This window comes from Streptomyces poonensis, from assembly GCF_014650915.1.
In the GTDB taxonomy this organism is placed as follows: domain Bacteria; phylum Actinomycetota; class Actinomycetes; order Streptomycetales; family Streptomycetaceae; genus Streptomyces; species Streptomyces poonensis.
This window is the reverse complement of sequence record NZ_BMVW01000004.1, coordinates 292046-349226: the sequence shown is the minus strand read 5'-3', so window position 1 is coordinate 349226 and position 57181 is coordinate 292046. Positions and strand designations below refer to the sequence as shown.

The window sequence follows — 57181 nt, the reverse complement described above, 5'->3', positions numbered from 1 at the left end:
ATCCCGTCCAGCAGCGGAATGACGGCCCGCTTGAGCGGCATGGTCAGCGACAGCCCGGCCCACTCGGGGCCGAGCCCGCCGAGGAACGTCTCCAGCGTCCTCTCGTCGACCTCGAAGCGGTCGTACGACCAGCCCTCGAGCCCCAGTGCCGCGTAGGCGGCCCGGTGCAGCACCGGCGAGAGCGAGTGGTCGATCGGGGAGCCGAGCACGGCGGCCCGGCGCTTGGTGTCGTTGCCGCTCATTGTCCGTTCTGCGCCTCTTCGTACTTCTCGCGGTTGCGGTTGTGCTCTTCGTTCGTCACGGCGAAGAGCGTCTCGTCCTCACTGATGGAGACGAAGTAGTACCAGTCACCCTCGGCGGGTTCGAGCGAGGCCTTGATCGCCTCCTCGCCCGGGTTGCCGATCGGCCCGGGAGGCAGACCCCTGATCTTGTACGTGTTGTACGGATCGTTTATCTGCCGCAGGTCGTCGACCGGTCCCGTGGCGAGCTTGGACTCGCCGCGCAGGTAGTTCACCGTCGAGTCGAAGTCGAGGAGGCCGTAGGTCTCGGTGTTGTCGGGCTCGAGCCGGTTGTAGATGACCCGCGCCACCTTCTCGAAGTCGTGCTTGTACTTGCCCTCCGCCTGGACGAGGCTCGCCACGGTGAGAACCTGCAGCGGGTCCTCCAGATCGAGGCTCTGGGCCTTCTTCTCCAGGCCGAACTCGGCGTACTTCTGCTTGGAGAGGTTCACCATCTCCTTCAGCACGTCCTCGGGCTTCATGCCCTTGGCCACGGGATAGCTGGACGGGTAGAGGAAGCCCTCGAGCGGGTCCTTTATGTCCTTGTCGTCGTTCGCCCACTCCGGCAGGCCGAGCTGTGACCACTTGTCCTCGGCGACCGACTCGGTGGTGCCCGACTTCAGCTCCAGGCGCTTGTCGATCGCCTTGTAGATCTGGGCGTTGCGCTGTCCTTCGGCGATGACCAGGTTGTTGCGGCTCTTGGGGTCGAGCATGAGGGAGACGGCGTTCGCGGCGGACATCTGCGTGTTGAGGACGTAGACGCCGGCCTGGATCTTGTCCCCGTCGGGATTGTTCGCCTGCGCGGTCACGAACGCGTCGACGCTCTTGACGACGTCGGCCTTCTTCAGCTCCTGGCCGATCGTGTAACCGCTCGCGCCCTGGGAGATGGTGACGGTCACGGTCTTGTCCGTGCCCTCCCCCGCGTAGTCCGGGGCCGCGCCGAAACGGTCTTGGTAGAACTGGTAGCCGAAGTAACCGACGCCGCCGACGCCACCGCCGAGGACGAGCACCACCACCAGGCAGGCACAGCCGCTGCGGCGCTTCTTTCCGCCCTTGCCCGCCTTGGCTCCCTTGCCGCCCCGGCCCCGGCGGTCACCGCGTCCGCCACGCCCGCCCGGACCGCCGTCGCTGTCGACGTCGTCGTCCTCGTCGTCGTCTCCGCCCGCGAAGAACGCGTGTTCGCCCTGATCGGGGCCGGGATCCCAGTCGGTCTCCCGGGGCTCGGGCTCGGTGCGGCGGCGCCCGGGCTGCTCCGGCGGCGGGTACGCGTCGGAGGTGCCGTAGCGGTCGGGCTGTTCGGCGCCGTACGCACCGGCCTGGTTCCCGTAGGGGTCCGTGGGGTCCGCGGGGTACTGCGCCTGGGGCTGCCCCTGGATCCCGTGGGCCTCGGGCGCCCCGTGCATCCCGTCGAACGCATGGGCCCCGGTGTCCCAGCCGCCCTGGTACCCCTGCTGTCCCTGCTGTCCCTGTCCGTCGTACTGCGGGTGGTTCTGCCCGTCGTACTGCTGCGGGTACGACTGCTGCCCCGCGCCGTAACCGGGCTGCCCGCCCTGGCCCCAGTCGCCGTACTGCGCCTGCTGCTGCGGCTGCTGCGGATAGTGCTGCGGCCGGCCGCCGTAAGGGGGCTGCTGGGCCTGCTGCCCTCCCCATCCGTCGTCCCCGTACAACGGGTCCTCGGGATGCCACGGTTCGGAGCCTTGGCCCCGGCCATACTCAGTCATCGATCCCCTAGAGCCGCGAGGCGGCGGTCGCCCGGCTCAGGTGTTCCGGCCTCCGTCCCGCCTCTCTCTGTGCGGTGGCTGTTCGAACACCATCGCATCGCGCGGAACGTTACCGTATCGCGATCAGACAACCACTTCGACGCCCTCTCCCGGCGGCTTGCCTGACACCCGTTCGGATTCCAGCGCCTGCTGAAGGATGATCACAGCGGCTGCCTGGTCGATGACCGAACGGCCCTTCTTGGACTTCACGCCCGAGGCACGCAGCCCCTGACTGGCCGTCACCGTGGTCATCCGCTCGTCCACCAGTCGTACCGGCACGGGGGAGATGCCACGCGCCAGCTCCTGGGCGAAGCCACGGACCTTGGCCGCCGCCGGGCCCTCGCCCCCCTTGAGGGAGCGAGGGAGGCCGACGACGACCTCGAGGGGCTCGTACTCCTCGACGAGCTGCTTGAGCCGGCGCTGGGCGGCCGGGACGTCGCGTCCCGGCACCGTCTCGACCGGTGTGGCGAGGATCCCGTCGGGGTCGCACGAGGCGACCCCGATACGGGCGTCCCCGACGTCGATCGCGAGTCGACGTCCTCTGCGCATGGTTCCGGCCCTTACTTGGCGGTCTCGGCGACCAGGCGCTCGACGGCCTGGACGGCCTCGCCGACGGCGTCCGGGTTCTGGCCGCCGCCCTGGGCGACGTCCGGCTTGCCGCCACCGCCGCCGCCGAGGGTCTTGGCGGCGGTGCGGACCAGGTCACCGGCCTTCAGGCCGCGGTCGCGGGCGGCGTCGTTGGTGGCGATGACCGTCAGCGGCTTGCCGTTGTTCACGGTGAACAGGGCGACCACGGCGGCCCGGCCGCCCTGGATGCGGCCGCGCACGTCGAGGACCAGCTTGCGCAGGTCGTCGGGGGTCGTACCGTCCGGGACCTGACCGGTGACCACGGCGACGCCCTGCACGTCCTTGGCGGACTCGGCGAGCCCGGCGGCGGCCTGGAGGACCTTCTCCGCGCGGAACTTCTCGATCTCCTTCTCGGCGTCCTTCAGCTTGCCGAGCATGGCGGAGACCTTCTCCGGGAGCTCCTCCGGGCGGCCCTTGATCAGCTCCTGGAGCTGGGCGACGACCGTGTGCTCACGGGCGAGGAAGTTGTACGCGTCGACGCCCACCAGGGCCTCGATACGGCGCACACCGGAGCCGATCGACGACTCGCCGAGCAGCTTCACCAGGCCCAGCTGGGCGGTGTTGTGCACGTGCGTGCCGCCGCACAGCTCCTTGGAGAAGTCGCCGATGGTCACGACGCGGACCCGGTCGCCGTACTTCTCGCCGAACTCGGCGATGGCGCCCTGCTTCTTGGCCTCGTCGATACCCATGACCTCGGCGCGCACGTCCAGGTCGCGGGCGAGCACCTCGTTGATCTTCTGCTCGACGTCGGTCATCACGGCCGTCGGGACGGCGGACGGCGAGCCGAAGTCGAAGCGGAAGCGGCCGGGCTGGTTCTCGGAACCGGCCTGGGCGGCCGTCGGGCCGAGGGCGTCGCGCAGGGCCTGGTGGGTCAGGTGGGTGGCCGAGTGGGCGCGGGCGATGGCCTTGCGGCGGCGGGAGTCGATCGAGGCGTGGGCCGAGGCGCCGACGGTGACCTCGCCGACCTGGACGACGCCCTTGTGGACGTACACGCCCGGGACCGGCTTCTGGCAGTCGCGGACCTCGATGACGGCGCCGGAGTCGACCTTGATGCGGCCGGTGTCGCCGATCTGGCCGCCGCCCTCGGCGTAGAACGGGGTGCGGTCGAGGACGATCTCGACCTCGTCGCCCTCGGTGGCGGCCGGGGAGGACACACCGTCGACGAGGATGCCGACGATCCGGGACTCGCCCTCGGTGTCCGAGTAGCCGATGAAGTCGGTGGCGCCGGAGCTGTCGGCGATCTCGCGGTAGGCGCCGAGGTCGGCGTGGCCGGTCTTCTTGGCCTGGGCGTCGGCCTTGGCGCGCTCCCGCTGCTCCTTCATCAGCCGGCGGAAGCCGTCCTCGTCCACGGAGAGACCCTGCTCGGCGGCCATCTCCAGGGTGAGGTCGATCGGGAAGCCCCAGGTGTCGTGGAGCAGGAACGCCTTGTCGCCGGGCAGCACGGAGGAGCCGGCGGCCTTGGTCTCGGCGACGGCGGTGTCCAGGACGTTGGTGCCGGAGTTCAGCGTCTTGAGGAAGCGGGCCTCCTCGGCGAGGGCGACCTTCTCGATCCGCTCGCGGTCGGTGACGAGCTCCGGGTACTGCTGGCCCATCATCTCGATCACGGTGTCGACCAGGTTCTTCACGACCGGCCCTGTGGCGCCGAGCAGGCGCATGTTGCGGATGGCGCGGCGCATGATGCGGCGCAGCACATAGCCGCGGCCCTCGTTGCCGGGGCTGACGCCGTCGCCGATGAGCATGACGGAGGTGCGCATGTGGTCGGTGACCACGCGCAGGGAGACGTCCGAGTCATGGGCGTCGCCGTACGAGACACCGGTCAGCTCGGTGGCCTTCTTGATGACGGCCATCGAGGTGTCGATCTCGTACATGTTCTGCACGCCCTGCAGAATCATGGCGAGGCGCTCCAGGCCGAGGCCCGTGTCGATGTTCTTGCTCGGCAGGTCGCCGAGGATCTCGAAGTCCTCCTTCGAGGTGCCCTCGCCGCGCTCGTACTGCATGAAGACCAGGTTCCAGATCTCCACGTACCGCTCGTCGTTGACGGCCGGGCCGCCCTCGACGCCGAACTCCGGACCGCGGTCGTAGTTGATCTCGGAGCAGGGACCGCAGGGGCCGGGGACGCCCATGGACCAGAAGTTGTCCTTCTTGCCCAGGCGCTGGATGCGCTCGGCGGGGACGCCGACGACGTCGCGCCAGATCTGCTCGGCCTCGTCGTCGTCCTGGTAGACGGTGATCCAGAGCTTCTCCGGCTCCAGGCCGTAGCCGCCCTTGTCCTGGGGCGTGGTGAGCAGCTCCCAGGCGTACTTGATGGCGCCTTCCTTGAAGTAGTCGCCGAAGGAGAAGTTGCCGCACATCTGGAAGAACGTGCCGTGCCGCGTGGTCTTGCCGACCTCTTCGATGTCGGGCGTGCGCACGCACTTCTGCACGCTGGTGGCGCGGTCGAAGGGCGGCTTGACCTCACCCAGGAAGTAGGGCTTGAAGGGCACCATGCCGGCCGGGACGAGCAGCAGAGTCGGGTCGTCCGCGATGAGCGACGCCGAAGGGACGACGGTGTGCCCGCGCTCCTCGAAGAAGCTCAGCCAGCGGCGGCGGATTTCGGCCGACTCCATCAGTGGTCCTCATTCCGGTTGTACGAGTTGTAGGAGTTCGTCTGGTACGTCGAGCCTTCGACGTACTTGGGGGTGGTGCGGTTCTCGATGGCGGCGTGCTGCCGGGGTGCAGGGAGCTCGTGCTGGTCGACGGGCGTGTGCAGGCCGAGCGCGTCGCCCAGCTGCTCCTCGCGCTGCGCCATGCCGTCGCGGACGTCGAGCGCGAAGTCCACCGCGCGGTCCTTGATGCGGTGGCCGGCCTCGAGCGCCTTGTTCGCCGCCGTCGCGGCGAGGCTCTCCGGGGTCAGCTGCTTCAGCTTGCGGTTGACCTTGGTGGTGGCCCACACACCGGCGGCGACGCCCGTGGTGAACCAGAACGTACGACGGAACATCGGTGGGTCAGTCCTTCTTCCCCCGGCCGCGCTTCTCCTTGCGCGCGGACGGGACGGTGCGGCCGACGATCACGGTGCGGCGGGGCGCCTTGCCCGGCGTCTCCTCCTTGCGGGCGCCGAGGGCCCGGCGCACGCCGTAGCCGAACGCCGCGACCTTCACCAGCGGGCCGCCGAAGGTGGAGGCGACGGTGGTGGAGAGCGCCGAGGCGTTGGAGGTGACTTCCTGCACGTCGGAGGCGATCGCGTCGACCCGGTCGAGCTGCGTCTGCGCGGAGCGGACCGCGTCGGAGGCGTCGGCGAGCAGCGGGACGGCCTGGTCGGTCACGTCCGCGACGAGTTTGGTGGTCGCCTTGAGCGTCTGGGCCAGCCTCGCCAGCGCGACGGCGAGGAAGGAGACCAGGATCGCCCAGAAGACGGCCACCAGGATCCCGGCCACCTCTCCACCGGACACTGTGGCACCCGCTCCCTGGTACATGCCTGAACATCGAAAAGTCGTGCACCGAGCCTATCGCGCCCGGGAAGCCACTCCGTACCGCATTAACGGCCGCCCGGTCCGCCAGCGGCGACACGGACGCGGTGACCGGAATGCGGAAAGCCCGCCGTCCCGCCCGCCTCGGAGAAGCGGGAAGGACGACGGGCTGACGCGCGAGAGGACTACGTCCGCCGAAGCAGGATCAACGGGCGTAGTACTCGACGACGAGCTGCTCGTCGCAGATCACCGGGATCTCCTTGCGGTTCGGCTCGCGGTCCAGGCGGAACGCCAGGGCCTTGAGGTTCACCTGGAGGTAGCGCGGGGTCTCGCCGTCCGCGGCGAAGCCACCCTCGCGGGCGACCTCGAACAGCGGCTTCTGGCGGCTGCGCTCACGGACCATGACGACGTCGTCCGGCTTGACGCGGAAGGACGGCTTGTCGACCTTCTGGCCGTTGACCTCGATGTGGCCGTGGACGACCATCTGACGGGCCTGGTAGATCGTGCGGGCGATGCCCGAACGCAGGACCAGGGCGTCGAGACGGCGCTCGAGCTCGATGATCAGGGCCTCACCGGTCTTGCCCTGGACCTTGGAGGCACGCTCGTAGGCGCGGACGAGCTGGCGCTCGGACACGTCGTACTGCGCGCGCAGACGCTGCTTCTCGAGCAGACGGACCTTGTAGTCCGAGTTCTGCTTGCGGCCGCGGCCGTGCTCACCCGGCGGGTAGGGGCGGGCCTCGAAGTACTTGACGGCCTTCGGGGTCAGCGCGATGCCGAGGGCACGCGACTTCTTGACCTTGGGGCGGGACTGGTTCGCCACTGTTTCTCTTTTCCTAGTGTTCGGCTCGTCAGGGTTGTGGGAGGTCGCATCCGCAGCCGGGGATCCCGCCCCGTCCCGCTTAAGGGCCGAGGTGGGCAGCCGCCCCCTGGTCTGGGCACATACGTGCAGCACGCGAGTGGCCCACCGACCGTTCCCGGGGCTCCGGGTGGTGGTGGGCTGCCCGCGACACCTTCGACGGTGCGCGACGCTCCTGGAACCCGCTGGGGGTTCCGGCCGGGTGTCCCGCTCTGACAGCGCGGGACTCGGCACTCCGAGCGAGTTTACAGGGTGCTCAGGACCGCTTGCGACCGAGGTGCTTCCGGGTCCACTCCACCGCGTCCGCGTAGCGCGCCTCGGCGCCGTGCCGGGTCGGGGTGTAGTACTGCCGGTCCTTGAGCGCGTCCGGGGCGTACTGCTGGGCGGCGATCCCCTCGGGCAGGTCGTGCGGGTACACGTAGCCCTGGGCGTGGCCGAGCTTGGCGGCGCCCTTGTAGTGGCCGTCCCGGAGGTGCGGGGGCACGGGTCCGGCGAGGCCCTTGCGGACGTCCTCCATGGCGGCGCCGATGGCGGTGGTCGCCGCGTTGGACTTGGGGGCGAGGGCGAGCGCGATGGTGGCGTGGCTGAGGGTGAGGGCGGCCTCGGGGAAGCCGATCATGGCGACGGCCTGGGCGGCGGCGACCGCGATGGGCAGCGCGTTCGGGTCGGCGAGGCCGATGTCCTCGCTGGCGGAGATCATCAGCCGCCGGGCGATGAACCGGGGGTCCTCCCCCGCCTCGATCATGCGGGCCAGGTAGTGCAGGGCCGCGTCGACGTCGGAGCCGCGGATGGACTTGATGAGGGCGCTGGCCACGTCGTAGTGCTGGTCGCCGGAGCGGTCGTACTTCACCGCGGCCCGGTCGACGGTCTCCTCCAGGGTCTGGAGGCCTATCTCCGTCTCCCCCTTGTCGAGAGCGGCGCCGGCCGCTGCCTCCAGGGCGGTGAGGGCGCGGCGGGCGTCGCCGCCGGCGATGCGCAGCAGATGCTCCTCCGTCTCCTCGGGGAGGGTGACGGACTCCTTGAGGCCGCGCTCGTCGGTGAGGGCCCGGCGGAGCAGTCCGCGCAGGTCGTCGTCGGTGAGCGGTTCAAGGGTGAGGAGGAGGGAGCGGGAGAGCAGGGGGGAGATCACGGAGAAGTACGGGTTCTCCGTCGTCGCCGCGATCAGCGTGACCCAGCGGTTCTCCACGGCGGGGAGCAGGGAGTCCTGCTGGGCCTTGCTGAAGCGGTGGATCTCGTCGAGGAAGAGGACGGTCTCGGTGCCGTAGCCGCCGGTGGCGCGGCGGGCGCCGTCGATGACCGCGCGGACCTCCTTGACGCCCGCGGTGATCGCGGAGAGCTCCACGAAGCGCTTGTTGGTGGCCTTGGAGACGACGTACGCGAGGGTCGTCTTGCCGGTGCCGGGCGGGCCCCACAGGATCACCGAGGAGGGGCCGGCCGGGCCGCCGCCGGACTCGCCGACGAGTCTGCGCAGGGGCGAGCCCGGCTTCAGCAGGTGCTGCTGGCCCACGACCTCGTCGAGGGTGCGGGGGCGCATCCGTACCGCCAGGGGGCTGCTGGACGGTTCCTTCTCCTGGCGTTCTTCTGCGGCGGCGGTGAACAGGTCGGGCTCCACGCTGAAACCCTAAATCACCGCACTGACAGCGCGGCGGGCGCCGTCAGCTCGTCCAGAAGTCCCACCAGCGGGTCAGGATCAGCATGCCGATGACGCCGATGTGCATCACGGGCAGGACCCAGGTGAACTCGCCGAAGAAGCCCTTGAGCCAGCCCGGCGCGGGCAGATGGCCGTTGCGTACGTTGAACGACGTCACGTACCAGAACATGACGATCGTGGCGACCCAGGCCAGGCAGCACCACAGGCACAGCGAGTTGATCCGGTACAGGGACTGGAACTGGAGCCAGGTGACGAAGCCGACACCGAAGAGCGTGCCGGCGTTGAAGGTGAGCCAGTACCAGCGCGGGAAGGACGCGCGCGCGAGCAGGCTCATCCCGACGCAGATCACCATGCCGTACGCGACGAGGCCGAGCATCGGGTTCGGGAAGCCGAAGACCGACGCCTGGTCGCTCTTCATGATGTTGCCGCAGGAGACGACCGGGTTGAGGCTGCACCCGGGGGTGAAGTTCGGGTCCTCGAGCAGCTTGAACTTGTCGATCGTGATGACCCAGGAGGCCAGCAGTCCGGCCGCGCCCGTGATCAGCAGCATGATCGCGAAAGCGCGCCCGGCGCCCACCGCGGGGGCGCGCGAGGCGTCGGCGGGTTCCCGTTCGATGGGGACGTTCTTGACTGTTGTCTTGCTCATCACGTCGTATCCGTAGCGTCGTCGAAGAAGCCGTCCAGCACCGTCATTGTGCCGTACACACTCGGCCGTCGGCCGTCGGACGGACGTAAGGAAGGACGTTCGGGGAGCGTCTCAGGGACCTTCGGGCCCCGTGGGCGGCTGCGTGACCTCACGGCTCACGACTCGTTGTTCCGAGCGCTCCGCATGCGGGCCTCCCCGCCGACGCGACGCGGGGGTGATCCGGGCGCCATGAACAACACGAACCGGAGCGGAGCCTGCTCCCCGCCGACGCGGGGTTGCGACGCCGGGCGGCCATGTGACCGCCCGGCGTCTTCTTGCTGCGCGAAGTACGGCTACCTCTGCAGCAGCGACTCCAGTTCCGCGACGATCTCGTTCACACCGATCGCCCTCTGCTCGCCGGACTCCATGTCCTTGAGCTGGACGACATTCTCGGCGAGGTCACGCTCGCCCAGCACGAGTGCGTAGCGGGCGCCCGACCGGTTGGCAGCCTTCATCGCCGCCTTGAGTCCCTTGCCACCGAACGCGAAGTCCGCCGCGACGCCCACCTTGCGCAACTCGGTGACCTTGGCGAACAGCACCCGGCGGGCCTCCTCGCCGAGCGGTACCGCGTAGACGCTGGTGGCCGCGGGCAGGGCGAGCTCGACGCCCTCCGCCTCCAGGGCGAGGACCGTGCGGTCCACGCCGAGGGCCCAGCCCACCGACGGCAGCGCGGGGCCGCCGATCATCTCCGAGAGGCCGTCGTAGCGGCCGCCGCCGCCCACCGCGGACTGGGAGCCGAGGCCGTCGTGGACGAACTCGAAGGTCGTCCGCGTGTAGTAGTCGAGGCCGCGGACCAGCTTCGGGTCGTCCTCGAAGGCCACGCCCGCCGCGGTGATCAGCTCGCGGACCTCCTCGTGGTACGCCTTGCAGGCGTCGCACAGATAGTCGCGCAGCAGCGGGGCGTCCACCAGCTGCTTCTGGACGTCGGGGCGCTTGTCGTCGAGGACGCGCAGCGGGTTGATCTCGGCGCGGCGCAGGGTCTCCTCGTCGAGGTCCAGGCCGCGCAGGAAGTCCTGGAGGGCGGCGCGGTAGACCGGGCGGCACTCCTTGTCGCCCAGGGAGTTCAGGAGGATGCGGAAGTTCCTGAGCCCCAGCGAGCGGTACGCCTGGTCGGCCAGGATGATCAGCTCGGCGTCCAGGGCCGGGTCCTCGGCGCCGATCGCCTCGGCGCCGACCTGCGAGAAGTGGCGGTACCGGCCCTTCTGGGGGCGCTCGTAGCGGTAGTACGAGCCCGAGTACCAGAGCTTGACCGGGAGGTTGCCCGCCTTGTGCAGGCTGCCCTCCAGGGCCGCGCGCAGGACGGAGGCGGTGCCCTCGGGGCGCAGGGCCAGCCGGTCGCCGCCCTTGGTCTCGAAGGCGTACATCTCCTTGGTCACGATGTCGGTGGACTCACCGACGCCGCGCGCGAACAGCTCGACGTTCTCGAAGCCGGGCGTCTCGATGTAGCCGTACCCGGAGGCGCGCAGCGGGGCGGCGATGGCCTCGCGGACGGCGAGGTACTTGGCGCTGTCCGGGGGCAGCAGGTCGTACGTGCCCTTGGGGGCCTTGAAGGTGCTCACGAAAGTCTCTCGTCACATTCCTCGTCGGGGAGCGGACGTCGGGTCCGCGCCCTGGCCGGCGGCCACCTGCCGCAGATACGGGTTGGTGGCGCGCTCCTGGCCGATGGTCGTCTGGGAGCCGTGGCCGGACAGCACCACGGTCGAGTCGTCGAGGGGCAGGCACACGCGGGCCAGCGAGTCGAGCATCTCGGCCATGTCACCGCCGGGCAGGTCGGTGCGTCCGATGGAGCCGGCGAAGAGCAGATCGCCCGAGAAGAAGACGGACGGGATGTCCGCCTGTTCGGGCATCCGGAAGGTCACCGACCCCTTGGTATGGCCGGGCGCGTGCGCGACGGAGAACGTCAGCCCCGCGAGCTCCAGCCGCGAGCCGTCGGCCAGCTCCTTGACGTCGTCGGGCTCCCCCACGGCCAGCTCGCCCATCAGCGGCATCCCGATGGAACGGCCGAGCGCCTTCTCCGGATCGCTCATCATGTAGCGGTCCGCGGGGTGGATCCACGCCGGTACGTCGTGCGCGCCGCACACCGGGACGACCGAGGCCACATGGTCGATGTGGCCGTGGGTGAGGACGACGGCGACGGGCTTGAGCCGATGCTTCTTCAGTGCCTCCTCGACTCCCTGGGCGGCCTGATGGCCCGGGTCGATGATCACGCACTCCTCGCCGGCGGCGGGGGCGACCAGGTAGCAGTTGGTCCCCCAGGCCCCGGCGGGGAACCCGGCAATGAGCACGTTCGTCCTTCGTTGTGTCGTACGAGGTGAGTGGCTTGGCGGACCGCCGCGGAGCGTCGTGCCGCGGATCAGAGCCTACCGGCGGTGCCGTTTCCTCAGCGAACCCATATACGGTACGGGGCACACGCAGGCGGTCGGCGCACAGGACGCACGCGTACCGGTGGACATACACAGACGCATGAGGAGAGAACCCGGTGGTCAGCCAGGAACAGCGGCGGCGTCAGCTCGCCCGGGAGAAGTTCTTGCGGCAGCAGCAGCGGCGTACGGCCGCGCGGCGCAAGGCCCGCATCCGCAACTCCGTGATCGCCTCGGTCCTCGGCGTGATCGTCATCGGCAGTGTCGGGCTCTACACGACCGACGTACTGAAGGGCGACGACAGCAAGGAGAACGCGAGCGCGGAGGTGACTCCGAGCGCCTCGGCCAGCAAGGCGCCGGACCCGTGCGAGAAGGCCGCGAAGGGCGAGGTGAAGGAGCTCACGTTCAAGAAGGAGCCCGAGATCACCATCGACAAGAGCGCGACGTACACGATGGCGCTGCAGACCACCTGCGGTGACATCGACATAGCCATGGACGCGTCCAAGGCACCGCACACGGTGAACTCGTTCAACTTCCTGGTGGGCAAGGGTTACCTGGACCACACGAAGTGCCACCGGCTCACCACGTCCGGCATCTACGTGCTCCAGTGCGGCGACCCGCAGGGCACCGGCGCGGGCGGACCCGGCTACACGATCCCGGACGAGAACCTGAAGGACAAGAGCCTCAAGGGCGACGTGTACCCGGCGGGAACGGTCGCCATGGCCAACCAGTACAACGCCCAGACCGGCGAGGGCCGCGACACCGGCGGCAGCCAGTTCTTCCTCGTCTACGAGGACAGTCAGCTGCCGGCCAACTACACACCGTTCGGGACGATTTCCGAATCGGGCATGAAGGTCCTGAAGAAGATCGCCGAGGCGGGCGAGAACACGGGCATGGGGGACGGCGCACCGAACGCGACCGTGGTGATCGACAAGGCGACCGTCACCGAATCCTGACCGCCAGCTGCGAAATTTCGGTCGCGCGGGATGCGGACAGCCGCCCCGCCGGTCGCCTATGTTGGCCGTGACGAAACTGTGGACGATGCCCGGGGGTGCAGCAGGCCCCCGCAGGCATCATGTGGAGGAGGCGCTGTGAGCAGCGACCCGTGGGGCCGCGTCGACGAGACGGGGACCGTGTACGTGCGTACGGCCGACGGCGAGCAGGTCGTCGGCTCCTGGCAGGCCGGCTCTCCCGAGGAGGCGCTGGCCTACTTCGAGCGCAAGTACGAAGGCCTCGTTGTCGAGATCGGCCTCCTCGAGCGACGGGTACGGACCACCGACCTGTCGGCCAAGGACGCCCAGACCGCGATCGGCCATCTGCGGGAGCAGGTGGACGCGCACCACGCGGTGGGGGACCTGGACGCGCTGCGGACCCGGCTGGACAAGCTCGTCGAGACCGTCGAGGCACGCCGCGAGGAGCGCAAGGTACAGCGGGCCAAGCAGTCCGACGAGGCGCGCCATGCCAAGGAGGCGCTGGTCACCGAGGCGGAGCAGCTGGCCCAGTCCGACCAGTGGCGGTCGGCCGGTGAGCGGCTGCGGGCGCTGGTGGACACCTGGAAGGGGCTGCCGCGGCTGGACCGCAAGTCGGACGACGAGCTGTGGCACCGCTTCTCGCACGCCCGCTCGGCGTTCTCCAAGCGGCGCAAGGCGCACTTCGCGCAGCTGGACGCGCAGCGCGAGGACGCCCGCAAGGTCAAGGAGCGGCTGGTCGCGGAGGCCGAGGCGCTGTCGGACTCGACGGACTGGGGGCCGACCGCGGCCCGCTACCGCGAACTGATGGCGGAGTGGAAGGCGGCGGGCCGCGCGCAGCGCGAGCACGAGGACGACCTGTGGAACCGCTTCCGCGGCGCCCAGGACGTGTTCTTCGCCGCCCGCGGTGCCGTGTTCGCCGAGCGTGACGCCGAGCAGGCCGAGAACCTCAAGCTCAAGGAGGAGCTGGCCGAGGAGGCGGAGCGGCTGCTGCCGGTCACGGACCTGAAGGCGGCGCGTGCCGCGTTCCGCTCCATCAACGAGCGCTGGGAGGCCATCGGCCACGTCCCGCGGGACGCCCGCCCCAAGGTGGAGGGCCGGATGCACGCGGTGGAGCGGGCCCTCCAGGACTCCGAGGAAGCGGAGTGGCGCCGTACGAACCCGGAGGCCCGCGCCCGGGCCGAGGGGCTCACGGGCCAGCTCCAGGCGGCCGTCGACAAGCTGAAGGGCCAGATCGAGGCGGCCCGCGCCGCCGGCAACGACGCCAAGGCCGACAAGCTCCAGCAGGAGCTGGACGGCCGTCAGGCACTGCTGGACCAGGCGCTGAAGGGGCTGCAGGAGTTCGGCGGCTGACGCCGGTTCCCCGTACGACGGTGCCGCCTCCCCCTGCTTCGGGGAGGCGGCACCGTCGTATGCGCTAGCGCTGCTGTCGCGCCGACGTCACCCGGTACACGTCGTACACGCCCTCCACGCCCCGTACGGCCTTCAGGACGTGTCCGAGGTGCTTCGGGTCGCCCATCTCGAAGGTGAAGCGGGAGGTGGCCACGCGGTCGCGGGAGGTCTGCACCGCGGCCGAGAGGATGTTGACGTGCTGGTCGGACAGGACGCGGGTGACGTCCGAGAGAAGCCGGGAGCGGTCCAGCGCCTCGACCTGGATGGCGACCAGGAAGACCGAGGACTGGGTGGGCGCCCACTCGACGTCGAGGATGCGCTCCGGCTCGCGGGAGAGCGAGTCGACGTTGACGCAGTCGCTGCGGTGTACGGAGACGCCGCTGCCGCGGGTCACGAAGCCGATGATCGGGTCGCCGGGGACGGGCGTGCAGCAGCGGGCGAGCTTGACCCAGACGTCGTCGACGCCCTTGACGACCACACCCGGGTCGTTGCTGCTGCGGCGCTTGCGGCGGCCACGCCCGCGCGTGGACGGGACCGGCTCGTCGATCTCCTCGGTGGCCGCCTCCTCGCCGCCGAGGGCCTGGACGAGCTTCTGCACCACGTTCGGCGCGGAGACATGGCCCTCGCCGATCGCCGCGTACAGGGCCGAGATGTCGGGGTAGCGCATCTCGTGCGCGAGCGTGACCAGCGAGTCGCCGGTGAGGATGCGCTGGATCGGCAGGTTCTGCTTGCGCATGGCGCGGACGATGGCGTCCTTGCCCTGCTCGATCGCCTCGTCGCGGCGCTCCTTGGAGAACCAGGCGCGGATCTTGTTGCGGGCCCGCGGTGACTTGACGAAGCCGAGCCAGTCCCGGGACGGGCCGGCGCCGGTCGCCTTGGAGGTGAACACCTCCACCAGGTCGCCGTTGTCCAGGGTGGACTCCAGCGGCACGAGGCGGCCGTTGACACGTGCGCCTATCGTGCGGTGGCCGACCTCGGTGTGGACCGCGTACGCGAAGTCGACCGGGGTGGCGCCCGCCGGGAGCGCTATGACGTCGCCCTTCGGCGTGAAGACGAAGACCTCGTTGCGGGAGAGGTCGAAGCGCAGGGACTCCAGGAACTCGCTCGGGTCCTCGGTCTCCTTCTGCCAGTCCAGCAGCTGCCGCAGCCACGCCATGTCGTTGATGGCGTCCTTGTCCTTGCCGGAGGTCTTGGGGACGTCCGTACGGACCTTGGAGGCGCCCGCGACAGCCTCCTGCTTGTACTTCCAGTGCGCGGCGATGCCGTACTCGGCGCGGCGGTGCATGTCGAACGTGCGGATCTGGAGCTCGACCGGCTTGCCGTTGGGTCCGATGACCGTCGTGTGCAGCGACTGGTACATGTTGAACTTGGGCATCGCGATGTAGTCCTTGAACCGCCCCGGGACCGGGTTCCAGCGGGCGTGGACCGTGCCCAGCGCCGCGTAGCAGTCGCGGACCGTGTCCACCAGGACGCGGATGCCCACCAGGTCGTAGATCTCCGCGAAGTCCCGGCCGCGGACGATCATCTTCTGGTAGACGCTGTAGTAGTGCTTGGGGCGGCCGGTGACGGTCGCCTTGATGCGGGCCGCGCGCAGGTCGGACTGGACCTCGTCGGTCACGATCGCGAGGTACTCGTCGCGCTTGGGGGCGCGCTCGGCGACCAGTCGGACGATCTCGTCGTACATCTTGGGGTAGAGGATCGCGAAGGCGAGGTCCTCCAGCTCCCACTTGATGGTGTTCATGCCCAGGCGGTGGGCGAGCGGCGCGTAGATCTCCAGGGTCTCGCGCGCCTTCTTCTCCTGCTTCTCGCGCTTGAGGTAGCGCATGGTGCGCATGTTGTGCAGGCGGTCGGCGAGCTTGATGACCAGGACACGCGGGTCCTTGGCCATGGCCACGACCATCTTGCGCACGGTCTCGGCCTGCGCGGCCTCGCCGAACTTGACCTTGTCCAGCTTGGTGACGCCGTCGACGAGGAGGGCGACCACGTCGCCGAAGTCGCGGCGGAGCTGCTCCAGGCCGTACTCGGTGTCCTCGACGGTGTCGTGCAGCAGGCCCGCCATCAGGGTAGCGGGGTCCATGCCGAGCTCGGCGAGGATCGTGGTGACCGCGAGCGGGTGGGTGATGTACGGGTCGCCGCTCTTGCGCTTCTGGCCGCGGTGCCAGCGCTCGGCGACCTGGTAGGCCTTCTCGATCTGGCGCAGCGTGGCCGTCTCGATCTTGGGGTCGTTGCTGCGCACGATCCGCAGCAGTGGCTCCAGGACCGGGTTGTACGGGTTGGAGCGCTGGACGCCGAGGCGGGCCAGCCGGGCGCGGACGCGGTTGGAGGAGCCTCCCGAGCGCGAGGGCTGGCTCGTGGCCGGGCGTGCCGGTACGGCGGCCGTGCGCTCCGGCGCCGTCGGCCTGGCGGGCCGTGGCTGTTCGGCCGTCCGGCCCGGCGCGGACCGGGCGTGCTCGCCCGTGCCCTGCGCGGAGTTCTGCGCACCCGGCGCGGGCGTGGCCGCGGGTCCCGGCGTCTGCTCGGGCTTGGCGGCGGTCAGTGGCTGGGCCTCGTCTGCCAAGAGGGCTCCTCGTGCGCGATCCGGGTCCCCCGGTCAGGCTCCGGAGACCCCATGGTAGCGATCCCGGGCTTTTGGCTCGTCTTCGACCGGTGAGACGCCCTTGCACTGGAGAAACGCGTGAAGCGGGCACCGGATTCCTCCGGTGCCCGCCTCCGCGGTGCTGTGTGCTCCTGTGCGGGGCTACGACGGTCCTGGTGGGCCCGCCCCTGTCAGGGGGCTGCTCAGACCTGGAGCAGGGCCTCCAGCGGGGCGCCCGCGAGGGCCGGCTCCAGGCGGGCCCGGCCGCCGAGGAAGCCCAGCTCCATCAGGACGGCGACGCCCGCGACCTCGGCTCCTGCCCGGCGGATGAGCTGGAGCGAGGCCTCGGCGGTGCCGCCCGTGGCGAGGACGTCGTCGATGACCATGACGCGGTCGCCGGCGGCGAGGTCCTCGGCGTGCACCTCGATCTCCGCGGTGCCGTACTCCAGGTCGTACGCCTGGCTGAGGGTCGCTCCGGGGAGCTTGCCCGCCTTGCGCACGGGGATGAAGCCGACGCCGGCGCGGACGGCGACCGGTGCGCCGAGGATGAAGCCGCGCGCCTCCAGACCGACGATCTTGGTGGCGCCGTTGCCGACGGCGATCTCCGCCAGGGTGTCGGTGAGGGCGCCGAACGCCTCCGGGTCCGCCAGCAGGGGCGTGATGTCCTTGAACATCACACCGGGCTGCGGGTAGTCACGGACGTCGCGGATGCGGCTGAGCAGGAGTTCTTGAATGTCGGTCATCGACGCTTTCCGGAGGGTCGGCCGCGTCCCCGGGTGCGGGACGCGGGCTGGTGGCGGGGGCCGACGACCGCGGGGGTGGCGTCCTCCGGCTCGTCGCCGTACGGCTCGTCACCGGCTTCGGCCGGGTCGGTCCCGTCCTGGTCCTGGCCCGCGGATTGTGCCCGCTTGGCCAGGACGCGCTTCTTGAGGGCCTTCATCTTCGGCTCGCGCTCCTTGAGGTCGGCGACGAGCGGCGTGGCGATGAAGATCGAGGAGTACGCACCGGCGGCCAGACCCACGAACAGCGACAGGGAGATGTCGTTCAGCATGCCGGCGCCGAGGACGCCGCCGCCGATGAACAGCAGGCCGGCGACCGGCAGCAGCGCGACCACCGTGGTGTTGATGGAGCGGACCAGGGTGCCGTTGATCGAGCGGTTGGCGATCTCGCTGTACGTCCAGCGGGTCTGCTTGGTGAGGTCCTTCGTCTGCTCCTTGAGGCTGTCGAAGACGACGACCGTGTCGTAGAGCGAGTAACCGAGGATGGTCAGCAGACCGATCACCGTGCCCGGTGTCACCTCGAAGCCGACCAGGGCGTAGATGCCGACCGTGATCGTGATGTCGTGGATGAGGGCCACGAAGGCGGCGAGCGCCATCCGCCACTCGAAGGCGATCGCCAGGTAGATCACCACGAGGACCAGGAAGATGCCGAGGCCCTGCCAGGCCTTGTTGGCGATCTGGTCGCCCCAGCTGGGGCCGACGAGGTCGGCGTTGATCTTCTCCGCGTCGACCTTGAGGTCCTGGGCGAGCTGTTCCTTGATCTGGTCGGACTTGGCGGTGTCGACGCCGGAGACCTGGATGCGCAGTCCGCCGGAACCGAGCTCCTGCACGATGGCGTCGTGGCCCGCGGCGTCTTCCGCGTACGTCTCCGCCTGGGAGGCCGAGATCTTGGTCTCCGGGGTGGTGAAGACGGCGCCGCCCTGGAACTCGATGCCCATGTTCAGGCCGCGGACGGCGAGGCCCACGATGGCGAGGACGGTGATCAGGACGGAGACGCCGTACCAGATGAAGCGCTTGCCGACGAAGTCGTAGCCGACCTCGCCGCGGTGGAGCCGGGCGCCGAGGGTGCCGAGTTTCGACATCTCACGCCTCCTTGGGGTCGACGGGGACGGCGGGACGGCGGGTGCGGCGCAGCGGAGGCCGGGCACCGAGTCGCTTCGGGTCGAGGCCGGACCACTTGTGGCCGCCTCCGAAGAACTTCGTGCGGGCCAGGAGCGTCAGCAGCGGCTTGGTGAAGAGGAAGACCACGACCACGTCGAGCAGGGTGGTCAGACCCAGCGTGAACGCGAAGCCCTGGACCTTGCCGACGGTGACGATGAAGAGCACCGCCGCGGCGAGGAACGACACGAAGTCGGAGACCAGGATGGTGCGCCGGGCACGCGGCCAGGCCCGCTCGACGGCGGGGCGCAGCGAGCGGCCCTCGCGGATCTCGTCCCGGACCCGTTCGAAGTACACGATGAACGAGTCGGCGGTGATGCCGATGGCGACGATGGCACCGCAGACGGCCGGCAGGTTCAGCGCGAAGCCGATGGCCGGGCCGAGCAGCGACATGATCGTGTACGTCAGGGCCGCGGAGACGAGCAGCGAGGCGATCGCGATGAGCGACAGACCGCGGTAGTAGACGAGCAGGTAGATCACGACCAGGGCGAGGCCGATGGCGCCGGCGATCAGACCGGCGTGCAGCTGCTCACCGCCGAGCGCGGCGGTGACGGTGGTGACGCTCGACTCCTTGAAGGTGAGCGGGAGCGCGCCGTACGACAGCATGTTGGAGAGGCCCTGGGCCTCCTCCTGGGTGAAGCTGCCGGAGATCTCGGCGTTGCCACCGGTGATCGACTGGTTGACGTACGGGTCGGAGACCACGTCACCGTCGAGGACGATCGCGAACTGGTTCTGCGGGGACTGGTTCTGGGCGAGCTTGCCGGTGATGTCGGCGAACTTCTTGGCACCGCCGGACGTGAAGTCCATGGTGACCTTCCAGCCCGCGGCGCTCTGGGTGTCGAACACCGCCTGGGCCTTGTCGACGTCGGTGCCGTCGACCTCGGCCGGGCCGAGGATGTACTTCTGCCACTGGCCCTGCGCGTTCTGGCCGCAGGCGAGGGTCGAGTCCTCGGGCTTGACGCCCTTGCCGGCCTCGGAGCGCTGGTCGGCCTTGGTGCAGTCGAGCTTGGTGTACGCCGCCTGGAGGTCGGCGGTCGCGGCGTCGGAGCCGGTGTCGGCACTCGTCGACGCGGACGCGGACGGGGAGGCTTCGGTGCTCGCGGAGGCCGAGCCGCTCGGCGTGGCGTCGGCCTTGAGTCCGTCGGTGATCGCGCGGCCCTGCGAGGTGGCGCTCGCCGACGGGGTCGCGGAGCCGGAGGACGACGAGCTGGCCTTCTCCTCGTCCGCGGCCGACTCGTCGGCGGAGGGCGACGCGCTCGGGGAGGCGCTGCCGCTGGAGCCGGCGCTCGGGCTGGCGCTGGGGCTGGCCGTCGCGTCGGTGCCGGAGACCTCGGTGGCGACGACCGGGCGGAAGTAGAGCTTGGCGGTGGTGCCGACCTGTTCCCGGGCCTGTGCGGAGTTGGTGCCCTTGGGAATGTTGACGATGATGTTCTCGCGACCCTGGGTCTGGACCTCCGCCTCGGACACGCCGAGTCCATTGACACGGCGCTCCATGATCTCGACCGCGGTGTCCATGTTGGTCTTGTTGATCGCGTTGGCCTGGCCGGGCTCGGAGACCGCCGTCAGCGTGATGCTCGTACCGCCGGCGAGGTCGATGCCGAGACGCGGAGTGGTGTGTCCGGAGAGGAACATTCCCCCGGTGAGCGCCACGAGGGCGATCAGGATGAGAGCCAGTGCGCGGCCTGGTCTGCTCTGGGCGCTCGCGCTCCGGCCCTTCTTCGGTGCTGCCACCTTCTCGTACTCCCTCTCGGGCCGCCCGGCGCCGGGTGGGCGCGCGGACGGCCGTGCCATGGTGTCGGGACTCCGTGCGGGAACGGCACGTCCCGGGTGACGCGGGACGCGAGCGGGTCGCGCCGCGCTGCCGGGCCGTGCTTACTTCGCGTCGGACTCGCCGTCGGTCTTCTTCGGCTCCGCGACGTCGGCCTTCGGCTCGGCGTCCTGCACGGCGCTCTCCTCGGCCTCGTCCTTCTTGCTGAGGTCGAGGGGCTTGTCGGCGGCGTCGGCGGCGGGCTCGTCGGTCCCGGTGAGGGAGGAGGCGTCGTCCGGGACCACGGTGCCGTCGGTCTTCAGGTCGTGCTCGACGCCGTGGACGATGCGGTTGTACTCGTCGTCGCCGAGGACGGCCCCGATGGCGTTCTTCGCGAAGAGCAGCTCGACGCCCGGTCCGGCGTCGAGGAGGACGGTGTCCTCGTTGACCTCCTTGACCGTCGCGTACATGCCCCCGATCGTGCGGACGCCGGAACCTGGCTGCATGGCGTTCCGCATGTCGACGGCCTGCTGCTGCTTCTTCTTGGCCGACCGGGTCATCAGGAACATGGCCCCGATGAGCACGATGATCGGGAGGAGGGACACGAGACTCACGGGTCGGAACTTCCTTCGCACGACCGCGATGGTGAGCGGCCTGATGGTTGGGGGTAGGAACGCCGCCGACAAGGGCGGCATCGGCGGAGTCTAAGCGAGTCCGCACGCAGGGAACAACGCACAGCATGGCACCGGGGTTCCTGACCCCGGCGAGTCCCGCGCCGTCACGCCCCGAACAAGTCCTGTTGTCCGTTTCCCCCGGAGGCCCGGCCGGGCGGGGTGAGGCCGAGATGCGTCCATGCGGCGGGGGTCGCGACCCGTCCGCGCGGGGTGCGGGCAAGCAGTCCCTCACGGACGAGGAAGGGCTCGGCGACCTCCTCGACGGTCTCGCGCTCCTCCCCCACCGCGACGGCGAGCGTGGACAGGCCGACGGGTCCGCCGCCGAACAGCTTCAGCAGCGCCTCCAGCACCGCGCGGTCGAGACGGTCGAGGCCCCGGGAGTCGACCTCGTAGACGGCGAGGGCGGCCGCGGCGATGTCCTTGGTGATCACTCCGTCGGCCTTGACCTGCGCGTAGTCCCGTACGCGGCGCAGCAGCCGGTTGGCGATGCGGGGCGTGCCGCGGGAGCGGCCGGCGATCTCGCCGGCGCCCTCGGCCGTGATCTCCACCTCCAGCAGGTTCGCCGAGCGGTGGATGACCCGCTCCAGCTCGGCGGGCTCGTAGAACTCCATGTGCGCGGTGAAACCGAAGCGGTCGCGCAGCGGGGGCGGCAGCAGACCCGCGCGCGTGGTGGCGCCGACCAGCGTGAACGGCGGCAGCTCCAGCGGGATCGCGGTGGCGCCGGGCCCCTTGCCGACGATGACGTCGACGCGGAAGTCCTCCATCGCCATGTACAGCATCTCCTCGGCGGGCCGGGACATGCGGTGGATCTCGTCGAGGAAGAGGACCTCGCCCTCCTGGAGGGAGGAGAGGATCGCGGCGAGGTCGCCGGCGTGCTGGATGGCGGGGCCGCTGGTGATGCGGATGGGTGCGCCCATCTCGGCCGCGATGATCATCGAGAGGGTGGTCTTGCCGAGGCCGGGGGCCCCGGAGAGCAGGACGTGGTCGGCGGTCGCCCCACGTGCGCGTGCCGCCCGCAGCACCAGGTCGAGCTGCTCGCGGACCTTCTCCTGGCCGATGAACTCGTCCAGGTCCTTGGGGCGCAGGGCGGCCTCGACCGCCTGGTCCTCACGGTCGGCGACAGAGCCCACCAGCCGCTCCCCGGCGGGCCCGACGGGCCGTTCGCCGGCAGTCGGGTCGGTCGTGTCGTCCCAGTTCATTGCTGTGCCTCGCGGGTGGTCGCGGTCGGGTGGGTGGTACGGGGCGGATGGCGCGCCCGGGAAGCCCGAGGGGCCGTTTCCGGCCGTTCTCGGTGAGCGCCTTCCGGTCAGCTCCCGGGAGCGCCGTTCGTCAGCGGGCTCTGTTGAGCGTCTGCAGCGCGGCCTTCAGCAACCGGCCCACCTGGGGCGTGCCCTCGGCTGCCTCCGCCTGCGGAGCCACCGCGGCCACCGCCTCGTCGGCCTCCCGGGTGGCGTACCCCAGTCCGATGAGAGCGGCATGCAGCTGGTCGCGCCAGCCGGCGGTGACCGGGCTGCCGACGGCCGGGGCGCCGACCGGCTCCCCGAGGCGGTCCTTCAGCTCGAGCAGCAGCTTCTGGGCACCCTTCTTGCCGATGCCGGGGACCGCGGTGAGGGCCTTCTCGTCGCCGGTCGCGACCGCGCGGCGCAGGGCGTCCGGGGTGTGCACGGCGAGCATGGCCTGGGCCAGCCGCGGGCCGACCCCGCTGGCGGTCTGGAGCAGCTCGAAGGTCTGGCGCTCGTCGTCGTCGGCAAACCCGTACAGGGTGAGCGAGTCCTCCCGTACGACGAGGGAGGTGGCGAGTCTGGCGGGCTGCCCGACGCGGAGCGCGGACAGGGTGTTCGGCGTGCACTGGACGGCCATGCCCACGCCGCCGACCTCGATCACCGCGGCGTCGGGAGCGAGTGCGGCGACCGTGCCGCTGACGAAGGCGATCATGCCGTCCGGCCTTTCGATGCGTGCGGGGCTTGCGATGTCTGCGGAGCTCCGGATGTGTGCGGAGCCCTGGATGCGTGCAGGGCCATGGCCTGCTGGAGTCTGTTCTGGGCGGGGGCGCGCCAGATGTGGCAGATGGCGAGGGCGAGGGCGTCGGCGGCGTCGGCGGGCTTCGGGGGTGCCGCCAGCCGCAGCAGACGGGTGACCATGGCGCCCACCTGGGCCTTGTCCGCGCGGCCGCTGCCGGTGACGGCGGCCTTGACCTCGCTGGGTGTGTGCAGCGCGACGGGGATGCCGCGGCGGGAGGCACAGAGGATGGCGACGGCGCTGGCCTGGGCGGTGCCCATCACCGTGCGGACGTTGTGCTGGCTGAAGACGCGTTCCACGGCTACGCAGTCCGGCCGGTGCTCGTCCAGCCACTGCTCGATGCCCTGCTCGACGGCGACGAGGCGGTGGCCGAGGTCCGCGTCCGCGGGCGTGCGGACGACACCCACGCCGATCATGGTGAGCGGCCTGCCCGCCACACCCTCGACCACGCCGACGCCGCACCGCGTCAGTCCCGGGTCCACCCCCAGCACGCGCACGCGCACCCCTCCCTCCGATTGCCTGTTTCTGCAGGCTATCGGGTGCCACCGACAACGAGCACAAAGCGACGGACCGACGGGGATTCCCGTCGGCCCGTTCGTCTCGCGGCTCGCCGCTCGCGCGCCTCGCGGTGTGTGTGATGCGTTACGCGTCGACCTTCGCCATGACCTCGTCGCTGACGTCGAAGTTGGCGAAGACGTTCTGCACGTCGTCGCTGTCCTCCAGGGCGTCGATCAGCTTGAAGATCTTCTTGGCGCCCTCCTCGTCCAGCTCGATCTGCATGGTCGGGACGAAGTTGGCGTCGGCGGAGTCGTAGTCGATGCCGGCCTCCTGGAGGGCGGTGCGGACCGCGACCAGGTCGGTGGCCTCGCTGAGCACCTCGAAGGACTCACCGAGGTCGTTGACCTCCTCGGCGCCCGCGTCGAGCACGGCGCCCAGGACGTCGTCCTCGGTCAGCTCGCCCTTGGGGACGATCACGACGCCCTTGCGGTTGAACAGGTACGACACGGAGCCCGGGTCGGCCATGGAGCCGCCGTTGCGGGTCATCGCGACGCGGACCTCGGAGGCGGCGCGGTTGCGGTTGTCGGTGAGGCACTCGATGAGCACCGCGACACCGTTGGGGCCGTAGCCCTCGTACATGATCGTCTCGTAGTCGGCGCCGCCGGCCTCCAGGCCGCCGCCCCGCTTGATCGCCGAGTCGATGTTCTTGTTCGGGACCGACTGCTTCTTCGCCTTCTGCACGGCGTCGTAAAGCGTCGGGTTGCCCTCGAGGTCGACGCCGCCCATCCGCGCCGCGACCTCGATGTTCTTGATCAGCTTCGCGAAGAGCTTGCCGCGCTTGGCATCGATGACGGCCTTCTTGTGCTTCGTCGTGGCCCATTTAGAGTGGCCGGACATCTGCCTGTCTCCTTCGCGTAACCCATCTCTGCAACGACGCAGGAATCCTACAAGGACTCCGGTGTCCGGTTCGCGCGCACCATCTCGACGAACAGGGCGTGCATCCGGTGGTCGCCCGTCAGCTCCGGGTGGAACGACGTGGCGAGCGCGTTGCCCTGGCGGACCGCGACGATGTGGCCGTCGTGCTCGGCGAGCACCTCGGCCGCGGCGCCGACGGACTCGACCCAGGGGGCGCGGATGAAGACGCCCTCCACAGGATCGCCCTCGACGCCCTGGACGTCGACCGCCGCCTCGAAGGACTCGTTCTGCCGGCCGAAGGCGTTGCGGCGCACGATCATGTCGATGCCGCCGACGGTCTCCTGGCCGGAGCGCGGGTCGAGGATCTTGTCGGCGAGCATGATCATGCCCGCGCAGGTGCCGTAGACCGGCATGCCGTCGCGCACGCGCGCGCGGAGCGGCTCCATGACGCCGAAGAGGACGGCCAGCTTGGAGATGGTGGTGGATTCGCCGCCGGGGATGACCAGGCCGTCGACCTCGGCGAGTTCTTCGGGGCGCCGCACCGGCCTGGCCACGGCGTCGGCCGCGGCCAGGGCGATGAGGTGCTCCCGTACGTCGCCCTGGAGGGCCAGGACGCCTATGACGGGGGTGTTCATGTGTTTCCGGTGCCTCCGGTCGCCGCTGGTGCCCTACCAGCCGCGGTTGGCGTAGCGCTCGGTCTCGGGGAGGGTGTCGCAGTTGATGCCGACCATGGCCTCGCCGAGGTTGCGGGACGCATCCGCGATGATCTTGGGGTCGTCGTAGAAGGTGGTGGCCTTGACGATGGCCGCGGCGCGCTTGGCCGGGTCGCCGGACTTGAAGATGCCGGAGCCGACGAAGACGCCCTCGGCGCCGAGCTGGCGCATCAGGGCCGCGTCGGCCGGGGTGGCCACACCACCGGCGGAGAACAGCACGACCGGCAGCTTGCCGAGCTCGGCGACCTCCTTGACCAGCTCGTACGGGGCGCGCAGCTCCTTGGCGGCAGCGTACAGCTCGTGGTTGTCGAAGCCGCGGAGCTTGGCGATCTCGTTCTTGATCTGGCGCAGGTGGCGGACCGCCTCGACGACGTTGCCGGTACCGGCCTCACCCTTGGAGCGAATCATGGCCGCGCCCTCGGCGATGCGACGCAGAGCCTCGCCCAGGTTGGTGGCGCCGCAGACGAACGGCGTGGTGAAGGCCCACTTGTCGGAGTGGTTGACCTCGTCGGCCGGGGTGAGGACCTCGGACTCGTCGATGTAGTCCACGCCGAGGGACTGCAGGACCTGGGCCTCGACGAAGTGGCCGATGCGGGACTTGGCCATCACCGGGATGGAGACCGCGTCGATGATGCCCTCGATCATGTCGGGGTCCGACATACGGGCCACGCCGCCGTCCTTGCGGATGTCCGCCGGGACGCGCTCCAGGGCCATGACCGCGACGGCGCCCGCGTCCTCGGCGATCTTCGCCTGCTCCGGGGTGACGACGTCCATGATCACGCCGCCCTTGAGCTGCTCGGCCATGCCGCGCTTCACGCGCGCGGTGCCGGTCTCGGGGGACTGGGCGGGGTTCGGAAGCGTGCTGGACACGGGTGTCGACCTCACTTGGTGAGAGGGAGTTGCTGCAATCACCGAGGAAACGTGAGGCGAGCAGGCCACAGCAAGGGCCAATGAGGAGGCGGTGGCTCGTTTTCGGGCGCCGGGAAGGATGCCGCAATACACCTGCCCGGAGGCCGGGACACGCCTGACCGGAGGCCGGAGGGGCCGGAATCAGGCTCCCGCGCGGTCCACCAGTGCCGTCGGCGGCTCGTCGTCCATCTCGAAGGCCATCGGGAAGGGTGCGTGGCCCGCGAGGCGGAACCAGCGGACCTTGCGGTGGCGGCGCAGCGCGCGGGCGGCCCGTACGGCGTCGTTGTGGAAGCGGCGCGCCATGGGCACCCGGCGCACGGCCTGGGCCAGCTCCTTGGCGGCCTCCTCGCCGCCCGGCGCCTCCCGTACCGCCTCGACCTGCGCCGGCTCCGCGAGGACCGCCCGCAGCGCCTGGCTCAGCTCGCTCTCGGCGACCTCCCGCTGCTCCTCCTCGGCCTGCCGGGCCGCGTGGGCCGCCTCGTACAGCACGATCGAGGCGGCCGGGTCGAGAACCTTGGAGGTGGCCAGTTCCTGGGCGACCGAGGCGCGGCGCAGCAGTTGCGCGTCCAGGGCGGCACGGGCGGCGTCGATCCGGGCGTGCAGCCGGTCGAGGCGGCCCGCGGTCCAGCTCAGGTAGAGGCCGATCGCGACCAGGGCGACGAGGATCCAGATGAGGGTTGCGCTCACGGGCGGCAAGGCTACCCGTACGAGGTCATGGCCCCGTCATGTGCCGTCACCCGCCGTCACGTCCCAGGCGCACCGGAAACCGCCGTGTCCGGTGGACGAGTCGGGGGTGTTCCGCGATCGTGCGGCGACCCGGTAGCGGTTGCAGTACGAGGCGTGGCACAGGTACGAGCCGCCGCGGATGACCCGTTCCGTACCGGCCGGGGGGAAGCGGTCCGCGCACCACTCCCACACGTTGCCCGAGGTGTTGTACAGCCCGGAGCCGTTGGGTCCGTACGCGTCCACGGGGACGGTGCCGGTGGCGCCGCCGGGCCGGGTGCTCACGCGCGGGAAGTCGCCCTGCCAGATGTTCATGCGGTCCGCGTCGAAGTCGTCGCCCCAGGGGTAACGGCGGCCCTCCAGGCCCCCGCGGGCCGCGTACTCCCACTCCGCCTCGGTGGGCAGCCGGGCGCCCGCCCAGGCGCAGTACGCGAGCGCGTCGTGGTACGACACGTGCACCACGAGGTGGTCCGCGCGCCCCTCGACGTCCGAGCCGGGTCCTTCGGGCGCGCTCCAGCAGGCACCCTCGACGCCCAGCCACCAGGGCGCACCGGCGACCGCGCCGAGAACGGAGTCCCGCGCGCGTGGGTGCAGCAGCAGATGGAACACGAACGAGCTGCCGTACCGTTCCGCCTCGGTGCGGTACCCGGTCGCGCGCACGAAGCCGGCGAACCGCGCGTTGGTGACGGCGGTGGCGTCGATACGGAACGGCTCGACGGTGACGGTGCGGACGGGTCCCTCGGCGTCGTCGGGGTGGCCCTCATCGAAGGCGTCTCCCATGCGGAAGTCACCGCCGGGCAGGGTCACGGCCGTCGCGTCGTGGGCGGGCCGGGCGCTCGCGCGCGGCCCGGGGCGGCGAGCGGGAGAACGGAAGCTGCCTCCCCGCGCGCGGGCGCACAGCACGCACCCGGGTGACCGGATGCGGCGGGAGTGGCACGGTCGTCCTCCCGCGCGTCGTCCGCGGTCATACACCGTGCCCCTTCGGCCCTCAGTCCCGCGCCAGCCCGAACCGGGCGCGCAGCCCGGTGCGTTCGTCGGCGGCGACGGCGGCCGCTCCGTCGGTGACCGTCTCGTACACGGACAGGATGTCCGCGCCGACCGTCGACCAGTCGAAGCGCCGGACGTGGGCGCTCCCCCGCTCGCTCAGCTCCTGGCGCCGCTTCGGGTCGCCGAGCAGCCGTACGGCCGCGGCGGCCAGCGCGTCCGCGTCCTCATTGGCGAACAGCTCCCCCGCGGCGCCCTGGTCCAGGACCTGCGCGAAGGCGTCCAGGTCGGAGGCGAGCACCGGCGCACCCGCCGACATGGCCTCCACCAGGATGATCCCGAAGCTCTCGCCGCCGGTGTTGGGGGCGACGTACACATCGACACTGCGCAGGAAGCGCGCCTTGTCCACGTCGCTGACCATGCCGAGGAACTCGACGCGTGACCGCATCTCCTCCGGCAGGCTCTCGACGGCCTCCTCCTCGTCGCCGCGCCCGGCGACCAGCAGCCGGGTCCCCGGCCGTTCGGCGAGGATCTTCGGCAGCGCCCGCATCAGCACCGGCAGGCCCTTGCGGGGCTCGTCGATGCGGCCTATGAAGCCGAGGGTCCCGCCCTGCCACTCGGGGTTGGGCTTGGCGGCGGCGAAGAAGTCGACGTCGACGCCGTTCGGGATGACGACGGCATCACCGCCCAGGTGCTCGACGAGCGTCCGGCGCGCGTACTCGCTCACCGCGATCCGGGCGCTGATCTTCTCCAGGGCGGGCTGGAGGATCGGATACGCGGCGATCATCGCCCGGGAGCGCGGGTTGGAGGTGTGGAACGTGGCGACGATCGGGCCCTGCGCGGCCCAGCACGCCAGCAGACCCAGCGACGGCGAGGCGGGCTCGTGGATGTGGATCACGTCGAACGCGCCCTCGTGCAGCCAGCGCCGCACCCGGGCCGCCGACAGGAAGCCGAAGTTCAGCCGGGCTACCGAACCGTTGTACGGGACGGGGACGGCGCGGCCCGCCGAGACGACGTACGGCGGCAGGGGGGTGTCGTCGTCCGCCGGGGCGAGGACGGACACCTCGTGCCCGAGGCCGAGAAGGTGCTCGGCCAGATCACGGATGTGGAACTGGACGCCGCCGGGGACGTCCCAGGAGTACGGGCAGACGATGCCGATCCTCATGGCCGCTCACCCTCCGGCTCGGACGACGGCTTCGACGACGGCTCCGAGGACGACTTCGAGGACGTCTCCGGGCGGGGCTCCAGGTCGGCGACCCACAGGCGCTGCAGCATGTGCCAGTCCTCCGGACGGTCGGCGATCCCTGTGGCGAAGGCGTCGGCCACCGCCTGTGTCATGACAGACGTCTTCTCCGCGCGCGTACCTGACTCGGGTACCGCGACCGGCGGGTGCACGCGCGCGTGCATCACGGGCGAGTCGTCGTACCGGAGCGTCACGGGCAGCAGAGCCGCGCCGGTGTGCTGGGCGAGCATGGCAGGACCGGCGGGCATCCGGGCCGTCTCGCCGAAGAAGTCCACCTCGACCCCGGACGCGGACAGGTCCCGGTCGGCGACCAGACAGACCAGGCCGCCGTCGCGCAGCCGCCGGGCCAGGGTGCCGAACGCGGAGCCCCCGGTGTGCGGCAGGACCTCCATGCCGAGGCTCTCCCGGTAGGCGACGAACCGGTCGTACAGCGTCTCCGGCTTGAGGCGCTCGGCCACCGTCGTGAAAGGGGTCTTCAGCTGGGTGGTGACCCACGCGCCCGCGAGGTCCCAGTTCGCGAGGTGGGGCAGGGCTATGACGGCGCCCTTGCCGGCCGCCAGGGCGTCGGTGAGGTGGTGCACGCCCTTCACCTCGACGCCGTCCCTGATGCGCTGCTCGCTCCACACGGGCAGCCGGAACGACTCCATCCAGTAGCGCAGGTAGGACCGCATGCCCGCGCGCGAGAGCTCGGCCAGACGCTGCGGGGACGCGCCCGGCACCACGCGCGCGTAGTTGCGCTCCAGCCGGAGGACGCCCTTGCCGCGCTGCTTCCAGGCGAGATCGGCGATGGTGCGGCCGAGGCGGGCGGCGGCGGGCTCGGGAAGCTTCTTGACGGTGCTCCAGCCGAGCCCGTACAGCGTGTCCGTGAGCCGCTCCTGGACGCCGCTCACGGGGTGGCCTCGCTCCCGTGGGAGGTGTGTCCGTCCGTCTCCGGTCCGGAGGCGGCGGCCGCGGCCTCCGCCTCCGCGGACTCCCGGCGGACCGTGACGACGCGCTGGACCAGCGTGACGAGACTGCCGACGGCGACGATCCACAGGGCGATCGGCAGCAGCACGTCGATGCCGGGCACGCCGAACTTGTGCAGGCCCGCGAAACCGGCCGCGACCAGCGAGATCACCAGCCGCTCGGCGCGCTCCACCAGCCCGTTGACGGCGACCGGCAGGCCGATCGACTCGCCGCGGGCCTTGGTGTACGACACGACCTGGCCGCTCGCCAGGCAGAAGATCGACACGGCGCACAGGATGTTGTCGTCACCCTGTCCCGCGTACCAGAGGGCGAAGCCGCCGAAGATGGCCCCGTCGGCGACCCGGTCCAGCGTGGAGTCCAGGAAGGCGCCCCAGCGGCTGGAGCGGCCGAGCTGGCGGGCCATGTTGCCGTCGACGAGGTCGGAGAAGACGAACAGCGTGATGACGACCGTGCCCCAGAAGAACTCACCACGGGGATAGAAGACCAGCGCGCCCGCGACCACACCGGCGGTGCCGATGAGCGTGACCGTGTCGGGACTCACCCCGCGGCGGATGAGAAACGCGGCGAACGGTGTGAGAACACGCGTGAAGAAAGCACGCGCGTACTTGTTCAGCATGGCCTTCCCGAGGGTCGGTGGGCCGCGCGGCCCCTGCTGGCCACCGGCGGGCCCATCGTAGTCACGCGCGCGCGTGTGCGACGGCCGGGCACCCGCGCCCCGGTGTCACGTCCTGGTCACACCCGTCACACGTTTCGTCCTCCACCCGGACTTCGCGGGGCCCGGCACGGCCGCCGTCACGATGTCGTCCGCCATATGGACGCACCGTGACGGCAGTGGAAAGCTCGATGGCACCGCGGGCGTCATCGGAGCCGTACCGCTGGGGGCGCCCCCTCTGGGGGAGGCTCCGCGTGTCCGCGCCCACAGTGACCTCACCGTGCACGGGAGGCTGGACCATGGGCGACAAGGCGAACGCACATCCTGGAGCCGCCGGCAGGGCAACGGCGGCCGACCGACCCGCGTCCGTACGGAATGTGGTGCTGGTCGGCCACAGCGGATCGGGCAAGACGACTCTGGTGGAGGCTCTCGCGCTGACGGCGAGGGCGGTGAACCGGGCGGGCCGCGTGGAGGACGGCGGCACCGTCTCCGACTACGACGAGATAGAACACCGGCAGCAGCGCTCGGTGCAGCTGTCCCTGGTCCCCGTCGAATGGGACGGGTACAAGATCAATCTTCTGGACACTCCCGGATACGCCGACTTCGTCGGGGAGCTCAGGGCCGGTCTGCGAGCCGCGGACGCGGCCCTTTTCGTGGTCTCGGCCTCGGACGGGGTGGACGGCTCGACCCGGATGGTGTGGGAGGAGTGCGCGGCGGTCGGTATGCCCCGTGCCATCGTGATCACCCACCTGGAGGCGGCCCGCGCCGACTTCGACGAGATGACCCGGATCTGCGCGGAGGCCTTCGGCGCGGACGACCCGGACGCCGTACTGCCGCTGTACCTGCCGCTGCACGGGCCGCAGGGACCGGACGGGCACGCGCCCGTGACCGGCCTGATCGGCCTGCTGACGCAGCGGCTGTTCGACTACTCCTCCGGGGAGCGCAAGGAGTCCGAGCCGGGCCCCGACCAACTGCCGCTCATCGAGGAGGCCCGCAACCGGCTCATCGAGGGGATCATCGCCGAGAGCGAGGACGAGACCCTGATGGACCGCTACCTCGGCGGCGAGACCGTCGACGTCAAGACGCTCGTCGAGGACCTGGAGCGGGCCGTCGCGCGCGGGGTGTTCCACCCCGTGCTGGCCGCCGCCCCCGCGGCCGAGGGCGCCCGGCAGGGCCTCGGCACGGTGGAGCTCCTCGAACTCGTCACCGGCGGTTTCCCCACCCCGCTGGAGCGCGAGGCGCCCGCGGTCACCACGATCGACGGCAGGCCGCGCGGGATCACGGCCTGCGACCCGGACGGCCCGCTGGTCGCCGAGGTCGTGAAGACCGCGAGCGACCCGTACGTGGGCCGGCTGTCGCTGGTGCGCGTCTTCTCCGGCACCCTGCGCCCGGAGGAGACGGTGCACGTCTCCGGGCACGGCATGGCCGACCGGGGGCACGAGGACCACGATGTGGAGGAACGGATCGGCGCCCTCTCCGCACCGTTCGGCAAACAGCAGCGCACCCTCACGCACTGCATAGCGGGCGATCTGGCGTGCGTGGCGAAGCTCACGCGCGCGGAGACCGGGGACACGCTGTCCGCCAAGGACGACCCGCTGCTCATGGAGCCGTGGGAGATGCCCGACCCGCTGCTGCCGCTCGCCATCCAGGCGCACAGCAAGGCGGACGAGGACAAGCTCTCGCAGGGGCTGGGCCGGCTGGTCGCCGAGGACCCGACGATGCGGCTGGAGCAGAACCAGGACACCCACCAGGTGGTGCTCTGGTGCCTGGGCGAGGCACACGCCGACGTGGCGCTGGAGCGGCTGCGCAACCGCTACGGGGTGCAGGTCGACCTGGTCCCGCACAAGGTCTCCCTCCGGGAGACGTTTGCCGGCCGGTCGGCGGGGCGCGGCCGCCATGTGAAGCAGTCCGGCGGGCACGGCCAGTACGCGATCTGCGAGATCGAGGTCGAGCCGCTGCCGGGCGGTTCGGGCATCGAGTTCGTGGACAAGGTCGTCGGCGGGGCCGTGCCGCGGCAGTTCATCCCGTCGGTGGAGAAGGGCGTGCGGGCGCAGGCCGCCAAGGGGGTCGCCGCCGGGTACCCGCTGATCGACGTACGGGTCACGCTGCTCGACGGCAAGGCGCACTCCGTGGACTCCTCGGACGCCGCGTTCCAGACGGCCGGCGCGCTGGCGCTGCGGGAGGCGGCGGCCGACGCGAAGATCCATCTGCTGGAGCCCGTAGCCGAGGTGGGTGTCCTCGTCGGGGACGACTACGTCGGCGCCGTGATGAGCGACCTGTCGGGGCGGCGCGGCCGGGTGGTCGGCACCGAGCAGGCCGGTGGCGGGCGCACCCTCGTCCGGGCCGAGGTGCCGGAGATCGAGATCGGCCGGTACGCCGTCGATCTGCGCTCGCTCTCCCACGGCACCGCGCGCTTCAGCCGCCGCTACGCCCGGCACGAGCCGATGCCGCCCCAGCTCGCCGAGAAGATGCGCGAACAGGCCAAGGAGGCATGAGAGTTACCCGGTGCGCGGTGGTCGCGCCCGCTTTCGCGCCGGTGTGCATCCGGGCGAACTCCGCGCATCGGCGGGCGGCTTCGGCCGTCCGCCGACGGGATGCCGGCGAGTGCGGATACGCTGATCACCTGATCGTGGATGTGGTGTGATCACCGCTCGACCGTGTCGCCGGTCGAGGCGATGAGCTGATCAACAGGTGTGCGGAGCACCGAAGTCGGGAAGGCCGCAGAAGCAGGTGGAGCGGCTGATGGGGGCGGAATGTCTTTCGGCGATATCGGTCCAGAGGTCCCGCGCGCGGGATCACGGGCGATGGCGACGTTCGCGCTGGCGTCGGCGGCCTACCGGGACGACGAGGTCAGCAAGATCCTCGAAGCGAACAACGAGTGGCACCAGTCGACCGTGAAGCCGCACCGCAAGTGGGCGACGATCTTCCGGCCCAACCTCGGCGAGGCGTTCTCCCAGGCGGTGGTCTCCCGGACGCTCGGTGTCGGCCGCAAGCCGCTCATCCAGTCCTTCGGCATCGAACCGCAGGTCGTCGTCGAGCACTGCATGGCGGCGAACCACCTCCGCCGCGAGCGCGACATCAAGCTGACGGCCGTCATGCTGATCTTCGGCGTGCTCTTCCTGCCCGGCCTGCTGCTCTGGCTGCTGGTCTTCCAGATCCGCTCGACGGTCGCCAAGCGCGACGACAAGCGTGCCGGGGCCCTCGCCACCACGGTACTGGTCGCCGTGGGAGCACTCGTCGTGCTCTTCCTGGTCAAGATGCCGTTCACCGGCTTCTGGGCCTGGTACGCGCGCGCGGCGCTCGTCGCCCCCGTCATCGGCTGGTTCCTGGCCAAGCGGATCTGCGAGAACTCGGCGAAGGACCTGCGCGAGCGCTGGACGGGTCTCCTCTCGGGCAGCGCCGTGGGCGCCCGGGTGCCGGAATCGGTGCCGAGCAGCCCCGGCGACGAACGCGCCGAGCGGCTGCGCCAGGCGTTCGGGGAGCTCAGGGACGAGCAGGCGTCGAACCACCTGTTCTACGCGGGCCCCAAGGGCGTCCTCGGCATGGGCACGCGCTGGGGCCACTGGCATCTCGCCGAGGACCTGATCCCGCTCCCCTCCCGGCACACGGAGGAGACACGCACCACGGGCTCGCTGAGCATGGATCTGGCGAAGCACCTGGTACCGGCCCCGGAGGTCGCGTCCTTCCAGAGCTTCGACCTCGCCAACGTCATCGAGCGGGCGCTGGGCGAACTCCACAAGAGTCCCCTGACCACGGGTGGGTTCCCGCAGCCGGACATAGGTCACTGGATCATCACGCCCATCCCGCCGGGCGCCGCGGAGGTGTCGCGCCCCGGTACGTACACGGCGCACCGGGCCAACGCCAAGCAGCTCAGCGACATCTGCAACAACCAGCAGTTCGACCAGGGCGACCGGCACTACCTGGGCGTGCAGTGGACGCTCTGGGACGGGCAGTTGGTGATCAGCATGCTCGTCACCGTGACCGTGCTGCACAAGACCCTGCGCATCGAACTCACCGGCCACGCCCTGGGACCGGTGAACGGGCTGTTCATGAGCAAGCCGGCGGCGAAGGAGCGGACCGTCTCCAAGACCGTGCGGTTCTGGGAGACCCGCACCATCACCCTGCCGCTCGTCGACAACGACGAGGTGGTCCGTCTCGCGGCCCGCGCGCCGCTCAGCTGGTACCCGCCGCTCCTCAACTGGCTCGGCGGCTCACTGGTCCTGCCCGAGCCCTTCGGCCTGCGGCACGCCTGGGCCGACCAGCCGTGGAAGAACCGCTTCATGACCGACGACGTCCTGCGCACCGCCACCCCGGTGCTCCGGGTGGTGCACACGGCGGTCATCGACTTCCTGTCGGAGCACGGCGTGGACACGGCGAAGTTCGACAACCGTTCGTCGGTGCTCAGCGGTGCCGTGCAGGATCCGACACCCAAGAAGGACGACGTCTACGACGCGTGAAGCCGCCGGCGCCCGGGCGGACCGCCCGACGGCGCGCGGCGGCGTGCCACGAGGGCCGGGGTCAGACCGCTGGCCACGCCTCCGCCAGCATCTTGCGGGTGTCGGCGAGCAGCTGCGGCAGCACCTTGGTGTGGCCCACGACCGGCATGAAGTTGGTGTCGCCGCCCCAGCGGGGCACGACGTGCTGGTGCAGGTGGGCGGCGATCCCGGCGCCCGCGACCGAGCCCTGGTTCATGCCGATGTTGAAGCCGTGGGCACCGGAGGCGGTGCGCAGCGCGGTCATGGCCTGCTTGGTCAGCTCGGCGAGCTCGACGGTCTCCGCGGCGGTCAGGTCCGTGTAGTCGGCGACGTGGCGGTAGGGCACGACCATGAGGTGGCCGCCGTTGTACGGGTAGAGGTTGAGCACCGCGTAGACGTGCTCCCCGCGCTTGATGATCAGACCGTCCTCGTCGGACTTGGCCGGGATCGAGCAGAACGGACAGCCGTCGTCGGCCCCCGGGCCGGTCGGCTTGTTCTCGCCCTGGATGTACGCCATCCGGTGGGGGGTCCACAGGCGCTGGAACGCGTCCTGCGTTCCCACTCCGATCTGCTGTTCCGGCTCACTCGTCATGAGGTGCAGCATATGGCTTCCCTCCTGCGGAACGCGTCGCCGGGGCACCGGCGGGCGGCCCCGGGCGCCAAGCTGGCGTGGTGGAGGATGACAGCCGCAAGGCCCGCTGGGAACGGCGAGCGGAGCTGCCGCTCGCGATCACATCGATGCTCTTCCTCGCCGCGTACGCGGTGTGGGTGCTCGCGCCCGGCCTGCCCGGCACGGGGCGGCCGGCCTGTCTCGGGGTGCTGTTCACGGCGTGGGGCGTGTTCGCCGTCGACTACGCGGTCCGGTGGCGGCTGAGCGGGCAGGGGGCGGGGTTCGTACGCACACACGCGCTGGACACGCTGGTGCTGTTCCTGCCGCTGCTGCGGCCGCTGCGGCTCGTGCGGGCCTACCAGGCCGTTCAGCGGCGGACCGGCAGGCCCCGGCTGCCGCTGTACGCGCGGGTGAGCGTCTACGCGGGCCTGAGCGCCGTACTGCTCGGCTTCACCGGAGCGCTCGCCGTGTACCAGCAGGAGCACACGGCACCTGACGCGTCGATCCGTACCTTCGGGGACGCGCTCTGGTGGACCTGCGCCACGCTGGCGACCGTCGGGTACGGCGATCTCGTGCCCGTGACGCCCCTGGGGCGGGCCGTCGCGGTGGGCATGATGATGTGCGGGCTGGCGCTCCTCGGTGCCGTGACCGGGTCGTTCTCGTCCTGGCTGCTCCAGTTGTTCGCGCGCGAGGGCGGGGACGACGCGAAGCCCCCGGAGCACTGAGCTCCGGGGGCCTGACGTGTGCCGTGTGCCGTGGGATCAGACCTGGACGCGGTCCTCCACGGCCTTCACGATCTTGGCGATGGCCTCGTCGACGGGGATGCCGTTCTCCTGCGAGCCGTCGCGGTAGCGGAAGGAGACGGCGCCGTTGGCCATGTCCTCGTCGCCCGCGATGACCATGAAGGGCACCTTCGCCTTCTGGGCGTTGCGGATCTTCTTCTGCATACGGTCCGAGGAGGAGTCGACCTCGACCCGCAGGCCCTTCTTCTTCGCCTCGGCGGCGAACTTCTCCAGGTACTCCACATGCGCGTCGCCGATCGGGATGCCCACGGCCTGGACCGGGGCGAGCCACGCCGGGAAGGCGCCCGCGTAGTGCTCCAGCAGCACCGCGAAGAAGCGCTCGATCGAGCCGAAGAGCGCGCGGTGGATCATGACCGGGCGCTGCTTGGTCCCGTCCGGGCCGGTGTACTCGAGGTCGAAGCGCTCCGGCAGGTTGAAGTCCAGCTGGACGGTCGACATCTGCCAGGTCCGGCCGATGGCGTCCTTGCACTGCACGGAGATCTTCGGGCCGTAGAAGGCGGCGCCGCCCGGGTCCGGGACCAGCGGCAGGCCCTGCTTCTCGGCGACCTGGCGGAGGGTTTCGGTGGCCTCCTCCCAGATCTCGTCGGAGCCGACGAACTTCTCCGGGTCCTTCGTCGACAGTTCCAGGTAGAAGTCGGTCAGGCCGTAGTCGCGCAGGAGGTTCAGGACGAAGGTGAGCGTCTTGTCGAGCTCGTCGGCCATCTGCTCCTTCGTGCAGTAGATGTGCGCGTCGTCCTGGGTGAAGCCACGCGAGCGGGTCAGGCCGTGCACGACGCCCGACTTCTCGTACCGGTACACGGTCCCGAACTCGAAGAGGCGCAGCGGCAGCTCACGGTACGAACGGCCGCGCGCGTCGAAGACCAGGTTGTGCATCGGGCAGTTCATGGGCTTGAGGTAGTAGTCCACGCCCTCGTCGAGCTGCATGGGCGGGTACATGCCGTCGGCGTACCAGTCCAGGTGGCCCGAGGTCTCGAACAGCTTGCCCTTGGTGGCGTGCGGCGAGTAGACGAACTCGTAGCCCTCCTCCTCGTGCCGCTTGCGCGAGTAGTCCTCCATGACCCGGCGGATGATGCCGCCCTTGGGGTGGAAGACCGCGAGGCCGGGGCCGATCTCCTCCGGGAAGGAGAACAGGTCCAGCTCGTTGCCCAGCTTGCGGTGGTCGCGCTTCTCGGCCTCGGCGAGGAAGTCCAGGTGGGCCTTCAGCTCGTCCTTGGACGGCCAGGCGGTGCCGTAGATGCGCTGGAGCATCGGGTTCTTCTCGCTGCCGCGCCAGTACGCGGCGGCGTTGCGCATCAGCTTGAACGCCGGGATGTTACGGGTGGTGGGCAGGTGGGGACCGCGGCAGAGGTCCTTCCAGCACAGCTCGCCGGTCTTGGCGTCCAGGTTGTCGTAGATGGTCAGCTCGCCGCCGCCCACCTCGACGTCCGCGCCGTCGTCCGAGGACGCGGCGCCCTTGAGGCCGATGAGCTCCAGCTTGTACGGCTCGTCCGCCAGCTCCTCGCGGGCGGCCTCGTCGGTGACGACGCGCCGCGAGAAGCGCTGGCCGCGCTTCTGGATCTCCTGCATCTTCTTCTCGATGGCCTTGAGATCCTCGGGCGTGAAGGGCTTCTCCACGTCGAAGTCGTAGTAGAAGCCGTCCTTGACGGGCGGGCCGATGCCCAGCTTCGCCTCGGGGAACAGCTCCTGCACGGCCTGCGCCATCACGTGCGCGGTCGAGTGCCGCAGGATGTTCAGACCGTCCTCGGAGGAGATCTCCACGGGCTCGACGGTCTCGCCGTCCTTGACCTCGTACGCGAGGTCCTTCAGCTCGCCGCCCACGCGGGCCGCGACGACCGAGCGCTCGCCGGGGAAGAGGTCGGCGGCCGTAGTGCCCGTCGTCACCACGCGCTCTTCCCGCTCGGAATCGCGTTGGATGATCACACGGACGTCTGACACCGGTCTCTCCTGCCTGAAGGGGGGCCTCTGCATCTTCACGGCCTAGGCCATTGGAGAGGATCGTACCGAGCCGGGGGTCCTGCTCGCGAAACGGTTATGTCCCGGACCGTCTCACCGCCCTCCCTCACTCCCCTCCGCACGCCCCCTCGAAGAAGGCCGTGATCTCCGCCGTCTCCTGCAGCGACTTCATCAGCCGGTCCCGCTCGGCGTCGTCCACCTGCACGGGAACGACCTTGGACACGCCGGTGAGCCGCCGGAATCCGCCCCGGCTCTCCAGCCGCCCGTCCACCCGCACCGGCAGCCCGACCAGATGCGCGTGCCCGGCGATGCGGTAGGCCTCCTCGTCCAGAGTCACCCGTACGCGCGGGACCTCCGCACCCGCCAGGACGTGCAGGCGTACGGCGCCCGTGCCGCCCGTGCCGGATCTGCGCATCCGTACGACGGTGCCGGTGACGCTCACGGACACCGAGGGCTCCTCGCTCAGGTAGCGGGCCGCGGCGTCGCGCAGGACGGGCAGGTCCCCGGGGGAGAACTCGACGGGTTCGGCGGGGGTGGCGCAGCCCTCGGGGGCGCCGGCGGCGGGGGCCCAGGCGACGGCGATCCGGGCGCCCTCGGTACCGCGGACGAGGGCGACCAGGGCCTTGGTGAACTCGTGGCTGACGCCGGCCTCGACGGCGCCGTCGAAGGCGTCCATGCCGCCGGTGGCCCGCCGGTAGTCGACGGCCTCGCGGGCCGCGTGGAGCGCCTGGTGGAAGCGGACGGCGAGGGGGCGGCCGGTCGCGACGGGAACGAAGGCCGTGAGCCGGCGGCCCCCGGAGGCCGCTCCGGCGAGCACGCTCTCCAGTGACTCCGCGGCCGGCCGGCGGTGGCGGGCGCCGTGATAGCCGGCACGCGCGTGGGTGGCGAGCGCGGCCGCGAGGAGCATCTGACGGGCGGCGCCGCGCAGCTGGTCCTCGGCCACCCAGGGGGCGGCACCGGCGGGCCCCACGGGCACATCGCGCCACCAGCGGATCTCGTCGCTGGGGACGGCCAGGCCGACCAGGATGTCGCGGGCGGCGGGCGAGCCGCTGCGGGCGAGCGCGTGCAGGGCCTCGCCGAGCAGGTCGTCGCTGTCGGGGAGGGCGCGGCTCTCGGGCACCAGCAGGCTCGTGCCGCTGCCGCCGGGGCCGGGCGGGGTCCAGCGTCCGTACCGTCCCCGGGCGCCGCCGCGGCGCTGCCAGCCGTGCCGGCGCAGAAGCGCGCCGAGGACGGCGGGGTCGACGCGGGCGGGGTCGGGCGGGTCGGGCCAGGCGGTGGGGTCGGCGGGGCGGGGCCGGACGGGCCACAGGGGTTCGCCGGTGGGGCTCAGCGTCACGGTCTGCCTCCCGTTCCGACCCTGGTCATGATCTCGCAGAGCGCGCGGTCGTCGAAGACGCGCGCGGTGGGTATGCGGACGTTGGTTCTGTACCGGCCGGTGATCGGATGCCCGGCGAGGTTGATCCAGTAGCAGCAGTGCCGCAGGTCGAGCCGGTCGTGGCCGGCCCGCAGCCACTCGTCCTGGGAGCGGGGCACGATCATCACGACCAGGATCTTGTGCACCGCCACCGGGGTGCGGGCCAGCTTCGCCAGGTGGTCGTTGTCGAGCGTGAAGGAGAAGAAGCGGCCCGGGGGGTTCGGCGGTATCTGGTACGTCGCCTTGAGCTGCACCTTTATGGTGACCTCGTCGTCGACCGTGTGCCCGGGGGCGCTGTGGCTGACGTGCCAGTCGATCCCGTTGTCCGGGAAGGGCTGGGAGAGCGAGCAGCCGGCGGCCGCGGCGACGGCGTGCAGATAGCCGACCTGGAGCGTTTCCATGCAGGCGGTGGTGGCGAGGGTGCCGCGTGCCGTGGTTCCCCGCGGCAGCAGCCCACCGTGCTCGGGCTGCGCGATCGCCATGCCAAGAGCCTTCCGAAGCGGGCGGATTCCCGACACAGGCCTCTGAACTGCCAAGACCCGTACTTCTGTTGTCTCCTCGCGGCGTATGGCGCAAACAGCCCGGGTATCACCGAACCGGGCAGGGGACGGCACGTCAACTGCCGAGGCACGGTGAGGAGTTGAAAGCACATGACGTGCTGGTACGAGGGCCCCTTGGCCGCTTTTGACACGGAGACCACGGGCGTGGACGTCGAGACCGACCGGATCGTGTCGGCCGCCGTCGTCGTCCAGGAGGCGCCCGGAGCCCGGCCGCGCGTGACCCGCTGGCTGGTGAACCCGGGTGTGCCGGTGCCCGCCGCGGCGACGGCGGTGCACGGGCTGACGGAAGAGCATGTGCAGCGCAACGGGCGCTGGCCGTCGCCGGTGATGGACGAGATAGCGCGGCAGCTGTCGGAGCAGGCGGTGCGCGGCCGTCCGCTCGTGGTGATGAACGCGCCGTTCGATCTGACGCTGCTGGACCGGGAGTTGCGCCGGCACCGGGCGTCGTCGCTGTGCCGCTGGTTCGAGTCGACGCCGTTGTTCGTGCTCGATCCGCTCGTCCTCGACAAGCACCTGGACCGCTACCGCAAGGGCCGCCGTACGCTCGGCGCGCTCTGCGAGCACTACGGGGTGCCGCTGGACGGCGCGCACGACGCGGCGGCGGACGCGCTGGCGGCGCTGGAGGTCGTCCGGGCGGTGGCGCGGCGGTTCGCGGCCCGGCTGGAGCGCCTCTCCCCCGCCGAGCTGCACACGCTGCAGGCGGTGTGGCACGCGGCGCAGGCGCGCGGGCTGCAGGCGTGGTTCGCGCGCACCGGTTCGGAGGAGGCGGTGGACCCGGCGTGGCCGCTGCGGCCGGACCTGCCGGCGGCGGCCTGAGCGGGAACCGCGCGGACGGACCCGGACATGCGGAAAGCCGGTCCGTCGAAGACGGACCGGCTTCCTCCGGGTGGGCGATACTGGGTTCGAACCAGTGACCTCTTCGGTGTGAACGAAGCGCTCTCCCACTGAGCTAATCGCCCGGGAACGCACTGAACAATACAGGTCCCCACGGGTCCGGTACAAACCGCTTCCCGGTCCGTGGTCAGCACACCGCCAGGTGGGCGACGAGTCCCCGGTGTCCCGCCCGCATCATCAGCGCGTGGTTGGCGCGGAAGACGGGCCGCCCCGGCACGGCGAGCCGGCGCAGCAGCGGCTTGGTGACGTGCACCTCCTGCTCGTAGCGGGCGAGGGTGCCGGGCCCGCCGGCGGTGAGCGTCCAGCGTGCCCATCCGTCGATGTCCCCGGTCGTCGCGATCTCCAGGACTCCGGCCGCCCGGTCGCGCCGCACCTCCCGCCCGGTGAAGGCCAGCTCGTACGGCAGGACCGACCGTATCCGCGTGCACGCGCGCGTGGCGTCGATACGGGTCACCTCGCGCACCTGGGGCCACCAGCGGGGGTAGTCCTCGATGCGCTCCAGTACCTCGCGGACGGTGGCGGGCGGCGCGGGCAGGGCCCACAGGCTGCGGAATCGGTAATGGTTCCAGTCCATGCGGGTCCGAGTGCCCCTGTGGAGGCCCGCCGTGCGTCGTGCGGCGGGGCTTCCCCGGCCCGCGCCCGTCGGCGCCGGGCTGGTGCCTCCCGCACCCGCCGGTCCGCCGCTGCTCGCGCGGGGCGTGGAGGCGAGCAGCGGCCGGCGGCACACGGCGCGTGCGGGAGGTGCTGGGGTGGGGCGCCGGTACACCCCGCGCGGGGGCGGGGGCCGTGGGTGTCCCGTTGCGGACGGCCCACGACCCCCGCTGCCTACCGGCGGCGCGTCACGGCATCTTGTCGCCGAGCAGCGCCAGGTTCTCGATGGCGGCGAGGCCGTACAGCGCGGTGTCGTTGGTGGAGATCCAGGCGGCCTCGCTGCCCGGGACCAGCGTGGCCGGGCCGGTCAGCTCCTCCGTCTTCCACGGCGCCGACTCCTTGTAGCCGTCGGAGTTGTAGAACTTCTCCCACGCGCGCGTGGCGAGCTTCTCGTCGCCGGTCTGCACGGCCGCGTAGGCGTCCAGGCGGGAGTGGCCCTGGAAGAGGATGAGGCTGCCGAAGTTGCTGCCGTAGCGCGCGGCCTGTTCGGCCTTGGTGGCGTTGAAGTAACGGCAGTAGTCGTAGTACGCCTCGTTGAACTCCGGCATGTCGATCAGGTCGATCAGCTCGGCGCACAGCTCGTTGAGGCCGAAGACGGCGGAGAGGTGGGAGACCCCGACCACGGGCTTCTCGGCGACCGCGAACTTCCCCGTGTCGAGGTCGTACAGTCCGCTGCCCTGGACGAAGCCGTTGGGCTGGGCGGCGATGCCCTCCATCGTCGACAGCACGCGCGCCTTGGCCTTCTCCCACTTGGGGCCCTTGCGCTCCCACTCCGTCAGCCACGCCGAGACCAGACCGCTCCAGTCCGTGCCGAAGCCGATCGACAGGGCGTGCCGGTCGGGCGTGTACGGGTCGGTGCGGACCTTGCGGTTGGGGTCGAGGATGAGGAACGTCTCGTCGGAGTCGACGTTGGCGTGCATGAGGTCGCCGACGCGTTCGTCGGCGGTGAGGAAGTAGTAGAAGCGCCGGTAGGTGGTGTTGGCGATGCGCTGCTGCTTGGCGCTGTCGGCGTAGTGCTGCACACCGTGCCGGGTGCCCAGGCCCGCCCACTTGCCGAGGTGGTAGACGTCGACCTCGCCGGTGTGCCGGGTCATCGCCTCGGCGAAGCGGAAGATGTCGGCGCGGCCGGAGCGCAGGTAGGCGTACCAGAGCCAGAGGTCCGGGGAGAGCTCGGAGTTGTCCCAGGCATAGCCGCCGATGTCGTAGCGCCATTGGTGCCGGACGGTGTCGTAGGTGTGCATGATGTCGCCGTAGTCCCAGAACCCGTACCAGCGACGCATCTCCACCTGGTCCTTGTAGTAGGTGAAGAGGAAGTCGAGGTGGTCCTCGATCTTCGCCTTGGCGGGGGTGGAACGGTCGGGCTCGGAGTAGAGGCCCGGGCCGAAGACGCCCGCCTTGATGAGCTGCTTGGGCGGCGCGGCCAGCTGCGGCAGTACGCGGACGGCCTCGACCTGCCGGGCGAGCTGCTCGGGGCTCGGCGTCGTCTCGTTGGCCCAGAAGAGGAGTTCCGAGGTGCGGGCGATGCCGTAGGGGGTGCCGAACTCGGGCTCGTAGTCCTCGTAGGTGATGTTGAGGCCCTCGAGCTGTTCGGCGTACGTGTCCTGCCCCATGCCGTCGTGGTAGAAGCGCAGGTCCATGGGCTGCGCCTCGGGCGACCAGAGCCAGAGGGTGACCTCGGCCTCGTCGGTGTGGGCGTCGCGGATGTCGAGCTGGGCGGGGAACTTCTCCCAGAAGTCGCGCAGCCCGAAGGAGAGGCCGCCGCTCACGCCGCCGACGTAGCCGAAGCCGGAGGCGCGCCGGCCGCCGCCCGCACCGATCCAGCCGTGGCCCTTCTTGGTGCGCTTGCGGACGGTGAAGCCGTCGGCGGAGAGCTGGGAGAGGGTGTAGTCGCCCCACTCGGGGATGTACTGGAGGCGGGTGGTGACCCGCTGGTCCCAGGTGGCGGGGTCGGGCAGCTTCTGGCCCTCGTACTGGGCCGCCTGCACGGCCGCGCCCGGGTCGCGGCGCAGCCCGGTGATGCCCTTGACGGCCTCGCGGAGCATGCCGGTGCCCTCGCCGCCGATGCGGATGTGCCGGTCGTACGACTCGTCGCGCATCGGCACGGTGAAGCGGACGCCGAGGCCGCGGATGAAGTCACCGCTGGCCTTGCCGGGCTCCTGGGTGCCGTCGAAGGTGATCGTGTGGACCATGCGGAACGATTCGGCACCCGCGTAGAAGTACAGCCGGATCGAGAACGGCAGCCAGCTGCGGCTGCCCTTGCGGTGCTTGCCGTCGATGCGGACGACCGCGCGGACCGGGCCGTTCTGCTCGACCTCGGTCTCGCTGATCACGCTCTCGAATCGTTCCAGCTTCGTCGCGCCCTGGTCGCCGTCCTCGATCTCGGGCTGGCGCAGCAGGACGAGCCGGCCGTCGCGGGCGATCTCGGTCGGGCCGCGCCGTACCGACTTCACCAGCGTCGAGCCACTCTTGCCGATCTTCGCCGTGATGACACCTGTGGACACCTCGATGGTGCCGCCGCCGCTGGACACGGTGATCTTCTTCTCGGGGGCGGCGGGGCTGCCCGCGGCGAGGGTGAGCTTGCCGGCGCCCGCGCCCGTGCCGACCGCGTGCGCGGTCCACTTCAGGGAGCCGTCGGGCCAGTACGCGAGGGGCCAGGTCTGGACGGGGACCGCCTTGCCGTCGGCGTCCGTCAGGGCGAACTTCTGCTCCTTGCCGTACGCGCCCTTGGGCCACGGCACGCCCACGGTGGACCCGGGGGCGGCGCCGAGTCCGCCGTCCTCCAGCCAGTCCAGGGTCACCGGGTCCGCGTCGGCGGTCTCGGCTCCGAGCGTGGCTCCCGGGGCGGCCTGCGCGGTCGAGCCGAGCGCAAAGCCGGCCTGGGCGGCGGCTCCGGTGACGGCGGCCGCCTTGAGGAGGAATCTGCGGTCGATGGGGGACATGGCCTTTCCTTTCCTTGCGTCCTTGCAACGGGTGGCAGAGGCTTGTCAAGGGCATGACAGGTAGAGGTACGACGCCATGGGCGTCGCACCGGGGAGACGTGGGATGCCGGTCAGGTGCGGCGGTACCGCTCCTCCACGGCGACGGCCGCCGCCGCGACGGCCCCGAGAACGGGGACCGCCAGCGGCGCGACGAGCCAGGCGGAACCGGCGACGACCGCCAGTCCGCAGACGATCAGTAAGGACCCCGCGGGATCGCGGAGGGTGCGCCGGCCGGCGGCCCCGAGCAGCGCCCGCCAGGAGGCACCGGGTGTCCACACCGCCGCCGCGCGCAGCCCGGACACCATCAGCGCGATCAGCGCGAACAGACCGACCGCCGCGGCGAACGGCCCGCCGGGCAGCCCGGCCCGCGCGACCTGGACGTCCACCCAGACGGCGACCGCCGCGGCCCACCCGGCGAGCCCGACGGCCCACCCCCGGCGCACGGCCGTCCGGAAGTCGGCGACGAACTCGCGCCAGCCGCCGCTCTCGTGGGAGGTCCGGCGCCGCAGGTGCCGGGCACCTGCGGCGAACGCCGCCGGGTAGGTGACGAGGCCGAGGCAGGCCACGGCGATCCACACGCCGGTGAGCATGCACTCGGCGAAGACGGCGAACCGCTCGCCGAGCAGAGGCTCTTTCTTGCGTGCCTTCACGCTTGCTTGCGCCATGGTGACCGCCTCAGCCCTTTCACTTCACTTCACTCAGTCACTTCGGTCACTTCGGTCACTTCGGTCACTTCAGGCCGGACGTGGCCATGCCGTCGATGAGGTACCGCTGGAAGGCCATGAAGAAGGCGATGACCGGAACCAGTGCCACCAGCGACATCGCGATCATGCCGCCGTAGTTGGCGATACCCTCCTGGTCGCGGAACATCATCAGCCCCAGCGAGACGGTGTACTTGGAGGGGGTGTTGAGGTAGATCAACGGCCCCATGAAGTCGTTCCACGCGTTGATGAAGGTGAAGATGGCGCTGGTGATGAGGGCGGGACGGCACAGCGGCAGCACGATGGACCAGTAGGTCCGCAGGTGTCCGCAGCCGTCGAGCTTGGCGGCCTCGTCCAGCTCGCGCGGCAGCCCGCGCATGAACTGCACCATCAGGAAGACGAAGAACGCCTCCGTCGCCAGGAACTTGCCCGCCACGAGCGGCACGAGGGTGTCGACGAGCTCGAGGTTGCGGAACATCACGTACTGCGGGATGAGCAGGACGTGGTACGGCAGCAGCAGCGTGCCGATCATCAGGGTGAACATCAGGTTCCGCCCGGCGAACCGGATCTTGGTGAAGGCGTAGGCCGTCAGCGAGCTGGACAGCACCACACCGACCACGGCGAGGAGCGCGTAGGTCAGCGAGTTCACGAAGAAACTACTGATGGAGATGCCGGAGATGCCGTCGGCGAGGCCGGAGAAGTTCTCCCAGACGGGCTTGGTGGGCAGCAGGTCGAGGCTGGCGATGATGTCCTTGCTCGGCTTGAAGGCCGCGCCGACCACCCAGATCACGGGATACAGGACGACCGCGAGGACGACGAGCGCACCCACGTGCCAGGCGATCGATCCGGTGCGCCGCCGCTCGTTCGCGGTGTGCACGGCGGGACTGGTGGCGGTGGTCACTTGGCGGCCTCCTCGTAGTGCACCCACTTCTTCTGCGACCAGAACAGGACCGCCGTCACCAGCGCCACCGCGATCACCAGCGTCCAGGCCATCGCGGAGGCGAAGCCCATCTGAGCCTCCTTGAAGCCCTTCTGGTAGAGGTAACAGGTGTAGACGAGCGTGGCGTCGGCCGGCCCGCACCGGGTGTCGGAGACGACGTACGCGGAGCCGAACACCTGGAACGCGTGGATGGACTCCAGCAGCACGTTGAAGAACAGCACGGGCGAGATCATCGGCAGCGTGATGTTCCAGAACCGCCGCAGCGGGCCGGCCCCGTCCACCTCGGCCGCCTCGTACAGCTCCCGCGGGACCTGCTTGAGACCGGCCAGGAAGATGACCATCGGCGCGCCGAACTGCCAGATGCTCAGCGCCACCAGGGCATAGATGACGTAGTCCGGATTGCCGATCCAGCCGCCCACGTCGAGACCGAAGATCTTCTGGGTACGGTCCACGACCGCGTCGTCCGAGAACAGCGCCCGCCACACGAACCCCACGGAGACGCTGGCACCGATGAGCGAGGGCATGTAGAACGCGGCCCGGTACAGCCCCTGCCCGCGCCGCTTCTGTGCGAGCAGCAGCGCGACGCCGAGCGCCAGCAGCAGTTTCAGCGGTGTGGCCACGACGACGTACTTCAGGGTGACCTGCACGGACTTCTGCCAGCGCGGATCCTGGAACATCGTCGTGAAGTTGTCCAGCCCCACCCACTGCGGTGGCGCGAACAGGTTGTAGCTGGTGAACGCGTAGTACAGCGACGCGATCATCGGCCCGGCCGTGAGCAGCAGGAATCCCGCGAGCCACGGCGACATGAAGAGGTAACCGGTCAGGTTCTCGCGGCGCCGCCCGCGCCGCCCGGCGGCGGGAGCGGCGGACCGCTTCCCGGCCGGGGGCGCGGGCGCTTCCTTGACGAGCGTCATGGTGGTACGTCCCCTCAGCCCGCGAAGGCGGCCTTGGCCTCGCTGAACAGCGCCTTGGCGGCGTCGGCCGGCTTGGTCTTGCCCTGGGCGACCTCACCGCCGATGCGCAGGAACGCCGCCTCGATGACGTCGGCACCGGACGGGTGCGGGGTGATCTTCCCGAGCACGCCGGCCGCGGCGACCTCCTCCTCGTAGGCCTTGACGCCCTTGTTGTTGTCGTCGGTGGGCGTGAACGCCTCGTACTGCTCGGACGTGGCGAGGATGCCGCGGTCGTACCCCATGATCTTGCCGACCTCGGGGTCGTGGGTCATGAAGTCGATGAACTGGGCGACTTCCTTCGGGTGCTTGGTGCCGGTGAAAGCGCTGAGCATCAGCGAACCGAGGTACTGGCCGGTGTCCTTCCCGTCCGTGGTGGGAATCGGCGCGAGCCCGTAGTCCGACTCGCCCTCGCCCTCGTAACGGATGGAGAAGTTGTCCCAGGTGAATTCGGACGCGGCGAGCCCCGCCGACAGGCCCGACTTGGGCTTGACCTGCTCGATCTTCTTCGGGTCGGCGACGAGCCCGGAGCGCACGCGCTTGTAGCCGTCCTCCCACCACTGCGTCAGATCGTCCTCGGTGAAACCGAGATCGCTGTCGGTGTAGAAGGCCTTGCCGTTCTGCCGCAGGTAGAGGTCGTAGAGGTACATGATGCTGAAGTAGCCCGTGTCACCGGCGATCTTCAGCTTGTCCTGGATCGTCTGCAGCGCGTCGAAGTACTCGTCCCAGGTCCAGCCGAACTTCGGCTTCACGCCCGCCTTCTCGAAGGCCTTGAGGTCGATGACGAGTGCCATGGTGTTGGCGCCGACCGGGATGCCGAGCTGCTTTCCGTCGGCCTGACCGGCCGACAGAACACCGTTGCGGAAATTGTCGAGGCTCAGATTGCCCGCGTCCGCCTGGGTCTTGAGGTCCATCAGAACCCCGCGCTTGTCGTACTTGCGCAGGAAGGTGACCGAATTCTGGAAAACGTCCGGCGGATTCCCGCCGGAGGCCTGCGTCTGGAACTTCTCCCAGAACGCCTCATAGTCCGTGAATTCCGGCTTGACCTTGATCTTCGGGAACTTCTTCTCGAAGAGCGCGATCGTCTTCTTGATGGCGATGGCCCGCGGCTCGCCGCCCCACCAGGCGTAACGGATCGTCACCGTTCCGTCCCCCGAACCGCTGCCGCCACCGCACCCCGTCGTGGCGGCCAGTCCCAGCGTGGTCAGCGAGGCACCGACCGCCTTGAGCACCGTCCGCCTCTCCACGCTCATGTTGTCACCCACAGTGGGACCTCCCCGCGACGTCGTCGATCGCTCGCATGAATCGTTTCAAGTAAGCGCTTGCTGGCACAAGGTACGGAGGCCCTCCGGGCACGTCAATGATTCGGACAGGAATTCCTCCAAAGCCGGGGACGCGGTCGGCGGGTCGAACACGCGACTGCGCGCGGCACCTGTTGCAGAGAGTGCCGAAGGAGCCCTGGGTGAGGCGTGCGGGTGACGGAAGCACGGCGGAGGCGGTTCTCGCCTCCGGCCGACGACGGCGGGAGGGGCGACATTCGGACGTCATGAGGGCACGGAGACGGGCGGGCTCCCTCGGTCGGCGGCCGAAAGATGAACGATGGACCGCCACTCAGCGTGACGGTCGGCGACGGCAGCCGGCCGCCGGTCAGGTGCAGCAGCGTCCCTCACGACGCCGGGTGACGAGCGGCGGCGGGTGACGGGCGGCGGCGGGTGACGGGCGGCGGCGGGTGGCGAACAGGCCGGGCAGCCGGGCCGCGCGCGGCCGAACACCGGTCGGACCCGGGAGAACCGCTCGAGCGAGCCGGCGTGCCCGGCAGGCGAGCGGACAGCCCCACGGCGCGGAATGGGCGCAGGGGCGCCGCGGCACGGAACACGCGCCGAACGGAACCAGGGCACTCCGGCACCGCCCTGAGAAGGACGCCCCATGGCGGACTGGAGAGCCCGCGGGAGCCGGGCCCAGGGCGCACGCATACGGACGGCAGCGGGCCGAACCGGGGGCCGGAGGGCGGAGATCGGGGGCAGGGGTCGGGGGCGCGCCCGCCGGCTTCAGGAGCCCGCGAAAGCCCGCCCGCAGCAACAGAACGACCCGGCTCACGGTGTCCGTGAGCCGGGTCGTCCGGCGATCTTGTGGGCGATACTGGGATCGAACCAGTGACCTCTTCGGTGTGAACGAAGCGCTCTCCCGCTGAGCTAATCGCCCGGGCGCAGGAAGAACATTACCCCATGTCAGGGGGTGCTTCCGACCACCTGTCCGACCACCTGTCCAGCCGCCTGTCCGATCACCTGTCGACCACGGACCGGAGCATCGCCCGACACCCGGTCACTGGTTCTCGATCTTCCAGGGCATCTGGAGACCGAACTTCCACAGGTAGATCCCGACGACCGCGGCCACGATCACCAGACCGGTCGCCGTCAGGATGATGTTGCGACGGCGGACCTTGGGGTCGAGCGCGCGCTGCGCCGCCTCGGTCACCTTGCGTTTCGTCCAGCGGAGCACGAGCTGTGCCCAGACGAACTCGGTCGCCCAGATCGCCATGCCACCGAAGATCACCACCCAGCCGGGGCCGGGCAGCACCAGCATGGCCGCGCCCGCGACGACCACCGCGAGCCCGATGACGAAGACGCCCACCTGCCAGCCCAGATGGAGCGTCCGCCGCGCCTTGATGAACCCCGGCGCCCGGGACCCGAGGGGGGCCGGGGCCGCCGTCTCCGCGGCCTCGCTCCCAGGTGCACCGGTCTCTGTGCCAGTCTCGCTCTTCGTTCCGTTGGCCGCCACGGCGACCTCCCCCGTGTCGTGACTCCCCGTATTCATACAGCCAAACCTTACCTGAGCCATTCCGGTCACCGGAATGGCCGTATCCGACGAACGGGTTCTCGGCCGTATGAGCTACCAAAAGCGACGCAAAACACTCAGAGGGGTTTACAACGGCACCGTAGGTGGGATGTCGATTTCGCCGACGTGCGAATCCCCGAGCGCACACTGAGCGAAAGGCCTTGGCGCTTATGAACACCACGGTCAGCTGCGAGCTGCACCTGCGCCTCGTTGTGTCGAGCGAGTCCTCACTGCCTGTACCCGCGGGACTGCGGTATGACACGGCCGATCCCTATGCCGTGCACGCCACCTTCCACACCGGAGCCGAGGAGACCGTCGAGTGGGTGTTCGCCCGCGACCTCCTCGCCGAAGGGCTGCACCGGCCCACCGGAACCGGCGACGTCCGCGTCTGGCCGTCCCGGAGCCACGGTCAGGGCGTCGTCTGCATCGCCCTGAGCTCCCCGGAGGGCGAGGCTCTGCTCGAGGCCCCGGCGCGGGCCCTGGAGTCGTTCCTGAAGCGAACGGACGCCGCCGTGCCGCCCGGCACGGAGCACCGCCACTTCGATCTCGATCAGGAGTTGTCGCACATCCTTGCGGAAAGCTAGGCAAGCCAGACACAACCGGGGCAAAATCCGATAGAGCCGCCCGGCGCCGTCCACTCGGGGAGACGGCTCGGGCCAAGACAACCGCATACGGCACACACCGGCGCCGTCGCCACGGACCCTCGTGGCGACGGCGCCGGTGCGCGTGGCCCCTGCCACCCCTGGGGCCGGGAAACACGGCCGGGCCGTGAGCGACCGTACGGCACGGGCGGTAGGCGCCAGGTGTGCCACGGGTGTGACGGCCCTGATCCAGGTCACTGCCCGTACCGGCCGGAAGAACCGCCGAGCCACTACCATCGGCCAGCATCGGCGGGCGCCCGCCCGACCTCCAGGCCAGGGGAGCCAAACGTGCTGATCACCCACGACATCCGGTGCGCCCTCGACAGCGTGGTGGATCTGGTGAACACCGCGCCGGACGACGACACCACGCCCGACGGGCTGGAGGATGTCGCGGCGCTCGACGAGTTCGTGCGAAACCACAAGATGAGCGATGTGGGAACGCTGTCGGAGTTCGACCTCGCGGCGGTGCGCAGGGTGCGCGGCCGGTTCGCCGAGGTCTTCGCGGCGCCCGACGCACGCTCGGCCGCCGCCGTCATCAACGAACTGGTGGCCGCGGCGGGGACCACTCCGCGCCTCACCGACCACGACGGGTACGACTGGCATGTGCACTACTTCGCGCCCGGCGCCTCGGTCGCCGACCATCTCGCGGCCGACTGCGGGATGGCCCTCGCCTTCTTCGTCGTCGCCGGGGAGCAGGAGCGGCTGCGCCGCTGCGAGGCCCCGGACTGCCGGCGCACCTTCGTCGACCTGTCCCGGAACCGCTCCCGCCGCTACTGCGACAGCCGCACCTGCGGCAACCGCCTCCACGTGGCCGCCTACCGGGCCCGCCGCAAAGAGGCCACGGGCTGATCACCGCAGGCGGACCACCACAGGCGGCCTTCTGGGAGCACGCGCGCCGATCGCTGATCGTCGGTCAAGGGGCACCGCCAGGGGGCGGTCGGCGAAGGTGCCGGCCGCCGCCAGGAGTGAGGCGAGAGCCGACGGAGCCCTCGGCGGGTGACGCCTGGGCTCCGTTTCCGGCTCAGAGCAACAGCAGATCGTGCAGTGATGCCACGAGCAACAGACAGCCGATCACCGCCAGGAAGATCATCAACGGTGGCTGGGAAAGGGCGAAGAGACACCCCCGCCGCTCCTCGAGCGGGGCGGCGGTGTCGCTCTCAGTTGTGTCCAGCATCTCGCGGCGATGATGGCGCAGCAGGCACCCTCCGCGCGATCAACACGCCCGAAATGACCGGTCGTTCACCTATATCCGCACCGCGCGAGAACGATAGTGATCACTTCCGCGCTCCGGTCGTCCGGTCGGCTGAGGCATACCGTCTGTGTCGTTTCACCCCGGTACGTCCGGCGCAGATCTGGACTGCCGCCCCTTGCTACCGCCCCTCCACCGCCCACCGGACCAGGTGCCGGGTCATATGCCGTGCTTCTTGAGAATGGCTTCAATGTCACTGAAGTCGTCCGCCGGGTCCGTGGCCCGCGACGCGGGCGCCGGACGGGCCGCCGGACGCGAGCCCTGGCCCAGCGAGGGGGCCGAAGCCTCCGGAGCGAGCGCTTCACGCCGTGCGGCCCTGGCGGCCTTGCGCTCCTTGCGCGTCCCGCCGCCGCGCCGCTCCACGGCCCGGGTGCCCGCGAAGATCAGCCACGCCGCGCCGAGCAGCGCGACCCCGGCCCACGCCGTCGGGCTGAAGGCGGTGTCGGCCACCCACTGGACCACCCCGGTCAGCACCAGGCCGATGGGCACCAGCGAGTAGGCGGCGATGCGGGCAGCCCTCAGGAAACGTTTGCGGTAGGCCGTGACCGCGGCGATGCCCAGGCCGGCCGCGGAGACGGCGGAACAGACGGTCTCGGCAATCATCCGGTCCTCCAGGCGGGCTCGGTCGACGGTCGGGCAGGGGGCAAGACCGGGCCGGTTCGGCCCGTCCCTTCCATCCTGCACCGCTGCCCGCCCGGTATGCCATGGTCCGACCGGATCTCAGGGGCATCTCCGGGTCGTGATCAGGGTCGGCTCCACCTCTGGTACCAGGCGGAGGCCCCGACCGCCATGGAGGAAGGCCCCGACCGCCATGGAGAAAGGCCCCGTGCGACACCGGACGAAGGCCCCGCCGCCCCGATTGGGCCGGCCGCCCCCGGACTGGGAGACTGGCGCCCATGAACGACTCCTCCCCCGCGCGCGCCGCCGTCGTCCTGGACGTCTGGTGCGAACTCCAGTGTCCCGACTGCCGCACCGCCCTCGACGACGTCCGCGCCCTGCGGGCCCGCTACGGCGACCGGCTCGACGTACGGCTGCGGCACTTCCCGCTGGAGAAGCACAAGCACGCGTTCGCCGCCGCACAGGCCGCGGAGGAGGCCGCGCAGCAGGGCAAGGGATGGCCGTACGTCGAGGCCGTGCTGGGCCGCGTCGAGGAACTGTCCCGCACCGGCGAGCCCTTCCTGGTGGAGACGGCCCGTGAACTGGGGCTGGACGCCGAGGAGTTCGACACCGCGCTGATCGACGGCCGACACATCCTGATCGTGGACGCCGACCAGGCCGAGGGCAAGGCCATCGGGGTGACCGGCACCCCGACGTACGTCATCGGCGGGGAGCGCCTCGACGGCGGCAAGAGCCAGGAGGGACTGCGGGAGCGCATCGAGGAGATCGCCGACCGCCTGCTCACGGACGGGCAGGGCGACTCCCTGCCCAGGTGAGTCGCGCAGCTGAACTACAGCAACTCCTTGCGCAGGTGATGGGTGAGCGTTCTGTAGCCGAGTGAGGTGTAGAGGCGGACGGCCGGGGCGTTGTCCGCCAAGACGTCGAGGCGGATCGCCGTGCGTCCCGCGGCGACCGCCCGGGCCTCCGCCGCGTGCATGAGCGTGCGGCCGTGGCCCCGGCCGCGGTGGCGCGCGTCCGTCTCCACGTCGTACACGAAGGCCCGGCCGTCCCGCTCCCCCAGCCACAGCGTGCCGACCGGAACCCCCTCGTGCTCCAGGACGGCCAGCGTCATGCCCGGGGTGCCCAGACCGTCGGAGAGCAGCGCGGTGTGGTCGCTCTCGGCCAGGGCCCGGGCCTCGGCCACGGGCACTCCCCAGGCGGTCCGGCCGCGGACGTGTCTGTCCCGCACGCGCTCCCGCCACTGCGCGAACTCCGCCTCCGCCATGGGGCGGAGGCGGCTCCCCGCAGGCGGTCCGGGAGGGGCGTCGCCGACGCGCTTCTCCATGAGGCGGCTGCCGGGCACGTAGCCGAGCGCGGTCGCCAGCGACAGCGCCGGTCCGGCGTCCGCGGGGATCGCGGCCTCGATCCGCCGGCAGCGCCAGCCGCGTACCACCTCCTCCGCGGCGAGCGCCGCCACGGTGCCCCGTCCCCGGCGGCGGTCCGGCTCCTCGATCCGCAGATCCAGGATCCGGGCCACCGCGTCCCCGAGGGCGGGATGCGTGCCGAGGTGGACCGCGCCGACGGGACGGCTGTTCACGCACACCTGATAGCGGCGTGAGCGGGTTCCGTCGGCGTTGTGCTGCAGCGGCTCGATCGGCCGCAGGGTGGTCGTCATCAGGGGTGTTCTACCCCTGTCGGACCCTGGATCAGCCGCTCGTGAGCGGTGAACAGGGTCGCGGGCGCACACGGATCACGGCGATCACGGATCCAGGTCGTCGCCGGCGCGCTCGTCGAAGATCCGCATGGCCTTGGCGGTCACCGGGCCGGGGGCGCCGGGCAGTTCGCGGGCGTCGACCCGGTGCACGGCCTGGACGTCACGCAGCGTGGACGTCAGGAAGACCTCGTCCGCGCGCTGGAGGACGTCCAGCGGCAGGTCGGTCTCCTTCGCGCCCGTCCACTCCACGGCCAGCGCGCGCGTGATGCCCGCGAGACAGCCGGAGGCGACCGGCGGGGTGTGGATCTCCCCGTCCAGGACGACGAAGACGTTCGAGCCCGTGCCCTCGCACAGTTGCCCCACCGTGTTGCCGAACAGCGCCTCGGACGCGCCCTCCTGGTGCGCGCGCGCCAGGGCGATGACGTTCTCGGCGTACGAGGTGGTCTTCAGACCGGCGAGCGCGCCGCGCTCGTTACGCGTCCACGGGACGGTGATCACGGCCGTGGAGTCGGGCCGGCGGGTCGTCTCGCCGAGGGCGACGACGAGCGTCTGGCCGTGGTCGCCGCGGTCGGAGCCGAGCGGCGAGATGCCGCCGGTGTACGTGATCCGCAGCCGGCCGAGCGGCATCGGGTTGGCGTCCAGGACGGCGGCACAGGCGCGGCGCACCTCGTCGAGGTCGGGCTCGGGCAGCCCGAGGCCCCGCGCCGAGCGGGTCAGCCGGTCGAGGTGGCGGGTCAGCGCGAAGAGCCTTCCGTCGACCGCCTTCACGGTCTCGAAGATGCCGTCACCCACGGTCAGCCCGTGGTCGAGGGCGGAGACGCGGGCGGACTCGATGTCCTTCAGCCCGCCGTCGAGCCAGATCTTCACTGCTGTCTACCTCGCAAGGATGTGCGTGTGCCGGACGCGGTCGCGTCCAGGTCGTGCCGGCCGGGGTCCGGGTCGTGCGGCCGGGGTTCCGGGCTCGTCCCCGGCCGGCCCCGGACCGGCGGGCCCCCGTCCCCCTCGTACGTTCCCGACGCTACCGCGAGCAGCCGTGCGGCCTTCAGCTCGGTCTCCCGCCATTCCCCCTCGGGGTCGGAGCCCCAGGTGATCCCGGCGCCCGTGCCGAAGCGCAGCACGCCGTCCGCCCGGTCGATCCAGAACGTGCGGATGCCGACGGCCAGCTCCCCGGTGCCCCGGTCGGCGTCCACCCAGCCGATGCCTCCGCAGTACGGGCCGCGCGGCGCCGTCTCCAGGGCGGCGAGGATGCGCAGGGCGCTGGACTTGGGGGCACCGGTGACGGAGCCGGGCGGGAAGGCGGCGGCGAGCAGCTCGGGCCACCCGGCGGCGTCGCGCAGTTCGCCGCGCACGGTGGAGACCAGGTGGACCAGGCCGGGGTGCTTCTCGACCACGCACAGGTCGGGCACGGTGACCGAGCCCGTGGCGCAGACGCGGCCGATGTCGTTGCGGACCAGGTCCACGATCATCACGTTCTCGGCGTAGTCCTTCTCCAGCAGGTCCGCCTCCGTACGCCCGGTGCCCTTGATCGGCCCGGACTCCACGACGCGGCCCTCGCGGCGCAGGAACAGCTCGGGAGAGGCGGTGGCGATCTCCACTCCGTGCCGCGGGAGCCGGATCGTTCCCGCGTACGGCGCCGGATTGCCGCGGGCGAGCAGCGCGGTCAGCGCGTCCACGTCGGCGTCCGGTGCGACGGGCGCGGACAGCACGCGGCAGAGGTTCGCCTGGTACACCTCGCCGGCCGCGATGTGCTCGCGTATGCGCCGGACGCCCTCCGTGTACGCGGCGCGGTCGAGGGACGACACCCAGTCCTCGGGGGCGGGCCCGCGCCAGGCGCCGGGCACCGGAGCGGGCACCGGCTCGCGCCGTACGTCGCGGAAGCGGGCGCACACCAGGCGGCCCTCGAAGTCGGCGGCGACGGCCCAGAAGCCCGCGGAGTCCAGTGCCGCGGGATCACTGGTCACATCGGCGAGACCGGTGGCGACGAGGCCGCCGAAACGGGCGAGAGGAGGCAGGTCGAGCACACTGTCGAGTCTAGGGCGGGCGCCCGGAGGAGGGCCCTGACCAGGGGCCGGACCGGACGCACCGCAGCACGCTGCACAAACGCGTTTTTGTACTGGCCCGGGAATCCGCTAGAGTTCAACACGTCGCCGGGACGCGGAAGCGAAACGGAAACGACAAGCGGACGTAGCTCAGTTGGTAGAGCGCAACCTTGCCAAGGTTGAGGTCGCGAGTTCGAGCCTCGTCGTCCGCTCGAAGGAAGCAGGGGATCTTCCCGAACCCCTGCGCTCCGGGTGGAGTGGCCGAGAGGCGAGGCAACGGCCTGCAAAGCCGTCTACACGGGTTCAAATCCCGTCTCCACCTCCAAGGACGATTAGCTCAGCGGGAGAGCGCTTCCCTGACACGGAAGAGGTCACTGGTTCAATCCCAGTATCGTCCACTGGATCTTCGGATCCGCCATGGATCTTCGGATCCCCCGCGCGATTAGCTCAGCGGGAGAGCGCTTCCCTGACACGGAAGAGGTCACTGGTTCAATCCCAGTATCGCGCACGCAGTACCCAGGGCCCTCGGGCTCTGGTCCCGAGGACGATTAGCTCAGCGGGAGAGCGCTTCCCTGACACGGAAGAGGTCACTGGTTCAA

Annotated in this window: 52 protein-coding genes and 6 tRNA genes (1 of these 58 only partly in view); 13 read left to right on the top strand and 45 right to left on the bottom strand. The window is 70.6% G+C overall.

All coding sequences use genetic code 11. From position 1 onward, the window contains the following. The 11 genes from IE242_RS14430 to IE242_RS14380 form a co-directional block, all read right to left on the bottom strand. Positions 1-242, bottom strand: the start of a protein-coding gene (locus tag IE242_RS14430) for a shikimate dehydrogenase (RefSeq protein ID WP_189859074.1). 595 nt of this gene lie to the left of the window's left edge; the window shows 242 of its 837 coding nt (coding positions 1-242); its start codon is at positions 240-242; its stop codon lies off the left edge, out of view. Further along, positions 239-1999 (bottom strand): endolytic transglycosylase MltG, encoded by a 1761-nt coding sequence (gene mltG / locus IE242_RS14425; RefSeq protein ID WP_189859072.1) that lies wholly within the window; start codon positions 1997-1999, stop codon positions 239-241. The genes IE242_RS14430 and mltG overlap by 4 nt, the downstream gene beginning before the upstream one ends. Positions 2000-2122: 123 nt before the next feature. Beyond that, entirely contained in the window at positions 2123-2587 is a 465-nt protein-coding gene (gene ruvX / locus IE242_RS14420) for a Holliday junction resolvase RuvX (RefSeq protein WP_189859071.1), read from the bottom strand. A gap of 11 nt (positions 2588-2598) precedes the next feature. Beyond that, a complete protein-coding gene (gene alaS / locus IE242_RS14415; protein WP_189859069.1) occupies positions 2599-5271 on the bottom strand; it encodes an alanine--tRNA ligase in 2673 nt (890 codons plus the stop codon). After that, a complete protein-coding gene (locus IE242_RS14410; RefSeq protein WP_189859067.1) occupies positions 5271-5642 on the bottom strand; it encodes a hypothetical protein in 372 nt (123 codons plus the stop codon). Before IE242_RS14410 ends, alaS begins: the two co-directional genes overlap by 1 nt. A gap of 7 nt (positions 5643-5649) precedes the next feature. Continuing rightward, positions 5650-6093, bottom strand: coding sequence for a DUF948 domain-containing protein (locus IE242_RS14405; protein ID WP_189859065.1), 444 nt, complete (start codon positions 6091-6093; stop codon positions 5650-5652). A gap of 223 nt (positions 6094-6316) precedes the next feature. Further along, the gene (rpsD, locus tag IE242_RS14400; protein ID WP_030577314.1) at positions 6317-6931 is read right to left on the bottom strand and encodes a 30S ribosomal protein S4; all 615 of its coding nucleotides are present in this window, start codon (positions 6929-6931) and stop codon (positions 6317-6319) included. 292 nt (positions 6932-7223) lie between these two features. Then, positions 7224-8579: a replication-associated recombination protein A gene (locus tag IE242_RS14395; protein ID WP_189859063.1), complete on the bottom strand. Its 1356-nt coding sequence runs from the start codon at positions 8577-8579 to the stop codon at positions 7224-7226. Positions 8580-8622: 43 nt separating this feature from the next. After that, the gene (locus IE242_RS14390; protein WP_189859061.1) at positions 8623-9264 is read right to left on the bottom strand and encodes a vitamin K epoxide reductase family protein; all 642 of its coding nucleotides are present in this window, start codon (positions 9262-9264) and stop codon (positions 8623-8625) included. 332 nt (positions 9265-9596) lie between these two features. Beyond that, positions 9597-10862: a histidine--tRNA ligase gene (gene hisS, locus IE242_RS14385; protein ID WP_189859059.1), complete on the bottom strand. Its 1266-nt coding sequence runs from the start codon at positions 10860-10862 to the stop codon at positions 9597-9599. 12 nt (positions 10863-10874) lie between these two features. Beyond that, positions 10875-11588 (bottom strand): MBL fold metallo-hydrolase, encoded by a 714-nt coding sequence (locus tag IE242_RS14380; protein ID WP_189859057.1) that lies wholly within the window; start codon positions 11586-11588, stop codon positions 10875-10877. A 194-nt stretch (positions 11589-11782) separates the two neighbouring features. Between IE242_RS14380 and IE242_RS14375 the strand changes: the two genes are divergently transcribed. Beyond that, a complete protein-coding gene (locus IE242_RS14375; RefSeq protein ID WP_189859055.1) occupies positions 11783-12619 on the top strand; it encodes a peptidylprolyl isomerase in 837 nt (278 codons plus the stop codon). A gap of 135 nt (positions 12620-12754) precedes the next feature. Beyond that, positions 12755-13984: a DUF349 domain-containing protein gene (locus IE242_RS14370; RefSeq protein WP_189859053.1), complete on the top strand. Its 1230-nt coding sequence runs from the start codon at positions 12755-12757 to the stop codon at positions 13982-13984. 64 nt (positions 13985-14048) lie between these two features. Here IE242_RS14370 and IE242_RS14365 read toward each other — a convergent pair whose 3' ends face one another. From IE242_RS14365 to pgsA, 16 genes are all read right to left on the bottom strand, one after another. Then, a complete protein-coding gene (locus IE242_RS14365) occupies positions 14049-16580 on the bottom strand; it encodes a RelA/SpoT family protein (RefSeq protein WP_189859051.1) in 2532 nt (843 codons plus the stop codon). Positions 16581-16801: 221 nt separating this feature from the next. Further along, positions 16802-17341 carry an adenine phosphoribosyltransferase gene (locus IE242_RS14360; protein ID WP_189859049.1) on the bottom strand — a complete coding sequence of 180 codons (540 nt, stop codon included), beginning with the start codon at positions 17339-17341 and terminating at the stop codon, positions 16802-16804. Then, a complete protein-coding gene (gene secF / locus IE242_RS14355; protein ID WP_189859047.1) occupies positions 17338-18459 on the bottom strand; it encodes a protein translocase subunit SecF in 1122 nt (373 codons plus the stop codon). The genes IE242_RS14360 and secF overlap by 4 nt, the downstream gene beginning before the upstream one ends. 1 nt (position 18460) lies before the next feature. Next, positions 18461-20266, bottom strand: a complete 1806-nt coding sequence (gene secD / locus IE242_RS14350) for a protein translocase subunit SecD (RefSeq protein WP_189859045.1) — start codon at positions 20264-20266, stop codon at positions 18461-18463. Positions 20267-20407: 141 nt separating this feature from the next. Next, positions 20408-20896: a preprotein translocase subunit YajC gene (gene yajC / locus IE242_RS14345; protein ID WP_189859043.1), complete on the bottom strand. Its 489-nt coding sequence runs from the start codon at positions 20894-20896 to the stop codon at positions 20408-20410. Between the two features lie 164 nt (positions 20897-21060). Further along, on the bottom strand, positions 21061-22155 hold the full coding sequence (ruvB, locus tag IE242_RS14340; protein WP_189859041.1) for a Holliday junction branch migration DNA helicase RuvB: 1095 nt from the start codon (positions 22153-22155) through the stop codon (positions 21061-21063). A gap of 130 nt (positions 22156-22285) precedes the next feature. Further along, positions 22286-22891, bottom strand: a complete 606-nt coding sequence (gene ruvA, locus IE242_RS14335; RefSeq protein WP_189859038.1) for a Holliday junction branch migration protein RuvA — start codon at positions 22889-22891, stop codon at positions 22286-22288. Next, the gene (gene ruvC / locus IE242_RS14330; RefSeq protein ID WP_189859036.1) at positions 22888-23472 is read right to left on the bottom strand and encodes a crossover junction endodeoxyribonuclease RuvC; all 585 of its coding nucleotides are present in this window, start codon (positions 23470-23472) and stop codon (positions 22888-22890) included. Before ruvC ends, ruvA begins: the two co-directional genes overlap by 4 nt. A gap of 145 nt (positions 23473-23617) precedes the next feature. After that, positions 23618-24370, bottom strand: a complete 753-nt coding sequence (locus IE242_RS14325) for a YebC/PmpR family DNA-binding transcriptional regulator (RefSeq protein ID WP_030577268.1) — start codon at positions 24368-24370, stop codon at positions 23618-23620. A 47-nt stretch (positions 24371-24417) separates the two neighbouring features. Further along, the gene (gene pdxT, locus IE242_RS14320; protein ID WP_189859034.1) at positions 24418-25023 is read right to left on the bottom strand and encodes a pyridoxal 5'-phosphate synthase glutaminase subunit PdxT; all 606 of its coding nucleotides are present in this window, start codon (positions 25021-25023) and stop codon (positions 24418-24420) included. Positions 25024-25056: 33 nt separating this feature from the next. Next, on the bottom strand, positions 25057-25971 hold the full coding sequence (gene pdxS / locus IE242_RS14315) for a pyridoxal 5'-phosphate synthase lyase subunit PdxS (protein ID WP_189859032.1): 915 nt from the start codon (positions 25969-25971) through the stop codon (positions 25057-25059). Between the two features lie 180 nt (positions 25972-26151). Further along, positions 26152-26697 (bottom strand): LemA family protein, encoded by a 546-nt coding sequence (locus IE242_RS14310; RefSeq protein ID WP_189859030.1) that lies wholly within the window; start codon positions 26695-26697, stop codon positions 26152-26154. Between the two features lie 36 nt (positions 26698-26733). After that, positions 26734-27513, bottom strand: coding sequence for a formylglycine-generating enzyme family protein (locus IE242_RS14305; RefSeq protein ID WP_229858941.1), 780 nt, complete (start codon positions 27511-27513; stop codon positions 26734-26736). A 208-nt stretch (positions 27514-27721) separates the two neighbouring features. Then, positions 27722-28882, bottom strand: coding sequence for a glycosyltransferase family 4 protein (locus tag IE242_RS14300; RefSeq protein ID WP_189859028.1), 1161 nt, complete (start codon positions 28880-28882; stop codon positions 27722-27724). After that, positions 28879-29850 (bottom strand): phosphatidylinositol mannoside acyltransferase, encoded by a 972-nt coding sequence (locus IE242_RS14295; RefSeq protein ID WP_189859026.1) that lies wholly within the window; start codon positions 29848-29850, stop codon positions 28879-28881. The genes IE242_RS14300 and IE242_RS14295 overlap by 4 nt, the downstream gene beginning before the upstream one ends. Then, positions 29847-30542, bottom strand: coding sequence for a phosphatidylinositol phosphate synthase (gene pgsA / locus IE242_RS14290; RefSeq protein WP_189859024.1), 696 nt, complete (start codon positions 30540-30542; stop codon positions 29847-29849). The genes IE242_RS14295 and pgsA overlap by 4 nt, the downstream gene beginning before the upstream one ends. Before the next feature lie 335 nt (positions 30543-30877). Between pgsA and IE242_RS14285 the strand changes: the two genes are divergently transcribed. Beyond that, the gene (locus tag IE242_RS14285) at positions 30878-33073 is read left to right on the top strand and encodes an elongation factor G-like protein EF-G2 (protein WP_189859275.1); all 2196 of its coding nucleotides are present in this window, start codon (positions 30878-30880) and stop codon (positions 33071-33073) included. Between the two features lie 258 nt (positions 33074-33331). Continuing rightward, positions 33332-35035 (top strand): AbeC-like domain-containing protein, encoded by a 1704-nt coding sequence (locus IE242_RS14280; protein WP_189859022.1) that lies wholly within the window; start codon positions 33332-33334, stop codon positions 35033-35035. Between the two features lie 61 nt (positions 35036-35096). Here the strand turns inward: IE242_RS14280 and IE242_RS14275 are convergent, their stop codons facing one another. After that, positions 35097-35657 (bottom strand): HIT family protein, encoded by a 561-nt coding sequence (locus tag IE242_RS14275; protein ID WP_189859019.1) that lies wholly within the window; start codon positions 35655-35657, stop codon positions 35097-35099. A gap of 68 nt (positions 35658-35725) precedes the next feature. On the opposite strand from IE242_RS14275, the gene IE242_RS14270 reads away from it, so the two are divergent. Further along, positions 35726-36388 (top strand): potassium channel family protein, encoded by a 663-nt coding sequence (locus IE242_RS14270; protein ID WP_189859017.1) that lies wholly within the window; start codon positions 35726-35728, stop codon positions 36386-36388. A 36-nt stretch (positions 36389-36424) separates the two neighbouring features. Here the strand turns inward: IE242_RS14270 and thrS are convergent, their stop codons facing one another. The 3 genes from thrS to IE242_RS14255 all read right to left on the bottom strand — a co-directional run bounded on the left by thrS (position 36425) and on the right by IE242_RS14255 (position 40315). Then, positions 36425-38401: a threonine--tRNA ligase gene (thrS, locus tag IE242_RS14265; RefSeq protein WP_189859015.1), complete on the bottom strand. Its 1977-nt coding sequence runs from the start codon at positions 38399-38401 to the stop codon at positions 36425-36427. A 124-nt stretch (positions 38402-38525) separates the two neighbouring features. Beyond that, positions 38526-39755, bottom strand: coding sequence for a hypothetical protein (locus tag IE242_RS14260; RefSeq protein WP_189859013.1), 1230 nt, complete (start codon positions 39753-39755; stop codon positions 38526-38528). After that, positions 39752-40315 (bottom strand): DUF4365 domain-containing protein, encoded by a 564-nt coding sequence (locus IE242_RS14255; RefSeq protein ID WP_189859011.1) that lies wholly within the window; start codon positions 40313-40315, stop codon positions 39752-39754. Before IE242_RS14255 ends, IE242_RS14260 begins: the two co-directional genes overlap by 4 nt. Positions 40316-40483: 168 nt before the next feature. Here IE242_RS14255 and IE242_RS14250 point away from each other — a divergent pair, with 168 nt between their 5' ends. Beyond that, the gene (locus IE242_RS14250) at positions 40484-41209 is read left to right on the top strand and encodes an exonuclease domain-containing protein (protein WP_189859009.1); all 726 of its coding nucleotides are present in this window, start codon (positions 40484-40486) and stop codon (positions 41207-41209) included. A gap of 71 nt (positions 41210-41280) precedes the next feature. Here the strand turns inward: IE242_RS14250 and IE242_RS14245 are convergent. The 9 genes from IE242_RS14245 to IE242_RS14205 form a co-directional block, all read right to left on the bottom strand. Beyond that, a tRNA-Val gene (locus IE242_RS14245) sits at positions 41281-41352 on the bottom strand. A 62-nt stretch (positions 41353-41414) separates the two neighbouring features. Next, positions 41415-41861 carry an SRPBCC family protein gene (locus tag IE242_RS14240; RefSeq protein WP_189859007.1) on the bottom strand — a complete coding sequence of 149 codons (447 nt, stop codon included), beginning with the start codon at positions 41859-41861 and terminating at the stop codon, positions 41415-41417. A 265-nt stretch (positions 41862-42126) separates the two neighbouring features. Continuing rightward, positions 42127-44877 carry an exo-rhamnogalacturonan lyase family protein gene (locus IE242_RS14235; RefSeq protein ID WP_189859005.1) on the bottom strand — a complete coding sequence of 917 codons (2751 nt, stop codon included), beginning with the start codon at positions 44875-44877 and terminating at the stop codon, positions 42127-42129. A gap of 110 nt (positions 44878-44987) precedes the next feature. Then, the gene (locus IE242_RS14230) at positions 44988-45581 is read right to left on the bottom strand and encodes a hypothetical protein (RefSeq protein ID WP_189859003.1); all 594 of its coding nucleotides are present in this window, start codon (positions 45579-45581) and stop codon (positions 44988-44990) included. Positions 45582-45645: 64 nt separating this feature from the next. After that, positions 45646-46518 carry a carbohydrate ABC transporter permease gene (locus IE242_RS14225; protein ID WP_189859001.1) on the bottom strand — a complete coding sequence of 291 codons (873 nt, stop codon included), beginning with the start codon at positions 46516-46518 and terminating at the stop codon, positions 45646-45648. Beyond that, positions 46515-47471 carry a carbohydrate ABC transporter permease gene (locus IE242_RS14220; RefSeq protein WP_189858999.1) on the bottom strand — a complete coding sequence of 319 codons (957 nt, stop codon included), beginning with the start codon at positions 47469-47471 and terminating at the stop codon, positions 46515-46517. The genes IE242_RS14225 and IE242_RS14220 overlap by 4 nt, the downstream gene beginning before the upstream one ends. A 14-nt stretch (positions 47472-47485) precedes the next feature. After that, positions 47486-48760 (bottom strand): ABC transporter substrate-binding protein, encoded by a 1275-nt coding sequence (locus tag IE242_RS14215; RefSeq protein WP_373299521.1) that lies wholly within the window; start codon positions 48758-48760, stop codon positions 47486-47488. Positions 48761-49637: 877 nt separating this feature from the next. Further along, positions 49638-49709 (bottom strand) — tRNA-Val (locus tag IE242_RS14210). A gap of 120 nt (positions 49710-49829) precedes the next feature. After that, positions 49830-50321, bottom strand: a complete 492-nt coding sequence (locus IE242_RS14205; RefSeq protein ID WP_189858995.1) for a TIGR02611 family protein — start codon at positions 50319-50321, stop codon at positions 49830-49832. Positions 50322-50512: 191 nt separating this feature from the next. Here IE242_RS14205 and IE242_RS14200 point away from each other — a divergent pair, with 191 nt between their 5' ends. Beyond that, entirely contained in the window at positions 50513-50926 is a 414-nt protein-coding gene (locus tag IE242_RS14200) for an SsgA family sporulation/cell division regulator (RefSeq protein ID WP_004002642.1), read from the top strand. A 345-nt stretch (positions 50927-51271) separates the two neighbouring features. Next, a complete protein-coding gene (locus IE242_RS14195; protein ID WP_189858993.1) occupies positions 51272-51832 on the top strand; it encodes a CGNR zinc finger domain-containing protein in 561 nt (186 codons plus the stop codon). A gap of 172 nt (positions 51833-52004) precedes the next feature. Here IE242_RS14195 and IE242_RS14190 read toward each other — a convergent pair whose 3' ends face one another. Next, positions 52005-52157 (bottom strand): hypothetical protein, encoded by a 153-nt coding sequence (locus tag IE242_RS14190; protein WP_189858991.1) that lies wholly within the window; start codon positions 52155-52157, stop codon positions 52005-52007. A 234-nt stretch (positions 52158-52391) separates the two neighbouring features. After that, the gene (locus IE242_RS14185) at positions 52392-52835 is read right to left on the bottom strand and encodes a hypothetical protein (protein ID WP_189858989.1); all 444 of its coding nucleotides are present in this window, start codon (positions 52833-52835) and stop codon (positions 52392-52394) included. A 293-nt stretch (positions 52836-53128) separates the two neighbouring features. On the opposite strand from IE242_RS14185, the gene IE242_RS14180 reads away from it, so the two are divergent. Next, complete coding sequence (locus IE242_RS14180) at positions 53129-53665, top strand: DsbA family protein (RefSeq protein ID WP_189858987.1); 537 nt, start codon at positions 53129-53131, stop codon at positions 53663-53665. 14 nt (positions 53666-53679) lie between these two features. Here the strand turns inward: IE242_RS14180 and IE242_RS14175 are convergent, their stop codons facing one another. From IE242_RS14175 to IE242_RS14165, 3 genes are all read right to left on the bottom strand, one after another. Then, a complete protein-coding gene (locus IE242_RS14175; RefSeq protein ID WP_189858985.1) occupies positions 53680-54504 on the bottom strand; it encodes a GNAT family N-acetyltransferase in 825 nt (274 codons plus the stop codon). Between the two features lie 84 nt (positions 54505-54588). After that, on the bottom strand, positions 54589-55410 hold the full coding sequence (locus IE242_RS14170; protein WP_189858983.1) for an aminotransferase class IV: 822 nt from the start codon (positions 55408-55410) through the stop codon (positions 54589-54591). Continuing rightward, positions 55407-56564 carry a chorismate-binding protein gene (locus IE242_RS14165; RefSeq protein WP_229858920.1) on the bottom strand — a complete coding sequence of 386 codons (1158 nt, stop codon included), beginning with the start codon at positions 56562-56564 and terminating at the stop codon, positions 55407-55409. Before IE242_RS14165 ends, IE242_RS14170 begins: the two co-directional genes overlap by 4 nt. Positions 56565-56721: 157 nt before the next feature. Between IE242_RS14165 and IE242_RS14160 the strand changes: the two genes are divergently transcribed. The 4 genes from IE242_RS14160 to IE242_RS14145 all read left to right on the top strand — a co-directional run bounded on the left by IE242_RS14160 (position 56722) and on the right by IE242_RS14145 (position 57090). Next, positions 56722-56794 (top strand) — tRNA-Gly (locus tag IE242_RS14160). Between the two features lie 39 nt (positions 56795-56833). Further along, a tRNA-Cys gene (locus tag IE242_RS14155) sits at positions 56834-56907 on the top strand. A gap of 1 nt (position 56908) precedes the next feature. Beyond that, a tRNA-Val gene (locus tag IE242_RS14150) sits at positions 56909-56980 on the top strand. A 38-nt stretch (positions 56981-57018) separates the two neighbouring features. Further along, a tRNA-Val gene (locus IE242_RS14145) sits at positions 57019-57090 on the top strand. Positions 57091-57181: the final 91 nt, after the last annotated feature.

Bases quoted from the DNA above. Each gene is read 5' to 3' on its own strand.
- IE242_RS14280 (WP_189859022.1), top strand. From the start codon at position 33,332: ATGTCTTTCGGCGATATCGGTCCAGAGGTCCCGCGCGCGGGATCACGG.
- pgsA (WP_189859024.1), bottom strand. From the start codon at position 30,542: ATGCTGAACAAGTACGCGCGTGCTTTCTTCACGCGTGTTCTCACACCG.
- pdxT (WP_189859034.1), bottom strand. From the start codon at position 25,023: ATGAACACCCCCGTCATAGGCGTCCTGGCCCTCCAGGGCGACGTACGG.
- IE242_RS14305 (WP_229858941.1), bottom strand. From the start codon at position 27,513: ATGGGAGACGCCTTCGATGAGGGCCACCCCGACGACGCCGAGGGACCC.
- ruvX (WP_189859071.1), bottom strand. From the start codon at position 2,587: ATGCGCAGAGGACGTCGACTCGCGATCGACGTCGGGGACGCCCGTATC.
- IE242_RS14220 (WP_189858999.1), bottom strand. From the start codon at position 47,471: ATGACGCTCGTCAAGGAAGCGCCCGCGCCCCCGGCCGGGAAGCGGTCC.
- IE242_RS14285 (WP_189859275.1), top strand. From the start codon at position 30,878: ATGGGCGACAAGGCGAACGCACATCCTGGAGCCGCCGGCAGGGCAACG.
- IE242_RS14300 (WP_189859028.1), bottom strand. From the start codon at position 28,882: ATGAGGATCGGCATCGTCTGCCCGTACTCCTGGGACGTCCCCGGCGGC.
- ruvA (WP_189859038.1), bottom strand. From the start codon at position 22,891: ATGATCGCCTTCGTCAGCGGCACGGTCGCCGCACTCGCTCCCGACGCC.
- IE242_RS14235 (WP_189859005.1), bottom strand. From the start codon at position 44,877: ATGTCCCCCATCGACCGCAGATTCCTCCTCAAGGCGGCCGCCGTCACC.
- IE242_RS14185 (WP_189858989.1), bottom strand. From the start codon at position 52,835: ATGATTGCCGAGACCGTCTGTTCCGCCGTCTCCGCGGCCGGCCTGGGC.
- IE242_RS14390 (WP_189859061.1), bottom strand. From the start codon at position 9,264: ATGAGCAAGACAACAGTCAAGAACGTCCCCATCGAACGGGAACCCGCC.
- IE242_RS14325 (WP_030577268.1), bottom strand. From the start codon at position 24,370: ATGTCCGGCCACTCTAAATGGGCCACGACGAAGCACAAGAAGGCCGTC.
- secF (WP_189859047.1), bottom strand. From the start codon at position 18,459: ATGTCGAAACTCGGCACCCTCGGCGCCCGGCTCCACCGCGGCGAGGTC.
- IE242_RS14360 (WP_189859049.1), bottom strand. From the start codon at position 17,341: ATGACCGACATTCAAGAACTCCTGCTCAGCCGCATCCGCGACGTCCGT.
- IE242_RS14230 (WP_189859003.1), bottom strand. From the start codon at position 45,581: ATGGCGCAAGCAAGCGTGAAGGCACGCAAGAAAGAGCCTCTGCTCGGC.
- IE242_RS14240 (WP_189859007.1), bottom strand. From the start codon at position 41,861: ATGGACTGGAACCATTACCGATTCCGCAGCCTGTGGGCCCTGCCCGCG.
- IE242_RS14200 (WP_004002642.1), top strand. From the start codon at position 50,513: ATGAACACCACGGTCAGCTGCGAGCTGCACCTGCGCCTCGTTGTGTCG.
- IE242_RS14205 (WP_189858995.1), bottom strand. From the start codon at position 50,321: ATGAATACGGGGAGTCACGACACGGGGGAGGTCGCCGTGGCGGCCAAC.
- IE242_RS14410 (WP_189859067.1), bottom strand. From the start codon at position 5,642: ATGTTCCGTCGTACGTTCTGGTTCACCACGGGCGTCGCCGCCGGTGTG.
- IE242_RS14275 (WP_189859019.1), bottom strand. From the start codon at position 35,657: ATGCTGCACCTCATGACGAGTGAGCCGGAACAGCAGATCGGAGTGGGA.
- ruvB (WP_189859041.1), bottom strand. From the start codon at position 22,155: ATGAACTGGGACGACACGACCGACCCGACTGCCGGCGAACGGCCCGTC.
- IE242_RS14180 (WP_189858987.1), top strand. From the start codon at position 53,129: ATGAACGACTCCTCCCCCGCGCGCGCCGCCGTCGTCCTGGACGTCTGG.
- mltG (WP_189859072.1), bottom strand. From the start codon at position 1,999: ATGACTGAGTATGGCCGGGGCCAAGGCTCCGAACCGTGGCATCCCGAG.
- IE242_RS14190 (WP_189858991.1), bottom strand. From the start codon at position 52,157: ATGCTGGACACAACTGAGAGCGACACCGCCGCCCCGCTCGAGGAGCGG.
- IE242_RS14175 (WP_189858985.1), bottom strand. From the start codon at position 54,504: ATGACGACCACCCTGCGGCCGATCGAGCCGCTGCAGCACAACGCCGAC.
- IE242_RS14215 (WP_373299521.1), bottom strand. From the start codon at position 48,760: ATGAGCGTGGAGAGGCGGACGGTGCTCAAGGCGGTCGGTGCCTCGCTG.
- alaS (WP_189859069.1), bottom strand. From the start codon at position 5,271: ATGGAGTCGGCCGAAATCCGCCGCCGCTGGCTGAGCTTCTTCGAGGAG.
- IE242_RS14250 (WP_189859009.1), top strand. From the start codon at position 40,484: ATGACGTGCTGGTACGAGGGCCCCTTGGCCGCTTTTGACACGGAGACC.
- IE242_RS14255 (WP_189859011.1), bottom strand. From the start codon at position 40,315: ATGGCGATCGCGCAGCCCGAGCACGGTGGGCTGCTGCCGCGGGGAACC.